Origin of the sequence: Dialister succinatiphilus YIT 11850 (assembly GCF_000242435.1) — a bacterium.
GTDB lineage: Bacteria > Bacillota > Negativicutes > Veillonellales > Dialisteraceae > Dialister > Dialister succinatiphilus.
Genome location: NZ_JH591187.1, coordinates 315,938 through 370,674 on the forward strand (window position 1 = coordinate 315,938; position 54,737 = coordinate 370,674).

The following is a 54,737-nucleotide window of genomic DNA, read 5'->3' on the forward strand; positions in this document are numbered from 1 at the left end:
TCCGGACTTGAAGTACATGGAAGCGCTTCGCCTCGTGTTGCAGGAGTTTGCGGAGCAGCTTCGGGCAGAATATCCGTCAGAAGTCTTGCTGGTCGAATCGCTCTTGGAACGATTCCTGAACGATCTGCCCGCTCTTTGGATGAGTCGTCTGCGTGCACAGAAGTGTGCGTGAATGGCTTTCGACATTCAGTTCAAGCTGATTTATCAAGGCATACGGGATGTTTTCCGTGTGCGAAGTTTGAGTTATTTATATATTATTTTCGGGCTTTGGGTTTGTTACGGATTATACTGGATACGATAGGCTCTTCTTTTATGTGCAATTGTTTATTATTGCACTCATGGTTTTGGCCTTGTTCATGCCTGGGAACCTGGCTAAAATATGTGGAATGTTTTTTGGAAGATGGGACCTCACATTATATTTCCTGCTTGGGACTACAATATCTGTTTCTTTCCAGGGGTTTCATGTTACTGAATTTTTATATCATCTTACAAGTTTTCAGTATGCGTTAATTGAGCTTGGATTTTTCATCCCTTTCGTAGTTAGAGAATACTATCAGGTAAAAAAAGGAAGGGCGTCAGACCAGAGAGTTCCGCATTCTTCCTTCTTGGATGATGCTGCCTTATATGATGGTGCTGATTTACTACAGTATGGTCCATTAGCAGAAGATTTTGCAAATAAAATTTATGATAATAAATCGCCAAACAGCATGATATGGGGAGTGGAGGGACCCTGGGGCATAGGGAAATCATCATTTCTTAATCTTTGCGAGGAAAGCTTAAGGAAAAATCATCCGGGAGAGGTTATTGTTGTTCGATTTAATGCATTGAAGTATAGTGGCCAATATAAAGATATATCTATTCCCCTTTCGGATACATTAAGAGAAACAGTTTATAAAACATTAAAATGCCCGGAATTGAATATACTGCTTGCACAGTATCAGAGAATAGTCAAGGGAATAAGTTTTAATGTACTGGGAATATCCATGAACTTTACTCCTTTCCCGCAGAACGAATCAAAAGTTTTTACATATATCAGTGAAATTCTAAGAAATTCAAATAAAAAATTTATCTTTGCCATTGATGATCTTGATAGATTAAATGGAGAGGAAGTCTACAGCCTTCTTTACTCCATCAAGGAAATTTTTGACATTCCTTTCATCAATTATGTCCTTTGTTACGACCTTGATAATCTTTCAAAAGAGATGGGGACTGATAAGACTGCACAAAAGAATGTGGAGTTTTTGGAGAAGTTTGTGCAAACGAAGATTTCTCTTTTTACGCGTAAAGACGTTATTCTTCGTGTTTTGGATGAAGATATCAAAGTACTGATGAAGGATACTGATTTGGATGTGGAAGCCAATAAAAAAGCTCTGAAAGGTGTTAGAAATATTTTAACATCTGATGATGCAGCTGAATATATTCCGTTTTTTGGTGATTTGAGAAAAGTTAAAAGATATGTCAATACACTGACTGCGCTTGACATTCAACGGGTAGATTTCCCTGATTTTGATTTTGATGAGAGACAACTGACTGAACTTATACTTTTATACATGTATTGCCCGATCGTTTTCAGAAAAATATATATGATGGAATCTTGGGGATGGAGTAGGGAATATTATTCTTCACATTATAGTTATAGTGAAAGAAAAAATGTGTCTGGCTATAAAGTTAAGTCTGAAATTTGCAATATGCGTAAGCAATACCCTAATGCAGCATATCTAATCAAGCAATTATTTGACGTAGAGGAATCAAGTGTTACTAAGATTAATGTTTCAAATCGAGCATTACTTGAAGTAAAAGATAAAAGAGAGTTAATGGTGTATATGGATTTAATTGTTAATAGAATTAGTAGGTCAAAGTATGAGCAATCTAACTTTTATATTAACCGTATTCAGAATTATTTGAATGGAAAACTGGTTATTGGTGATTTATTCGATGGGCTAATGTATGAGAGATATCATGAGAATCTGTGGCGTACTTTAGCGTACAATAATTTCCCAAATTTAAGCAGAGATAGAATAGATGAAATTGTTCATTGTGGCTTAAGTAAAAGAATGCGCTATTCGTATACTGGGGATAATTTCAACATTGGTCTGAGAAATAAAGTATTGGGTTATTTCTTGGAGCTTTTTAAGTATCTAGATATCAGCAAGTATGAGAACGAAAATAAGCAATTTATTATTGAGAAAATCTTTGGCAGTCACGGGATTATTGATATAATCTCTCAAGAAAGTCGGGGAATTTTGGGAATATATGATCTACTGCAGTTCAGGCTTCGGTGCTGCTATAGTCGTCATGTGGCACCGGGGATGGATTCTAATATCTTTGTATATGGCATCATAGGTTCATATAAGAATCCGAAATTTTCTGTAGGTTCCCAAATTGATGTTTTGGAATTTACAAAAGAAGAGATGCGAGTTCTTAGTCAAAAATGTTTTAGCATATTTAAGCAACGGTACATCGATAAGCATATTAATTTTATGAAGGAGATTCAGGAGCTGCCCCCTGCATTATTAGATGGTGATCAGTCATTGATTAGTCAGCAGGTTGTTGATTATTCCATGGTACAGGAAATAAAAGGCGGCATGACCACATTTATCACTTATCAAATCGGAAACAATAGTCTTGGCGAAATGGGAGTCGGATGCGGATATTATGATGAAACCCGTTCAGATGATGGACAGGGCATTCGAAAAGCATTTTCAAAGTACTTACTGGATGATGTATTTCAGGACTCTTATTATTGGCAGAGTTTCCTCTTGATTTTGGCAAAAAATGACCAGTCATTTAGAGAATCAGGGAAAATAGGCTGCGATAGAGTGATAGAGTGCATGGGTGAAGAGCAGCTTAAATCATGGTGGCTCACTAAGGGGAAAAATATGATGAAATTAAATCTAAAAATCGCCAATTATAAACCTCAGGTAAATGGAATAAGCAGCCAGGAAATCTTAAGGATGTATAGTGAGTCCTTTGAAGAAAGGTTTAAGTGTAATCCTGTCATTGCAGATGAACCTGCGGGGAAGGCTGATAATGTTAAGAAATCATCAGTAGAAACTGGCCCCTTGGATTGATTAGGTGATATTTATATGCTTCATGTCTCTTGAATAAAAGTGGAACACTAAATGGTAAATCATCGATATTTGCTAGCGGCAGGCAAATTTTACCAAGCAGCGTCGGGTTAAAATCGCCACTTGGAGGCGGGAAAATTCAGCCAATATTGGACAAAGAAAAACATCAATGAATATGACGCCGCTTCAGAGCTGCCATATGCTCGTAAGAACCAGGCGATGGGGAGCCAGAGAATACACGGGAGAGAGCCGGTCATTTCATTTGGATGATGCTCTTCGGCATTAGCTGCATTTCCAGGGGGGATTATGCTTATTTCTTAAGAATAGGGTGTGGCTCTTTGGTGCGTATCGTGAACAAAGATAGGTGGTTCTCATGGTGCGTAGTATTTTTGTTTCTGTTTCCGGTAATTTCGAGGGAAAGTTATTTGTACAGCTTCTAGCATTGATTTACCGTTCCTACATCAAAAAGCAAATGGACGAGAATGGACTGTACAAGAAGTATACGATGCAAACACTGCTGGATGATTTGGATATAATTGAGCTTTACAGGCAGTCTAAAAAGCTCATTATCTCCTTTTAGAGATAGCAGAGAAGCAGATGGCTCGGTATGATGCAATGGGAGTTGTAATTCCGAAATAGATATAATTTCACGGGACTTCAGGCTCTTATGGCGCGTAATACTCACATACTTGCTGCATCCCTTTACTTCTCTTAAAATGCGATTGAATTTATTTCTACTTTGCGTATAATACAAATAAGGGCTATTTGATTTTTATATTTCATCTCGGTCCGGTGACGATGTCTTATGAGACATCGGATAGCTTTAACAATGTCAAGGCTCCTTTCAGAATGGTGGTAATCATCCTGAAACGTGAAAGAAATGCATTTCTTTCACGTTTCAGCGGACACTTGCTACGCGGTATGAATTCGAGCAAGGCTAGCAGGTACTCTGCAAACGCAGTAATTGCCTGTAATGTGGTGGCTGGTGATTCTGTCTCCAGTATATCACAGAGAATTAAACATGTTGGATAGGGGAGTAATCCGGTTTGCTTTTCGTCCCATTAGCTATAAGGATCTATCCACCTTGGCTAGTGGGATTTTTAAGTGGGGCTTATGTAAGGATGTTGCATATGGATGCAGATATCGAAATTAGAAAAGAAATCGAAGGGAAAAATATTTCTTATATCCATTTTGATCGTAGAATAAAACTGACAAATCATTTGTGGTGTTGCATTACAAATAAACAGTGGGTGCTAAGGCATGGTTTTTATCCTTTTATTCATTTTAAACGGCCTAAGTACCATAAGTCTTGGTCGACGGATTCTTCAGGAAAACGAATTTGGAAAGACGAAGGGCCAAAATATAGGGATATACTCTATGCAGCACATAAAGATGCATGGATTTACAGATACTATGGAGCCCTGTTTAACAGAAAGTATAACCGGTATTTAGGGAATAGGAATATTGATGATTGTTCTATTGCGTATAGGACAAACAAGAAGGGAAAATCAAATATTTCCTTTGCAGAGGAAGCGTTGGCTTTTATTAAGTTCCATAAGCCTTGTTATGTTATCATAGGTGATTTTACACATTTTTTTGATTTTCTTGATCATGCTTACCTGTTGAACCAGATTCGTTACGTTTTGGACAGCCAGTATATTCCTGATGATATATATTATGTATTGAACTCTCTCCTGCATTACAGTTATGTTGATTACGAAGGGATTACTTCCTATAAAGGGATGACACATCAACAGCTTTGCCAGTGTCAAACAGTTTTGACAAATCAGGAATTCCGGATTCTCTCAAGAAAGAAACAGAGAGAATCTAAAGACGACAAGTTTATTATAAAGGTAAATAGAGAACATTTCGGTATTCCGCAGGGGTCACCCATGAGTGGGGTACTGGCGAATATCTATATGATTCAATTTGATGAAAAGATTTTTGAATTAGTGCAGTCGTATCATGGAATATATCGCCGTTATTCTGATGATTTTATTATTGCTATTCCGGAAAAGTATATAACGGAAGAACAATATCAACAAATGATTCATCAGTTGCAGGAAATTTTTAACCAGAGAAGTACAAATACAGGAAAGTATCTGGTTAAATTATCACCGGAAAAAACTAAGAAATATCGTGTTAGTGCGAACTTGATTATTTACAATGAGCAAAAGGAGCATGGTATCATTTCCTTTTTAGGGTTTTCATACGATGGAAAGAGTGTTTATATTAAAGACAGCTCTGTAAGGCGTTATTATAGTCATGCTTATAGTAAGGCTGATCACGTTGTGAAGCAAAATGCCCAGCTTAGCCAGCTTAAGAAGAATAAAAGGAGAACTACAAATTTATATACGTTGTATAGCATATCTGGATTGTATAGAAATAGCAGTAAGTCTAAGCGAGGATCAAATTTTCCGGTGTATTCCCAAAGGGCACATTTTATCTTCCAAAAGAATTTCAAGAGTGAAAATCAAACCGGCCTCGTAGCCCAAAGGCATATGAGACAATTAAGAAAACGACTTAATTCCCCAAAATAGCAGATTAGGGATATTTAGAAATGGTAAATAGGGGGGAATAACTCTGTCGGAAAAAGATGAGCGTCGCTTTTGCACTGTTGTTTTAATCTCCTGATACCTGCTTGAGAGGGAGATGCATTATGTTATTATAGCATTTTAACAATTTGTCAAACTTGGGCTTCTTATTAATGGATTCTTAAATACAAGTTGGCGCCTATGGGGAACATTCTTGTTATATGGGCATTTTGTGTATTCGTAAATATGAGGTAAACTATGGACCAAGATTCTAAGCATCTTTCTTCACAGGATGAGCAGAAGGGAAAGGCCAACACTCCGAATGATAAAAGTATTGCTATTATTGTTGAAGCAGCAGCGAAAGAGTATGCTCGTCAGACTGAAACATACGATAAAATCTACCAAAGGTCCAGTTTTGCTTTGGCTGCTTGCGGTATTTTTATGGCTGTAATGGCAAGGTTTATCAATACAAACACTGTGTTGAATGCGTTGAAATCAATTTTTGTAATTGGTGTACTTGACAGGACTTTCTTTTTAGGGACCGGCTTCCTTATGCTTCTTATCTCTATGATGATGTTTCTTTGGCTCTTACGCGGTAAGCGTATGGAAGCTTTGGGTATTGAACTAGTGGAGAATTTGGATGTAGAAAATAGGGGAGAGATTGAGTCTTATAAATGGCTGAAAAATGGATATATTAAGGCTATCAAATCCATAAAGATTAAATCGTCTGTAAAGCAGAAACAGTATAATAGGGCTCTGAATGTCCTCCTCATATCTTTAGTTTTGTTTGCAATCAGCTTTCTTGTACAGGAGGTATAAAATGAATTTCTTTGTGCGTTCGGATGAGGATAGTGATAAAGATACCGGTTCCAGCACTACGGGTTATCCTAGTGAAAGTACGATTATCGAAACACGTAGTGGAGATAAAAGTGGACATAGTTCCAGAAATAGATAATGAGTGATTGCCGTAGGCGAGCAGAATTCGGCGGCTAAGGAAGTTCGAGTGTGAATTTTCTAACTTATGGCGTTGAGGTATGAAGATTGAAATATGGAGGCTGCTATATTGTTCCACTGCAAAGAAACCCGGTGTCTCCAAGCTTCCCATCATGCCCAATGAGTTCGGTGTCTGCATGGTCTACGGCCGCTGCTGTACGAGGTACGACGGCGCGCGCCAGGCATGAGTCTCCCGTCATTTCTGCCCTATAGGGAATTTTCTGGAGTCCTGAGTTTCTTTGTGGTTTTCAGCTTACGCTGATTTTTTTACCTTTCCGGAAAAGGCGAAGGGAGAAAGGCGGTACCCTTTTTGAATTCTGGCATTCCCTTCCTGCATTTCCTATGGTCATCTTGGAAATATATGGAATGCTTTCTTTCAAAACCGCGGGCCTTTTCATGTCCCTCTACTATATAAATAACGGCAGGCTGCGATTTTTGAAAATTATAGAAATTTTTACTGTTTTTTACATGTAGCCGGATTGACCGGAAAAATATCTTCTCTGGTCTCAGGAGATTCAGAAAGAATGTAAATGAAAAATCCTATCGGATGTGGATAGTATCTCATACTCGATGGGATTTTTAACATGCATCGATCATTTAAAGCTTTCAGTCCGTGAAATGTTCTCGAAAAGATTTGTTGACAGAGGTCCGGTCAAGACATATAATACATACATATACATATATACATATATCAAAGGGGCGATTAGAATGGCTGGGAAAATGTGTCCAAACTGTGGAAGACTTACTTTTTTTCAAACCCTCACCGGTCGGAAATGCACGAAATGTGGATATGAAATGATTCTTGCACCGAATGGCGGAAAAGGCGGACGTGGAACAAAATGCCCAAACTGTGGGAAAATGACAGTTTTCAATAACCGCTGCCAGAATTGTGGTGCTACCTTTAAAATGGGGAAATGAAAAATCCCATCAACTATGAAATACTTTTCAAAGTTGATGGGATTTTATTCTTTATCCATCAGGGATATCCGATTATTTGCTGACTGGTGCAGCATTAATCTGTACAATAGGGATAACAACAGGAAATGAAGAATCCCTTTGAAAGGGCAGGATGAAGCTTCATGTTGCAGAGATAAAAACAAACCGAATGAGATGAGTCTTCAAATCTGCAAGAATCGTAGGCTGTCTCGGCGCTGTCTGATATGCTTCCCTGATGAGTGCACAGGAGGGAGCAGCCTCTTTTATAATAGATTTCTGTTATCTATCTCTCTTGTAGCAGTTGAGTACAGGGGGATACAGGTGGTATGCTGGAATATATAAGGAGTGCTGGGATGACTATCCTAATCACTGGCGGCGCCGGATTTATTGGATCCAATTTTATCTTTTACATGATGAGGAAGTATCCGGACTATCGCATCGTCTGTCTGGATAAGCTGACTTATGCGGGAAATCTGTCTACTCTGGCACCTGTGATGGATAAGCCGAATTTCCGCTTTGTGAAGATGGATATCTGCGACAGGGATGCCGTATATGGCCTCTTTGAAGAGGAGCATCCGGATGTGGTGGTGAATTTCGCGGCAGAATCCCATGTGGACCGGTCCATTCTGAATCCGGAAATTTTCCTGGAGACGAATATCATCGGTACTTCTGTCCTCATGGATGCCTGCAGGAAGTATGGCATCGGCCGCTACCACCAGGTATCCACCGACGAGGTATATGGGGATCTGCCCTTGGACAGACCGGATCTTTTCTTTACGGAAAAGACACCCCTTCATACCAGCTCTCCCTACAGCAGCTCCAAGGCAGGAGCGGATCTTCTGGTGGGCGCCTACCATCGTACCTACGGCCTGCCGGCTACCATTTCCCGCTGCAGCAATAACTACGGACCTTACCAGTTCCCGGAAAAGCTGATACCTCTCATGATGATGAACGCCCTGAAAGATAAACCCCTTCCGGTGTATGGGGATGGGAAAAACGTAAGGGACTGGCTCTATGTGGAGGACCACTGCAAGGCCATCGACCTGATCATCCATAAAGGCACCGTAGGGGAGGTCTACAATATCGGCGGCCATAATGAAATGGCAAACATCGACATTGTGAGGCTTATCCTCAAAGAACTGGGAAAACCGGAAAGTCTTATCACCTATGTGACGGATAGAAAAGGACATGACCGGAGATATGCCATTGACCCCGCAAAGATCCATAAAGAACTGGGATGGCTTCCGGAAACGAAATTTGCTGATGGCATCAAGAAGACTATCCGCTGGTACCTGGATCATAAGGAATGGTGGATGGGAAGATGAGATTTGAGGAGGGCAGAGGGAAAGGTTGACGGCCCTTCGGGCCGAGGGGTTTTATAAGCCGCCTGCGGCGGTCACGTCAGCATAGAGTATCTATTCTCTCCGCTTACCTCGTACACCCTTTCCCGCTACGCGGGACTTCCCCTCAAGGGGAAACGAGAGCGTTACGGGATTGGCTTTCTTTGTCATGTGCCTTGATAGGCGGTCTGCTGACTGGCTCACTGCGTTCGCCACCCCCTATCCGGCTATGCAGGGGGCGGAATAGGCTTTACTATGCTTTCCTGCAGAGACATTGTCCCATTGCTAAACATCCATAGTCCCACCACGGAGTGGTGTCAAGGGGACGCAAGAACGTTATGTGCTTTACTGTGAGGCCATTGAAGCAAGTGGCATGGCGGTGGGAGATTTCTCGGCTTCGCTCGAAATGACGGGGAGGGGAGGTCTCGGCTAACGGCTGACGACTGTTGGCTTCCGGCGTGCCTTCGGCAATCCCCCCTCGCCACTGCGTGGCCCTCTCCCCCCTGACAAGCAGTGGGGCGCAAGAGAGTATATAGGCGCTCGCCACCCGGTCTCGTTCGGGGTGGGCAGGTCAAATGGAGTGAGGGCTTTTGCCAACTCAAAACGTGAATTCCCCTTTGAAGTGGATAAGGGGCTGTCGCCCTTTGAGCGAAAGCAGATACAATCTTCGCCGGCAGGCGGCTATGTCCCTTGCCCGCAAAAAAAGACCGCCGGAGCGGTCTTTTTTCATATCAGCATTCCAGGTCCAGTTCCACCGGGCAGTGGTCGCTGCCCAGGATATCGGAGTGGATGGAGGCGCCTTTGATGTGGTCTTTCCATACGCTGGAGACGAGGAAGTAGTCGATTCTCCATCCCACGTTTCTTTCTCTGGCTTTGGCAAAGTAGCTCCACCAGGAGTAGGCGTCTTTTTCATCGGGATGGAGGTGACGGAAGGAGTCGGTGAAGCCGGCGGCAAGGAGGTCTGTCATACGGCCTCTTTCTTCATCGGTGAAGCCGGCATTTTTATGGTTGGAGGCGGGGTTGGCGATATCGATGTCTTCGTGGGCCACGTTCAGGTCGCCGCAGAGGATCACCGGCTTTTCGGCGGCCAGTTTTGTCATGTATTCTTTCATAGCTTTTTCCCAGGTCATGCGGTAGGAAAGGCGCGCCAGTCCCCGCTGGCTGTTGGGGGTATAGCAGCAGAGAAGGTAGTGGCTTCCGAAGTCGGCGGTAATGAGCCGCCCTTCCTGGTCGTGTTCTTCTATACCCAGGCCGTAGGTGACGGAGAGGGGCTCTTCTTTTGTGAAGATGGCGGTACCGCTGTATCCTTTCTTTACGGCGCTGTTCCAGTACTGGTGATATCCCGGCAGTTCCAGCTCGATCTGATGGGGCTGCAGTTTGGTTTCCTGCAGGCAGAAGCAGTCTGCATCAAGGGCATTGAAAGCGTCCATAAAGCCTTTTTTTATGCAGGCCCGAAGTCCGTTTACGTTCCAGGAAATATATTTCAATGTTTTCATGGGAGTCTCCTTATTTAAATAGTTAGATATACTGTATCTATTATACAGGGGAGAGGAGAATTTGAAAAGGTGGGAATGGGGAATGGGGAATCGAGATCGGGATCGGGGTCGGGATTGGGATCGGGAATCGGGAGCCGTCGGCGGGCAGCAGGCTGCCATTTGGTCAATTTCCGTGAAAATGAATGTATACAAAAGGAGCTGTGAAAAAATAGTCATCATTTTTTCACAGCCCCTTTTTTCACCATATTCTATCAGTTGGTGAGGGATCTCATGGGGGCGGGAATCTTTCCGCCGCGGTTGATGAATTCGTCGGCCCGGAATTTGTTGATTTCCAGGACAGGGGCATAGCCCATGAGGCCGCCGAACTGAACCATGTCGCCCGGTTTCTTTCCCGGTACGGGAATGAGGCGGGTGGCAGTAGTTTTGTTATTGATCATGCCGATGGCTGCTTCGTCAGCCAGGATGGCGGAGATGGTGGAAGCCGGGGTGTCGCCGGGAATGGCAATCATGTCAAGGCCTACAGAGCAGACACAGGTCATGGCTTCCAGTTTTTCCAGGCAGAGGCTGCCTTTTTCTACGGCCTGAATCATACCCAGGTCTTCGCTTACCGGAATGAAGGCGCCGGAGAGGCCGCCTACGCTGGAGGAAGCCATGAGGCCGCCTTTTTTCACAGCATCATTCAGGAGGGCCAGGGCGGCTGTAGTTCCCGGGCCGCCGCAGCTTTCAAGGCCCATTTCTTCCAGTACCTGGGCCACGCTGTCGCCTACGGCGGAGGTGGGAGCCAGGGAAAGGTCGATAATGCCGAAGGGAGCATGGAGTCTTTCGGTGGCAGCTTCGGCTACCATCTGTCCCAGACGGGTAATCATGAAGGCGGTGTTTTTAATGGTGCGGGCTACCACGTTCAGGGGAGCGCCTTTCACGTCTTCCAGGGCTCTCTTTACCACGCCGGGGCCGGAAACGCCTACATGGATGGCGGTGTCCCCCTGGGTGACGCCATGGAAAGCACCGGCCATGAAGGGGTTATCTTCCACAGCGTTGCAGAATTCCACCAGCTTGGTGCAGCCATAGGCGTCCTGGTTTTTGGTGAGTTCTGCTGTTTCTTTCACCACTTCTCCCATGCGTTTGACTGCATCCATATTGATGCCGGCTTTGGTGGAGCCTACGGCTACAGAGCTGCAGATGCTCTTTGTGGAAGCCAGGGCTTCAGGAATGGAGTCAATGAGGATTTTATCGGCCGAAGTCATACCCCTGTCTACCAGGGCGGAGAAGCCGCCCAGAATGTCAACGCCTACTTCATCGGCTGCTTTCTGCAGGGTCTTTGCAATGGACACATAGCTTTTGGCCGGAATGCCGCCGGCAATGAGGGAAACAGGGGTAACGGAAATACGGCGGTTGATAATAGGCACGCCGTATTCTCTGGAAATATCATGGCTCACTTCCGTCAGATGTTCGGCTTTGGTGCAGATGGTGTCGTAAATCTTGCGATTCAGGGTCTTTTCATCATCGGAAACGCAGCCTAAAAGGGAAATGCCCATGGTAATGGTGCGCACGTCCAGTTTGTTCTGGTCAAACATGCGCTCAGTGGCCAGGATTTCTTCAATATCGAGCATGGCTCCCCCTTTCAGATACGGTGCATGGCATAGAAAATATCAGCCAGCTGGGCCCGTACATCGACGCCCAGTTCTTTTCCCAGGGCGCCCAGTTCATCCTGGACTTCCTTTAAGGAACCTTTGGCCTTTTCCATGTCGCAAATCAGGACCATATCAAAAATATCGCCAAGAATGGTTTGGGAAATGTCGAGAATATTAATATTTTCCTTTGCCAAAGCTGCCGCAACACCGGCAACAATGCCTACACGGTCAGCACCGATTACAGTGACTACGATTTTTTTCATACATCTGCTCCTTCCGTATTTCATTCCATAGAAATCAGACGCTGCAGCCCATTTTCCTGAAAGTATCCTTCTGCAGAATGTCTTTTCTCATTATAGCATATATGGGGAGGGGGATGGGGAATCGGGACTGGGGACTGGGATCGGGATCGGGATCGGGATTGGGAGCGGATAGCGGATAGCCGAGACTGGGGGCTGGGGAATGGGGAATCGAGACTGGGGAATGGGGATCGGAAGCCGGGAGCCGAAAGCCGTCATCCGATAGCCGATAGCCTAGACTGGGGACTCGAGAATCGGGAGCCGTCAGCGGCTCTTTCTGCAGCCGGGCTGCCGCCTGACATATTTTTTATAAAGGAACACACAGATAATGACAGACAGAAGGGATCCTGCCGGTGCAGCCATGCCCATGGGGTAAAGGGGGGATGGGAAGAGGAGGGCGGCGGCATAGGTGCCGGGGATGCGGATAGTGAAGATGGAAATCACATTGTGGATGAAGGAGAAGGCCGCTTTCCGGCAGGCTGCAAAATAGCCGGAGAAGCAGAAGTGGATGCCGGCAATGGCGCAGTCTGCCACATAGGATTGGAAGTAGTCGTTCCCCATGGCAATGACGGCGGTTTCTCCCGGTACGAAGAGGGCTACGATTTCAGGGGCTTTGAAATGGATGAGGAGGATACAGAGAAGGCCGAAAGCGACACAGACGGTAATGCCATAGCGGAGGGCCTGTCTGCTTCTTTCTGTCAGACCGGCGCCCAGGTTCTGGGCGGCCGTAGCCGATACAGTGGACATCATGGCAGAGGGTACCAGGAAGAGGAAACTGATGATCTTTTCTACGATGCCAACAGCCGCTGCGGCTTCCACGCCGCGGCTGTTGGCGATGGCGGTGATAATGAGGAAGGATACCTGAATGAGGCCGTCCTGGCAGGAAATGGGAACGCCGATGGAAAGGATGCGGCGGGTCCATTTTTTTCCGGGAAGAAAGGAGCGGCGGTTCAGGGAAAGGGGGGCCAGCTTCCGATAGAGGTAGACGAAGGAAAGGACCACGCTCACCACTTCACTGGCAAAGGTGCCCCAGGCAGCGCCGGCGGCGCTCATGTGGAAGGAGCCGATGAGAAGGTAGTCCAGAAAGATATTGACTATGCCGGAAATGGCAATGAAGGTCATAGGGGCTTTTGTGTTTCCCATGCCCCTGAAAAAGCCGCTCACTGTGTTATACAGTACAATGAGGGGCACTCCGGCAAAGCAGATGGTCAGGTAGGCTCGGGTATCTTCCAGCGCTTCCGGCGGTGTCTGCAGCAGCTCCAGAATGAAGGGCATGGAGAGGAAGAGAAGTCCAGTGAATACAAGGGAGAAGGGGATGAAAAGGGCAGCGGCGCTTCCCATGAGGCGGAACGCTTCTTTTTCATCTTTCGCGCCCAGGGCCCGGGCGATGGAAACGGCGCTGCCGATGGTGAGGCCTGCAATCATGACGATGATCATGTGCATGACCTGGCTGCCGATGGATACGCCGGTAACGGGGGCGGCGCCATAGTACTGGCCGGTAATGAAAAGATCCGCCATGCCGTAGAAGGTCTGGAGGAAGCAGGCTGCCAGATAGGGAATGGCAAAGCGCATCATTTTGGGAAAAAGGGGTCCCCGGGTCAGATCATTTTGAAGTATCATGGTGATTTCCTTATAAAAAAAGACAGAATATTCTTATTTCAAAAGAATATCATGTCTTTTTCAGAAAGTAAAAAGAAGAAAAATCGTCGATTCAGCACTTTTTTTCATGGAAATAGGAAATGAAGCGGCGAAGGGAAGGGGATACGTGGGATGGCCTGTATACCAGACAGGTCCATTCTTCAAAGCAGGGAGGCAGGGGGAAGGCGCAGAGATTTTCACTCTGGCCCGGCGGGAGGGGAAGAATGGAAAAGCCGCCGCCCAGGGACAGGCGGAGGAGCTGCTCCGTATAGTTTGATACCTTCTCGCTCTTTGCAAAGGAGGTGTGGTACACTTCCTCAAATTTCTTCCGGCAGCTGTCCACATAGGAAGGACTGTGAGATTTCGTCAGGAAGGAAAGGGAACCAATGAGGCGGGGGATATCTTTGTACTTTTCGCTGCTGGATACAGAGCATACCAGGCACTGGGGAACGGGCATAAGGGGAATGGTGGCAAACCGTTTGGGAAAAGCAATGGCGTCGGGGCCTATGATTCCGTCCAGGGCCCCTTCATCAAGGGCGTTTTCCAGCTCCGGTACCGGTGCCATATGGTAGGACAGTCTGATTTGAGGAAAAGATTTCTGCAGGTCCGGGAGGAAATCAAGGCCCCTGTATTCCTGGGATGCAAGGCCCAGACGGCAGAGGGCTTTTGGTGCGGCAAGAGAGGAAAGAAGGGCCTCATAGTCTCCATGAATTTTTTTCATGCCTTCATAAAACTGCCGTCCTTCCTTTGTAAGAGAAAGTCTGCTCCTGGAACGAAGGAAAAGGGTGCAGCCCGTTTCCTTTTCCAGCTGGGCAATGTACTTGCTCATGGTGGTCTGGGCAATGTGGCACCGATCGGCGGCTTTTGTAAAACTTTCGGATTCTGCGGCCGCAAAGAAATAGTACAGTTTATCAATATCCATAGAAGCCTCCCAGCATGACGTTCTTATGTGCATTATATCACGGCGGGCAGCGGGAAGGGGCAGGAAAAGGAGCTGCCCGGGGATGGTCTGTGAAAATGGGTGATTTCTGGAATCTACCAATGCTTCCTGTTCTGTGATACAATAAATCAGTTATGACTGTTTCATTTTGTAAAAAATTTTTATTATATAAAAGGTGTAAAATCCATGAATCATACAAAGAGCGGTTCCGAAAGAGAGACTCGGAAGACGAAAGACCATATGAAAAAAGAATACCGGGAGAGCCATATTTCTTCTCCTCTGCAGAAGGAAAGTCCCGGCCACTGGAAACGGTGGTGGGTGGCTGCCACGCTGATTCCTTTCTGTCTGGCGTTCTTCCTGTCCTGGTATTTTGGCGCTCCCGGCGGATATGAACCCTTTTCCCAGGTGAAGGTATTTCTTCTCTTCCTGCAGGTGGGATTTGTGACGGCCTACTTCATCCGCCATCATTTGAAGAGAGCTGCCGTCCATCTCTGGCTGACCATTGGCTTCCTGTGGCTTTTGTCCCTTATCGTGCCTTATCTGGCGTCCCAGACGGAGGTGCTTCTGGATATGTCCGATGTGAGCGGCGAGCTTTCCACACCGCTCTACCTCTTTGTGTCCTGCCTGTCGGCGGCCTGGATTCTGCCGGGGAAGGCGCGGATGATTGCCCGCATAGCCTGCGTGGTGCTGATTATCCTTTATATCCTGGTGCAGTTTACCTACATTGGTTATTATGTGATTACCCACTCCCTCATTTCTATTAATATGCTGCTGGCTCTGGCCCAGACGAATCTGGCGGAAACCATGGAGTATATTGAGGTGAATATTCCCTATGCGGAAATCGCAGCCGGTGTGGCAGCGCTTCTCATTCTGGGCTGGCTCATTTTCAAAGCAAGCCGTTTCAGCTTCAACAGGGAGCAGGTGTCCAGAAAAACCTGGTTTGGCATGCTCCTCCTTTTCTTTGTGAATGTGGGACTTTGCGCCCTTTCCATCGGCGGTACCAGGCTGGCCCATGTGTATTATGAAACCTATGAAACCCTGCACAGCTTTTCTGATTTCCAGAAAATGGTGAATGCAAGGCGTCATATGCATATTGCAGACAGGGATATCGTGCGGCAGCTGAAGGCTGCACCGGACGGGGTCTATGTGCTCGTTATCGGGGAATCCCTGACCAGGGACCATATGAATGTGTACGGTTATTCCAGAAAGACTACGCCCTTCCAGACGGAAGCGGCAGCCGATCCGCATTATGTGTTCTTCAATCACGGCTATTCCTGCTATACCCAGACGGTGCAGGTGCTGACGGAAGCGCTGACGGAAAAGAACCAGTACAATGATATGAATCTGGCAGAAGCCTATTCCATTATCGACCTGGCAAGGGAGGCAGGCTTTAAGACCACATGGATTTCCAACCAGTCCCGTTTCGGTGTCTGGGATACGCCGATTGGCGCCATCGGTTCGGCCTGTGATGACCAGTACTGGATCAATTCCTACGTAGGCACCGACGTGGTGACTAAGGATTATGACACCGCCCTCATTCCCTACCTTCGGAAAGTGGATCCCAATAACCGCCGCCAGCTGATCGTGGTGCACCTCATGGGCAGCCATGTAAGCTACTGGGATCGGTATCCGTCGGAATTCTACCATTGGCCCAGGAATCCCGGAAATACTAGAAGTACTGCGGAAATCATGAATGATGAGTATGATAATTCCGTCCTTTTCAATGATTACGTGATGGAAAATATTATGAACGAGGCTACCAACTGGCTCCACGCTGACAGTGTGCTCTATTTCTCGGACCACGGGGAACAGGTGACGGAAAGACCGGGACACAATGCGGATCAGTTCGACTACACCATGGTCCATATTCCTTTCTGGATTTACACATCCGATGCCTACAGGGCTTCCCATCCTGTGGAAATGAAGTCCATGTTGGAAAGAAGAAATATGCCTTTCTCCAACGATATGCTCTATGATACCTTCATGGGCATCATGGGCCTCACCGCCGCTCATTACGATCCCACTGCCGACATCTTCTCTCCCCGCTTCGATAAAGATGTGACCACCCTGATGACCATGTATGGCAATGTGATGATTCGAAACGACGTGGAACAGCTTGGGAGCGACCAGGCCTTCATGGATGAGCAGTGGAACAGGCAGATTGCAGACAGAGCCAGGGCCGATGGAAACAGGAGCTTTGACTGGGACAATTTCCACCAGATTCCTATTTCTGCCCAGCCTATGCCGGAGGTAGAAAATTCCGGTACCAGCCAGGAAGAATAAAGGGTTGACACGCCCTGCGGGCGTGAGGGCTGATGGGCCCGTCGGGCCCAAGGGGGCGTAAGTTTGACAGCCGCCTTTGGCGGCTGAGGGTTTTGGTGGCCGCTTTGCGGCAGTATATAGCCCCTTCCTTGGGAAGAGGCTCCTGCTCTTTGCCATGAGACATGGGTGACACAAATACCAGTCCAGCAACGCTGACTTTATAAATATCGCCCCCTAAAGGGGAAACGACTCACTACATTTTGCGCGTCGCTAGCGCTCCTTCAAAATGTGTTCGCTGTGCACCGACAGGGCGATACCACAACCCTCAGCAACAAAGGTGCTGTCAAACCTAAGAACCCTCCGGCCCGTCGGGCCGGTCAATCTTAAGACCCTTCTTCTTCTGAACCCGGGCCGCAAAGGCCCCTTGTGACAAATCTTTCGGGCTGTGATACTATATGAATAAATCAGGATATACATTTCCTGTATTTCCCAAGGAGGATATCAAATATATGAGGCTTCGCAGGAAACCGTGGATTGATGAAGCAATCAAAGAATACACAGATATTTTGTATCTGGAGGAACCGACCGACCAGAAAGGAAAGTGGCGAAGCGTATTTCCCCATCCGGAAAATGAGCTCCATGTGGAATTTGGCACCGGCAAGGGACAGTTTATTTCCGGCATGGCTGCTATCCATCCCCAGGTGAATTTCATCGGCATGGAGGTGCAGGAAGGGGTCATTTACTATGCTGCCAAAAAGACGGCAGAAAAAGAACCGCCGCTGACTAATGTGCGCTTGATTCTGGGCGATGTGAGCGAAATCCTGAATATCTTCGGCGAAGGGGAAGTGGATGTGATTTATCTGAATTTCAGCGATCCCTGGCCTAAGAAACGGCATGCCAAGCGTCGTCTCACCTACAGGGATTTCCTGAAACGGTATGCCCTTATCCTGAAGGAGGGCGGAGAAATCCGCTTCAAAACCGACAATAAGGACCTTTTTGATTTTTCCATTGAAGAATTTAAAGCGATGGGCTGGGAACTTTCCCATGTGACCTATGACCTTCATGCCGCTCCGGTGGCAGGGGACGTGGAAACGGAATATGAGGAAAAGTTCTCCAGAAAGGGGAATCCGGTATGTCGTCTCGTAGCGAGACGTCCCTGATTGATATGAAGTATGCGCCCCGGGCACTGCAGAAGATGTTCATCGTGGCAGGCATACTGATTATCCTGGGGGCTTTTAATGTATACAGCTCTACCTATTATATGAATATGGAGTCCGGTGCCAATCCCTACAGCCATATCCTGAGGCATCTGGTTTTTCTGGGAGTGAGCAGCCTTCTTGCATTCATCCTGTCAAGGGTGAATTACCATGTGATTAAGAAGGGGGCTTTCCTGTGGTGCCTGGGCACCATTGGTCTTCTGGCTCTTGTCATGGTGGCAGGACGGACGGTGAATGGGGCTACCCGCTGGATTTCACTGGGACCTTTTTCACTCCAGCCTTCGGAAATTGCCAAAGTCACCGGCCTGGTCTGGGCATCGGCCCATCTGGCCAAAAAGATTGATGCCCGCATGGGCATGTCCATTTTCGGACACCTGCTCCTGCCGGTGGCGGGACTTTTCATTCCCTCCCTAAGGAAAAAGAAGAGTGCCACCTTTGCCGGCCTTTTTCATTATTTCACCCCGCTCTACATGCCCCTCATCATGGCGGTGCTGGTGCTGAAACAGCCTGATATGGGTACCGCCGGCATGATACTTATTTTTCCGGGGCTTCTCTACATCATAGCAGGCATGCCTCTTCTGGAAATCCTGCTGTCCTTAGGGATTTCCTTTATTCTTTTCCTGGGGCTTGCCATTGTGGCGCCCTACCGCATGGCCCGGCTGGTGGTGCTCCTCCATCCGGAAGACTATGCCCAGGGCATGGGCTACCAGACCATGCAGAGCCTCATTGCCGTGGGCTCCGGCGGCATTCTGGGCCAGGGCATGGGGGAGGGATTCTCCAAATTCCTCTATCTGCCGGAACAATATACCGATTTTGCCTATGCCGTATTCAGTCAGGAGTATGGCTTTATAGGCTCCGCTGCCCTGCTCTGCCTGTACCTGGCTTTCATGCTTTACGGGCTGTCAGTGGGCAGAAAACTGAAAGAAACCTATCCGGCCCTTCTGGTATACGGTCTGACCCTTCTGATTTCCGTGCAGGGCCTGGTGAACATTGCCATGGTTATCGGCTGGTTTCCGGTCACCGGCATACCACTGCCCTTCATCTCCTTCGGCGGCACATCTCTTCTCATGAACATGGCTGCCCTGGGTCTCATCTGGGGTACTGCTACCCAGAGCCTTCGGGAATATGATGAACAGGAAAGAAGAAAACGGATTGCCGCCATGGAAGGCCGTCCTCTTTCCTTCGGCGAACTGTCGGGCTCCGTTTACGGTTCAAGGTCTTGAAACCAAATCAAAAAGGGGCTGTGAAAAAATGGTAACTCATTTTTTCACAGCCCCTTTGACGGTCTCAGAGAGGCGGGGTGCATACAATGTCTCTTACAGGCAGATACTATGGATGAATCGGTGTTTTCTCGGAGGAAAGCTTCACAGGGAAAGGGATGATGGAAATGAAAGAAAAAAGATTACTGCAGGTGTATGCCTTTTTCAAGGGAGATTCGAAACCTTCTTTCCTTCTCCAAAAAGCGGCTTCTTCCCTTTCCGGGGAAGGGGTGGACCTATCTTTGACTTTGGCAGGGGACATGGAGGAAAGGTCTGTCGAAGGGGGCCGGGAAGGCAGCATCCTTGCTTTTTTCGATACGCCGGAAAAAGCGGGCCGCTTCGCCTTTTCTGCCGGCAGGGCAGGGGGAAAGGGTCTTTCCCTCTATGGCGGAACGCCCTTTGGCATCAGTCTGGCAGAGGCCAATGTACTGTCCTTCTTTCAAAAGGAAGAGTTCCATTCTGCTTTGATTTACACTGCTGACTGGGCCTTTCCCATTATTTCTGACAGGGACCTGGAAAAGAGGGGGGCTCCCTTTCTTTTATCCCTGTACAGAGGCCTCATGCTCTATGCCGCAGGGAAAGAGGATACTCTCCTGGGCGCCATGGACAGGGGAAGAAGGTTACCGGAAAGACGCTGAGTCAAGGAGTACTGATAAGTGTGACCTTTGATTTCCCTTTCCTGGGTGGAGGGGGAGTGATAGGGAGAGAGGCTCTTTATTTTCTGAAATATCTCTTAGCCAGGCTCCAGGCAAAGCCGAAGGATTTCTGGAAGAGCCACAGATAGAGGGCTTTTTGGGGATGAAGAATCCAGTAGGCCCTGGTGATGGGTTCCAGTGGCTTTAATACGGCGGGGGTGGAAGAATCGGGCCTTGCCATTTCTTCGATTCTGTTTTTTGCTTTCGGCTTTAATTTTTTGGATACCACAGCGGCAGCCATAGCCAAAAGAAGTGCTTTTACCAGTTTAGACAGATTCATAGGTATCCCTCCTGTGCCAATCAGTTTCACTTGATTTGTTATTTTTATCATAGCAGATTCAGGGGAGGAGTTCAAAACGGAGACGCCCTGTTTTCTTTTTGACAGTTAAAAATTTTGTTGCAGTCCTTCCTGTTGTGGTATACTTTTAAAGGGTGTTATCTTTAATCATCATTGGAGGATTTTATGAACGCTGATTCGAATGTATTGCTTTTGCCACTCTGCTTTTTCGGATTATACATGATCCTGGAAGCAGCGGATTGGGGCCTGTGCCTTTCTGCACCGCTGGTATGCCGCAGCCGGGATGAAAACAGGGCGGTGCTTGGCCTTCTTCGTCCCTGTCTGGACGGTAATGAACTCTGGTATTTCCTGGGGCTCTTCATGATGGGAGCCGCCATTCCCGGTGTTTCGGATAATTTATTTCACACGGAAAATATTGTCCTCATCCTGCTGGTGGCAGCAGGGGCTCTTCTTCGCATGGCAGCGTCCCTTTTCAGAAATTCCTGCAGCCAGCCGGCGGTGATGAAGGTAATTTCTGTCTTTTCCTATGCAGCCCTTGCGGTGATGGGACTGGCCGGTTCTTCCCTTCTCATGAATGACGGTTCTCAATTTTCCATTCTTGGCATTTTCTGCGCTCTTTGGATGATTCTGGCTGCTTTCCAGCTGGGCACCCTGTATGGGGCGGTGAAGGCGGTGAATCCCCTGGCAGAACGGTTCCGCGCCGCTTTTCTGGTATCCAGCGTTCTCACCGTGGCGGTATACATCATTCTGGCCATCCTTCTTAAGAGTCATGCCGGTGATTCCAATACCTACGGCAGCTTCTTCTGGATCAGTCTGGTGGCCACAGCCATTCTCTTTGTGGCAGCCTTCTTCATGACCCGTATGCGCCATGTGAAAGTGGGACTGGCAGCGGCGTATGTTTCTTCTTTCTTTGCCATTGCCATTTACCTTTCGGCCTATGCCGCTGTTCTTCCTTCCCTTTTTACGGTGGAAGTGGATTCCCTGAAGCAGGCCATGGACGGCATGCCGGGGACGGCTCTTCTGGTGATTGCCTTTGTGTGGACCCTGGGGGCCTTCCTGTGGAGGCAGATTCGCAAAAAAGAATATTATGAATGGAAAGATCATGTATAATGGAGGATGATACTAATGGGTGAACTTTTCAAGACACAGCATACGATTGATGAAATGCTGGACCGCATGGGTGTGAAAATCGTGCTGGATTCAGAACACCTGACGGAAGAGGATAAGTTTGAAGCAGAAAAACAGGGCTCTTCTGTGGTTCTGAAAAAAGTAGAAAAGAAGGATACAGAAGAAAAGGAATAAGGTCCATAGAAAAAGCAGGCTTGGAAGGCCTGTTTTTTTTATGGAAGTTTTACTGGAACAACCATTCTGTTTTGTGATATAATGAATCGAGAAAAAATGTTCTAGGAGGAAATATGGATATCGGAGAAAAACTGGACATTCTGGCAGATGCGGCCAAGTACGATGTATCCTGCTCATCCAGCGGCTCCAGCCGGGCCAATGCAGGGGGACTGGGAAATGGCCATAAGAGCGGCATATGCCATACCTGGACTGCCGATGGCCGCTGTGTGTCTCTTTTAAAAATACTGATGACCAATTCCTGCATTTATGACTGTGAATACTGCGTGAACCGGCGGAGCCATGATACGAAGCGGGCCATGCTGACGCCGGAAGAAATCGTGACGCTCACCATTGAATTTTACAAGAGAAACTACATTGAAGGCCTTTTTCTTTCCTCCGGCATTATCCGCTCCCCCGACTATACCACGGAGCTTCTGATCCAGGTGGCCCGGCTGCTTCGGGAGCGGGAGCATTTCAACGGCTATATCCACATGAAAGGCATACCGGGCACGGATCAAGCCCTTCTCAATGAACTGGGACGGTACGTGGATCGGGTCAGCGTGAATATAGAGCTGCCGTCAGAAAAGTCCCTCCGCCTTCTGGCGCCTCAGAAAACAAGAAATGCCATCCTTGCACCGATGAAATTTTTCAAAGAATCCATCGAAGTGCACAAGGAGGAAAAGAAACATTTCAAAAAGGCTCCCTCCTTCGTGCCGGCCGGTCAGACGACCCAGCTCATTGTGGGGGCCAGCGGAGAAAGCGACCGGCAGATCCTCCTTCTTACCCAGGGCCTTTACCGGAAAGCCGCCTTGAAAAGGGTGTACTATTCCGCCTATGTGCCGGTGATGAAGGGAAAGAATCTGCCTGCCTTAAGGCGGCCGCCCCTTTCCCGGGAGAACAGGCTTTACCAGGCAGACTGGCTCCTTCGGTTCTACCATTTCCAGGCAGAAGAAATCCTTACGCCGGAGGAACCGGATTTTGATGAGGAGCTGGATCCCAAATGCACCTGGGCCCTGAGGCACAGGGAACTCTTTCCTGTAGAAATCAACCGGGCCTCTTATGAAATGATTCTCCGGGTGCCCGGCATCGGCGTGAAAAGCGCTCTCCGCATTGTCAAACTCCGGCGTTACGGGAATCTTTCTTTTGAAGATGTAAGAAGGGTGGGTATCGTCATGAAAAGGGCCCGTTATTTCATGACTGTGAACGGCCGCTATTACGGCGGGATTTCTCTTGACAGCCAACAGCTCCGCAGCCGCCTGATTTCCAGGACAGCCGTAAGGGAAGTGCGGGAAATGAGTCTTTTTGATACCCAGAGTTGAGGAAGGGATACCATGTATTTCTTTTATGACGGAACCTATGTGGGCTTTTTGACCACCGTTTATGAAATCTACCACCACGGTACCAGCCATTTGGAAGGCATTCTGATGGAAGGGGGAGAAGTGCCCCTTTTCGGTGCCCAGAGCATTGTCATCACCCGCCTGCCGGATGCGGAAAAGGTGGCGGCGGCCTTTGAAAAGAAGTGCGGCAAAGAAGCGATGCGCTGGATGTACCGGGCCTTTCTTTCCAACGAAGAAGGAAAGGAAATGAAAATCTTCTATTTTATGAAAGAAGGATTTAAGCGGGAGAAGAAGATTTATACCTGCCGGAAAGAACCCTGGGTGCAGGATATTCTTGCCATGTGCCGGGAAGTGGGAAACGAAGCAGAAAAATTTCGGGGTATTCTCCGGTTCAGCGAACTGGATGACGGCATGCTCTATGCGGTCATGAAGCCGGACCACCACATTCTCCCCCTCCTGGCTGTCCATTTCCAACAGCGGTTTTCCCAGAAACGCTGGGCTATTTACGATAAGGGACGCCGGGAAGCGGCCATCTACGAAAACGGCCATCTCTTCATGGGCATGGTGGAACAGGAAGACCAGCAGGTCAGATACAGCGGATCAGAAGAAGATTTCCGCCGGCTGTGGAAAAACTACTATCGCCATATGGGCATTGAAGAAAGAAGAAATCCAAGGGAAAGAAGAAATTTCCTCCCCAAGAAATACTGGGGTCTTCTGACGGAAATGGAAGATCCCTATAACCGGTCGGATCTGCCGCTGAAAGGGGAGGAAAAGCGATAGAAGCGGTTTGGCAATCCGTTGATTGCAAGTCGGTGCCGACAGAGGGATGCGTTCATCTTTCTGCAGAACTGATGTCATGAAAAAGCACTTGACTTGAAGTTCACTTTAACTTGTAGAATAGTATCATTGATTTTATCCATTGATTTTATCATCATAGAGACATAAAAATAAAGGAGAAACAGAATGAATCAGAAATGGACAGCCCTGCTTGTGGCTTTAGGACTGACTGCTGCCGTCACTGCGGGCTGTGGAAACCAGGCGGCCCCTTCATCCAGACAGGCCGCTTCCGGCCCTGTGACGGAGACCATGAAGCCCTTTAACGTACACCAGGTGGTGGCAGGAGACAATGAAAAGGGACGGACTGTCATGTGGGAAATGCCTACGGATAAGGAAAATTCTCTGGAATATAGAAAGAAAGGAACCGAAACCATTTACAGCGTTTCCGCTTCCGGTGAAAGGCTGGAAGGAAATCGGGGCATTTCTAACGGCACTGTATATACAGCAGAGCTGAAGGGGCTGGAAAAAGGGACGGATTATGAATACAGAACAAGGGAAGAAAACCGGGTGAGCTCCTGGTATCCCCTTCATACCGATAATGGAGGCCCTTTCAAGGCCATTGTGACCTCTGATTCCCAAAGCTCCGATTATACGGACTGGAAGAATCTGATACATCAGGCAGCTAAGGACAATCAGGACGCGGCTTTCATGATTGCTCTGGGAGATCTGGTAGACAATGGGGAAGATGAATACCAGTGGCAGACCTGGTTTGAAAGCAGCGGGGATCTTCTTTCCCGCATCCCCGTAGCACCGGCGCTGGGCAACCACGAAGCCTACTCTCTGGACTGGAAGAATCATATGCCCCAACGCTATCTCACCCATTTCAATCTGCCCGATAATGGAAATAAGAATTTGAAAAACCATTACTATTCCTTCGACTGGGGCAATGTGCATTTCACCGTACTGGATACATCGCTGTATGAAGAAAAAGAGTGGCTGCCGGATCTGTATGAAAAAGAAAAGGTATGGCTGGAAAAGGATCTTCGGGAAACAAAACAGAAGTGGAAAGTGGTGCTCATGCACAAAGATCCTCTGCAGTATGGCTTTGCTGATGAAAATCGTCCCCACCGGGAAGAGGGCTTTTCGGAAGAAGGACAGGCCTTCATGCCTTTCTTTGACAAGTATGGCGTGGATCTGGTGATTTCTGCGCACCTGCATACCTATCGGGACAGAGGTCATATCTATGATTTCAAGCGGTCCGACAAGGGGCCGGTATATGTCATTGACGGCCTTTCCGGCAACGTACGCTATCCGGATCTGTGGAAACAGCATGCACTGGATCAGTACGTGGCTCCCCAGCCGGAAAGTGATAACTATTCCATTCTGGAAGCGGATGGCAGCCAGTTGACCCTGACCGGTTATCTCCCCGACGGTACCAAACTTCACGAAACAGTAGTTAAGAAGGGAGAATAGGGATAGGCATACCGATTCATTCAGCGGCCCGGGAAATATAAGAATTTTCCTGCTGCGGTGTCATGGATTTACTGCAGGCCATGAAAGTACAGGAATCACAGGAAATCATCATTGTATAGGACGCCTGCCCTTTCCAGCTGCTTTCTCTGGAAGGCAGCTGTAGGAAACAGGAAAAACCAAAAGAGGCTGTGAAAAAATGGTAATCATTTTTTCACAGCCTCTTTTTACTTTTCATGAACTATATGCCAGTTTCGGAGAAGTACTTTTTTCCCTCTCCAGGCGAAGGCGTAATTTTTATAGGTTTTATCGAAGGCTCGGTTGGACATGGATTCCATCATTTCTTTTGTGAGGAAGGGAATCCGGTTTTCCCGGATTTCAGGAAGGGGAGAAGGCGGCGCTTTCCTGTTGTAGGGGCAGCAGTTCTGGCAGCCGTCGCAGCCGAAAATAAGGGGAGTTTTTCGGATGATGTCCTGCTCTTCTTCGGTGAGGTCTTCTTTTTTCTGGGTGAGATAGGATTTGCAGTGCCAGGGGTTGAAGGGCTCTTTCCCTATGATTTTCCCAGGGCAGGCCCTTTCACAAAGGCGGCAGTCTCCGCAGGAAAGGGTGAGGGGGGTATCGGGGGAAAGGGGAAGGGTGGTGAGAATGGCGCCGATGGTGACATAGGAACCGTACACCGGATGGATGAGGCAGTGGTTTCTTCCGAAGAAGCCCAGCCCTGCGGCGTAGGCCAGCCACCGGTCCACCATGGGGGACGTGTCGGTGAGAGCTTTGAAACGGGCCTGGGGAAAGGCTTTTGCTGCCACCTCTATGATGCGGTCCATGTACCGGTGATTGACCCGGTGATAGTCTTCGCTTCGGGCGTAGAGGGCAATGTTTCCCATTTCCCTTTCTTCCGTTTTATAGGGAAATAGAATGACAAAGAAAGAGCGGGCACCGGGAAGGAGGCTTTCCGGCGAAAGCCGTTTTTCTGCTTCCGCCGGTGCGAAGGGGACGGGGCCGGCTTTGGAGAGAGCCTGAGAAAGGTCCTTTGAAAAATCAATGCTGCAGGCGCCGCAGGCGGTGAGCCGAAGAGATCGGGCGGTTTCCAGGAAAAGTGTTTTCGGATCCATGGGAATTTCCTTTGAAATGAATAAAGCGGCGCTTTCAGGGCGCCGCTGCTTTTATTTAACCATTCGTCTGGCCAGAAGTTCGCTGACCCTCTCCGTAGGCATATCATCACTGTCGTAAAGAAGTCCCTTGGGACTCTTGATGATGAGTCGGTCCATGAGATTCTGACTGATGAGGTCATTGGTGGCAGAGAGGAAGGCCATGCAGGCTTTGTCGTGATAGTCCTTCGTAATGAGCCGGGAAAGGCCGGGAGCTTTCAGCCGCTGCTGAAGGAAGAGCTGATGAATCGCTTTCCAGCTTTCCTTTTTCGGGCAGGCCCGAAGGAGTACGCAGATTTCATAGCCCATGTCTTTCAGGTAAGAAATATAGTCCAGCGTATGGGCCACGTTTTCCAGAGAACCTTCCTGGAGGATGTGGTACCGGCCTTCTGCAGCCTTTTTCATGGTCAGGTCCGACAGGTATTTCCCCTGTTCTATGGAAAAGCAGGCGCAGTACTGGCCGTATTTCTTAAGCAGCTGCCGGAAACGGGGGTGGAATCCCCGGAAATTATCACTCATGGACTGGATGATATTACCGCCGTACTCTTCGATAATCATGGAAGACATGCGGGTTTTTCCGGAACCGGGCTGTCCGGCAATGATGAAGGCCATGGGGTGCTTCTGATTTCCCGTTTTGTTTTCCTTCACCGACGGCCAAACAGTGCGCTCAAAGAGGTCATTCATTTCATCCTCATGAAAGCCGCTTTCCCTCTCAGCCATCTGGCGGGCAAGCTTCATGTTCACCGGACGGAAAATCTGGTCCGTCATGTAACGGGTTTCTATATTATATGCTTCCTGGAGCATGCCTACCTGGGTAGACATGGGAAGACCGTGTCCTTTGCGGAGCTCAATGAGTGACATCTCGCGGATGGTGGTGCGCCAGAGACTGTACAGACGGGACTCATCAGCCCTGTCGATTTCCACTTCATCTTTCACGGTCCAAAGCAGGTTGTGGATGGTGGTAAAAATTTCCGCATTCACTTCCAGTTGGATTCCCATAGGGGTAATTTCCGCAGATTCACTTAATTCGCTGATTGTCCGCTCGTCATAGGGCATAGCCTGACCAACTCCTTTTCTAAATACAATATACTATTATCAATCATAACAAAGAGCAGGGGATTTGTCTATTTTTTTAATGGGGAGTGGGGAATGGAGACTGGGGAGTGGGGACTCGGGAATGGGGAGTCGGGAGCCGATGTAGGGACCAGCTGTCCGCTATCCGCTTACCGCTTTCCGAATTTGCTTATCGTTTTTTTAAATGATTTGAACAACCAACTGGGGACTCGGGAATTGAGAATCGGGAGCCGTCAGCGGACAGCCGATAGCGGATAGCCGGGAATGGGGATTGGGGAAGCGTTTTTTCATGGATAGACCGATTTCTGATTTTATCGGTTTTCTTTGGATAGGGATTTCTTTAATTGTTTCAAATCTACGGCATCCGGTGTCTGCAGGAGGGGCGATGAGTTCCAGGGGTGGTCATATTTCACAAGACATTCGGTAACCGATTCATAGGCTGCTTTTGCCAGGGCGGCGCCCAGTTCGGAGAAGGGGCCGGCGTCGGTGAAGAGAGGGCCGCTGGGGTCGGTGATGAAGGTAATGCCGTCGGTGCCGGTTCCGGTGGCAGGAAGACCGTTATTGACATCGGCAATGCCCAGGTCCTGAAGGGCGGCGGTTTTCCCTTCGGTCAGGGTGATGAAGGCCCTGGCCATAATGCCGTCGGGGAGGCGGCCTTTCAGGAGTACCATCATGTTGATGGTGCCCAGGGGCGCAAAGCGGCCGTCCTCTTCCCGGTAGAGGGCAGGGGAGGAGGCGCGGCAGGCAGTCTTCTCCACGCCGCCGGTGGTTACAATTTCCACGGTTACCGGGCCGGTTTGGATGATTTTATGGGAATAGAGGCTTACAGTGGCAGCGGTAAGGAGGACGGCGCTTTCTTCGGGATCCGCAGTCAATCTTCTGGCACACTCTTCCAGATAGGCTGATACGGAGCCGCCGGGGAAGTCTTTTTCCGATGGGTAATAGTGAGTGAGCCTGTGGTTTAAGGCATAGCGAATGGTTCTGAGTCCACCGCCGTAAATGGCGGTGGAAAGGGAGCTGAGCGGCCGGTTTGAGCCAATGAGCAGGTTATCGTCTGATACGGACAGAAAACATCCTGGAATGGCAAGTTCTATTTCTTCCATCATATTCTCCTTTGCATTTATAGTAATGTTATTATACTATGGGTACCATGGTATGATTGAAGTGAATCCGAAAATATGATACCATGTAACTGAATTTATGTCAGTTTATGAGAATGAGGAGATTTCATGGTTATTATTCCTTATATAGTGCTCGCTGCGGTAGCAGCGCTTTTCTTTGCCGTTTCCTACTTCATTATCTGCGGTTTCCCCATGAAGCGCAGAAAAGCAGAAGAAATGGAGAACGGAGTGGAGGAAAAGAAGGGGCTTCCTGATTTGGAAAAGGAGAAGAAGCCTCCTGTCCATAAGGCCGCTCCCGTGGATGATGCTACCCGGATTATTCCTGTGAAACCGAAGCGCCCCGCTCCCGTGCGTTTTGATGAGGAGGAAGAGGAAAAGACGAAAGTGTTCACCAGGAAGGATTTTGGCGAATCCAAAGCCCGGGATGCCTTCTCTGCTGCCAGTACCGGCAGTCCGTTCCCGCCGGAAAAAGAACCTCATGTGTTTACTTCGGCGCCGGATCTTACATCGCTGGAGGAATACTTTGTCCGTCATTTCCTGAACCGCTACGGTGCTGTTTCTTCTACGGTGGAGCAGGATACCCGCCGGGTCACCCAGCATCTCATCGAAGGGCTCCATATGAAGAACCGGGAAGCTGTGGATACGCTGACCCATATTATGGTGCAGGAAGCCATGCAGAACGCCCAGCGCACCTATGTGATGATGCCTACGCCGACGGTGCTGGAAATGGTGACCGATGCCTTTTCCGACGTAGCCAGAGGCAGCCGGTCTGATACGAAGACTATCCTGGCCTATGATGCACTGAAGGCCATGCCCCGCATGGAGGAAAGTGAATTCCATGCCCTGGCGCTCCTTCTCATTTTCCACTATTCCAGAAATACGGACAATGTGGATGCAGAACATTTGAGAAAGTATGCGGAAAAGTACATTACGCCCTTCCTTTACAAGCTGCCCGATGAGTATACAGGCTATCAGCAGCTGGAGTATCTCCACTGCGTATCTCTGGCCAATAAGGACATTCCCTTCGGCCAGGTGCTTCATGAATCCTATCCTTTGATTTTCGCCTTCCGGGGCTGCATGAAGAGTGAGCTGGCTTCGGTGTACAGCGCCTGGCCGGAAGGCACTTTGGTGCCCAGTCTCTATAATTCCTATATCAAGCCGGCGGCAGTGGATGAATCCACCCTGGCAGGTCTCTTTGATGACATGGGTCTGGATGATGAGGTTACCAGAAGGAGCATCCTGGCGCTGGTGGAATCCCGTCCTGTGAATTATGACCGGAAGGAAATGGGATATATTCTCAGCAAGGTGTCCCCGGATCTGGAGAAGCTGCAGAATATCTGGGATAACAGCATGATCCGCCGTTCTTCCCTCACTCTGATGGGCATGTACATTGCAAAAATCTGTATCCGTGAAACCATTGGCGAAGATTTCGATCTCAGCCACTGGATGTAACTCCATGATAAAAAGAGCTTCCTTGCGCCGGTTGGCTTTGGATTGGGGAATATTCAAAATCTGCCGTCCTGCGGCAGATTTTCTTTTGTTTCCAAAAAGCGGGGCAGGGATTGGATTTCATAAGTCTTTTGACGGAGTCGTCAACGTTTCTATCATTTGAAAAGGTGGGGTAACATGGGAATCTTTGATATCATTGGACCGGTGATGGTAGGGCCTTCCAGCTCCCACACCGCCGGAGCGGCCAGAATCGGGCAGACCGCCCGGGCTATCCTGGGGGAACCGGTGAAGGAAGCCAGAATCACGCTTTACGGGTCCTTTGCAAAAACCGGCAAAGGCCATGGCACCGACCGGGCTCTGGCAGCAGGCCTTATGGGCTATTCGCCGGACAGCGGCACCATTCGCGATGCTTTGAACATAGCGAAAGAGAAGGGCATCGATATTTCTTTCTATCTTTCGGAAGAGGATATGGGCCATCCCAATGTGGCCAGGATTGAAGCCTACGGCATTCACGGTGCCCATGTGGTGGTGGTGGGCCGCTCCCTTGGCGGCGGCCGCATTATGGTGACCAATATCGACGGTTACGATGTGGAAATCACAGGGGAAGAGTATACCCTCCTCACCAGGCACTATGATAAGCCCGGGGTGGTGGCAAAGGTGTGTGAAGAGCTGGCTAAAGAGAAGATTAATATTTCCACCATGCGTCTTTTCCGCAAGGGCAAGGGAAGCGATGCGGTCATGATCATTCACACTGACCAGCCTGTACCTCCGGCAGTGGCGGAAAAAGTGAAGAATTCCAACGAGAACATTACCTACGTCATGGCTTTGGATATTATTTGAGGAGGGCTTTATGGAATATCATTCTATGAAAGAACTGTTTGCCGTGGCAGACGCAGAAAAATGCTCTCCCGGCATTATTGCCTGCCGTGTGGAAGCAGAAGAAAGCGGGAAAAGTTATGAGGAAATCTGGGCCCGCATGAAATATACCATTCCTATTTTCAGGGAGTCCATCCAAAAGGGACTGTCCGATACCTCCAAATCAGCCAGCGGCCTCGTGGGCGGCGATGCAAACCGCCTGTTTACCGGACACATGCGCTTCATTTCCCCTCTGTGCCAGCGGGCTGCCTCCTATGCCATTGCTACGGCGGAGGCCAATGCGAAAATGTACCGCATCGTAGCCTGCCCTACAGCAGGCTCCTGCGGCATCGTTCCCGCTGTCCTTTCTGCGGTGGCGGAAGAAACCAATGCTTCCATGTATGACATCACCTGCGCCCTCTTTACAGCCGGCGCCATTGGCAGGGTGATTGCAGAAAAGGCATCCATTGCCGGTGCCGTAGGGGGATGCCAGGCCGAATGCGGCGCCGCCTGCGGCATGGCCGCGGCAGCTGCGGTGGATCTTCTGAAAGGGTCCACCAGGCAGATAGGAAATGCCTTTGCCCTGGCTCTGAAAAATATACTGGGTCTGGTATGCGATCCGGTAGGGGGACTGGTGGAAGTGCCCTGCGTGAAGCGAAACGCCTTTCACGCAGTCCATGCCCTTCTGGCGGTGGAAATGGCCATGAACGGCATCGAAAGCGTCATCCCTCCCGATGAGGTAATCGAGGCCATGGGGGACGTGGGACGACGCCTCCCCGTAGAATTGAAGGAAACTAGCCGCGCCGGCCTGGCAGTTACGAAGACAGGCCGCAGAATCAATGAGGAAATCCTGAAAAAGTCGGCTATGGTGAAATAGCAGGAGTATCTATGCAGCAGGACGGAGTACGTTTTTTAGAAAAAGAAATCACAGAGATTAAAGTGGCAGTGATTGGCGATATGATGACTGACCGCTATATTACAGGCAGGGTGAATCGCATTTCTCCGGAGGCTCCGGTGCCGGTGAACCTGGTGGAATCCCAGCGGGAAGTACCCGGCGGCGCTGCCAATACGGCAGCCAATCTGGCGGCTCTTTCCTGCCAGGTCTATGCCTGCGGTATGAAGGGCCATGATGCGGACGGAGCGGTGCTTACCTCCCTCATGGAACAGGCAGGCATTGATATGTCCGGTATGATTTGTGCCGAGCATTACCACACCACTGCCAAAATACGGATCCTTGGCGCCCGTCAGCAGATGATGCGCCTTGATTACGAGGAAAAGAAGAATCCTTCTCCTGAAGAATGCTGTTTTGTGCTGGAATGGCTGGAAAATCTTCTGGCCCGGGGTCTTGGGGTCATTGTCCTTTCCGATTACGGCAAAGGCATGATTACCGCCGGACTTTCAGAAAAGGTGATTGCTCTTGCCCGGACATATAAGGTACCGGTGCTGGTGGACCCCAAGGGGTCCGACTGGACCAAGTATGACGGCGCCTTTGGCATTACGCCTAATCTGAAGGAACTGTCGGACTGCGTGGGCAGAGAAATTCCCAATGATGACAAGGCAGTGGAAGAAGCAGGGAAGAAAGTGCGGGAAAAGTACCATCTTACCCATCTTTTTGTCACCCGGTCGGAAAAGGGCATTACCTGCATCAGCGAAAAGGGTGCCATTCATCGGGCTTCCGCCGCCCAGGACGTCTTCGACGTATCCGGCGCCGGTGATACGGTCATGGCTGTCACCGCCTCCGCCGTGGCCGCAGGTCTTCCGATGGATACTATTCTGGAACTGGCCAACAAAGCCGCCGGTATTGCGGTTTCCAAAGTAGGGACCTACCAGGTCCGGCGGGAAGAACTGATCAGAGCCTGGAACAGGAAAGGGGAAGTACGTCTTTCCTACCAGCCTCTGACCTGGAAAGAAGCGGAACAGAAGGTACGTTTCTGGAAGGAGAGGGGTGAAAAGGTGGTTTTCACCAATGGCTGTTTCGATATCCTTCACCGGGGTCATTTGACCTATCTGCAGCAGGCCGCTTCCCTGGGGGACCATCTGATTGTAGGCCTGAACAGTGATGAATCGGTGAAAAAGCTGAAAGGTCCCGAACGTCCGGTAAACAGCGAAGAAGACAGAAGTTTCATGCTGGCCTCCCTTCGGAGTGTGGATGAAGTGGTTATTTTCGGTGAAGATACACCGGAAGAGCTGCTGTCCCATCTGAAACCGGATATTCTGGTAAAAGGCGGAGACTACAAAGTAGAAGAAGTGGCAGGAAGGCAGTATGCAGGGGAAGTGAAAATCCTTCCCTTCGTGGATGGTTACTCCACCACCGGCCTCATTCATAAGATTCGCAGGGACTAAGCCATGGAAGAAAAACATTATCAAGTGGACCTGACAAACAAAACCATTGTCCTCATTTACATGCTCTATTTCGGAGACATGGTTTCCATTTCCCCCTTTCTGGAAGTGCTCCGCCGGGAAGCGAAGGGCTCCAGAATCATCCTTGTCATGGATGCCCGTTTTCAGGAATCGGTGAAATACAATCCCAACGTGGATGAAATCATTCCCTTTGACCGCCACGGTAAGGAAAAGGGGATGGCTGCCACCTGGAAGCTGGGAAAGAAAATCGGAAAACTTCATCCGGATATCCTTCTGACCCTCCACGGCACCACCAGAAGCACCCTCCTGGCCCTGGCCATGGGGCCAAAGCACTGGGGCGGAGAAGAGGGGACCCGGATAGATTCCTTTTTCATGGACTGGCCCATGACCATTGAAACTTATAATTCCCATGCCGTGGACAAGTATCTGAAGGTACTGGAAAGGCTGGGGGTGAAAGATCTTCATCACAGCGGCATGCGTACCTTTACTTCTCCGGAATGGGACAGGAAGGCCCGGGCGTTTTATGAATCCCGGGGCATTCAGCCGGGTGACAGGCTGGCAGGTTTTTCCGTGGGAAGTTCCACGGCAGAAAAGAACTGGCCTGCAGAAAAATACGGACAAGTGGCTGACCATTTTGCGAAAAAAGGGCTGATTCCCGTTTTCTTCGGCGTGCCCTCGGAAATTCCTCTCATTGAAAAGGCAGTAAGCGCCATGGAATCGAAAAGGTACATTGTGGCAGCAGGAAAGCTCTCCATGGGCGAATTCATGGCAGCTGCCGGGCGCTGCTCTCTGGCTTTTACCAACGACAGTGGTCCCATGTACGTGTTCGACAGCCGGGGTGTACCGACCATTGCCATGTTCGGCCCCAGCAACGCCAAATTCCACCATCCCCTGGGCCCCTGCTCCAAAGCCCTTTCTTCCTGGGATATGCCCATGGGACCGGAACATGTGAATAAAACCATAGCTTCCGGAAACTATACTCCCATTTCAGAAATCACCACAGAAGAAGTGATAGCGGCGGGAGAAGAGGCCCTGACTAAGTCGGAAAAGATGAAATAGCGTGCTGGCAGGATATGATGGAACCAGGCTCTATCTGCGAAGGAAGACAGGGCATAAGCACCGGACAGGCACGCCCTTTCCACAGGAGAGGCCATATCCCTGCGGCGAAGCCGCCACCACAGCCCTCGGACTGAAAGGTGTCAGACTTAAGAACCCTCCGGCATGGAGGGCTGGTCCATTTTAAGAACCCTCGGGGCGCAGCACCGTCCCCTTTCCCTGCGGCACCTTTTTCCTATTTGCATGAATGCTTTCTTATGATGGAGAAAGCATTTTTTTGTTGAATATGATATAATCTACATGCAAATATAAAAATATTTCTATCAATTACGGGAGGCTCTATGCACCTTCTTTCTCTATTTCCTGCGCTGCAGGTCAGAAATTATCGAATATTCTGGATGACCCAGTGGATTGCGCTGATTGGATTCTGGCTTCAGCTCACTGCCCAGCAGTGGCTGGTATATACCATGACGGATTCTGCTTTTCTGCTGGGGCTGCTGGCTGCCTGCCAGTTTGCACCCAGCCTTTTTTTCACCCTTTTTACAGGGCTTTGGATTGATAAGCACAATAAACGGAAAATCCTTCTGGGAACCCAGCTTTTCTACCTTCTTCAGGCATCCCTTCTGGGTCTTCTTTTGTGGACCGGCCATGAAACCTATGGCTGGATACTGTTCTTTGCTTTCTTCATCGGTACCATTGACAGCTTTGACATGCCTGCCCGCATGGCCTTCATGCCGGAGCTGGTGGGGAAAAAGGCTCTTCACAGCGCCATCAGCCTGAACTCTGCCAATTTCAACATTACCCGTATGGCTGGTCCTCTTCTGGCAGCGTTCCTCTTGAAATATCTTTCCTACAGTACTATTTTCTTCATGAATGCCCTGTCCCTGATACCCATTATTTTTGCCTACAGCCGCATGGATGTGAATTCCGTCATCACTACAATGGAAGAACGGCATCCTCTCCATGAAATCAGGGAAGGTCTGATGCAGGCGAAAAACAATCCTCTCATCTACAAGAACCTTATTGCCGCCGGCATTGTGAGCGGGCTCATACTGAACATGGGCACCTACGGGCCTCTTTTTGCAGACCGGGTGCTTCATGCCGGTATTGACGGCTTCGGCTCCATTCTTTTCGCAGCCGGTGCCGGTTCCATGGTCAGCGGTCTTCTAGCAGGGGCGTCCCGGAATCATCTTTCCCATGGTATGATTTTCGGATCCGCCATCCTCTGCGGCCTGCTCCTCATGGCAGTGAGCTTTGTGCCCTATTTCATCCCGGCCCTGATTCTTTTCGGACTTCTGGGCTTTTTCGTCATCGCCTTCATTGTGAACTGCAATACGGTGATCCAGATGGCATCGCCCAAGGAATTCCTGGGCCGCATCATGGGACTCTATACCTTCGTATTCCTGGGAAGTGCGCCCTTTGGCTCCCTGCTGGTGAGCGCCATTATTGAAGGGGTGGGGACTTCCCTGGGCCTTTGCCTGGTAGGAGCTTTGGAAATCGCACTGCTTCTTCTCTTCGCACGGCCTGTCAAGGAAAAGAAGGCGTTGATTCATTCATAGAGCTGTCCTCATCAGGATTTGTATGCATGGCGGTTCATGGCACTTCTTACCTAGCCAGGCACCCTTATTTTTCTTGAAGCAGCTATAAAATTCTTCTTAAGCAGGCTCCTTGCCTTTTAATACGGTTTCCGCTATACTATGGACATAGAATTTCAGAAAGGCAAAGGCGCTGATAGAAATCAGTGCCTTTTTGCTTTCGGCGAAGATGCTGCCCCATGGCAGCATCTTTTTGTTTATGGGGGATTGAATGGATTATTATTTTATATAGTAGACAGGAAGATTTCCTGTCAAACAGGAGGTGTTGATGATGCGAAAGCCAAAGATCGGGGTTATGCCGCTGTGGGACGAAGAAAAGGAAAGTATCTGGATGCTGCCGGGATACATGGATTCCATTAAAGAAGCTGGCGGAATTCCCGTCATTCTTCCTCTTCATCTGACAGAAGAGGAATTTGGAGACATGGCAGAGGACTTTGACGGGTTCCTCTTTACCGGCGGACAGGATATATCGCCTTCCCTCTATGGCGAAGAGAAACGGCCGGTCTGCGGGCCGGTGTGCCCGGCACGGGATGAGCTGGAAACTATGGTGTTCCATTACTGCTGGGATCATGATGTGCCGGCTCTTGGTATCTGCCGGGGCCTGGAACTGATGAATGCTCTCTTGGGCGGCAGCCTGTATCAGGACATTGCTGCTGAATGTCCCACCCTTCATGCTCCGAACCATGTCATGGACTTTGCCTATGACTGGGTGGCTCATTTCAACAGCATCCTTACCGGAAGCCCTCTCTATGAAAGACTGGGTGTGAACTTCCTGGGCGTGAATTCTCTTCACCATCAGGCAGTGAAGAAGCTGGCGGAATCCCTGAAGCCCATGGCCGTATCGGAAGACGGTTTGGTGGAAGCGGCCTATGCACCGTCTAAGAAATTCCTCTGGGCTGTACAGTGGCATCCGGAATACTCCTATACCTACGACGGCTTGGATATGGCTATTTTCGAAGCCTTCACCGAAGCCGCCGGCAGCCGGACGGTTCACGGCCTCTCACCTTTCCTCCCGCCGGACCTCACCACCCATGACACGATTCGCCTGGGGTAGGGGATAATAAATAATATATGATCATTAAAAGTGGCGTCTTTGAAAGAAGGACGCCACTTTTAAGGTGCGGTCAGAGGCACCGGGGTGCCGGATTAAAGGGGCGGTCTTCTTCCTTTAAAAGGAGAGAGAATGCTGCGAAGGAGGTGCCTGCTCTCGCACCCAAAGGGCGCCCTGCCTCTTGCATTCTCTTTTTCTTTCCCATACAATAAAGGATACCTGTAAAGCAGGACAGGTATCCTTTATTGTTTTTCTAAGGAGGGCCTATGAATTCCTCTTCGTCTCCGGTATGGAAAGCACTGCATGAGGCTTTTCCCTGCACCATTCCCATATTTGCAGGGTTCTGGTTTATTGCCTTTGCCTATGGCTTTTATATGTATACCCTGGGCTTTTCTTTTATATATCCTACCCTTATGGCTATGTTCATATTTGGCGGTTCTCTGGAATTTGTGACGGTATCCATGCTGCTTTCTTCCTTTGCGCCCTGGCAGACGCTGGTGGTGGCACTGACGGTACAGGCCCGGCATCTGTTTTATGGTCTGGCCATGCTGGAAAAGTACAGGGGAACGGGATGGAAGAAACCTTTCCTGATTTTCTGGATGTGTGACGAAACTTTTGCACTGAACTATTCCGCCACCATTCCTTACGATGTGGACAGGGGCTGGTACTATTTCTGGGTGTCTTTCCTGGATTATACCTACTGGGTTTCCGGCGCCATGATCGGCGGCCTGCTGGGATCCCTTGTTTCTTTTGATACAAAAGGCCTTTCCTTTGTGATGACTACCATGTTCCTTGTGGTATTTCTGGAGCAGTGGCTGAAGGAGGGAAAGCATTACACGGCCCTCATCGGCCTTGCCGCTTCGATACTCTCCCTTCTTTTCTTCGGAAAGGATGCCTTCATTATACCTGCCATGGCAGGTATGCTTCTGGTGCTTACCCTGCTTAGAAAGCCCATAGAGAAAGCGGGTGGATTTTTATGACGTCCATGCCTTTGTGGCAGCAGATAGCGACCATAGCTCTCTGCGTTCTGGGAACCATGACTACCCGGTTTCTTCCATTTCTGATTTTCAAACCGGGAAGCCGTCTTCCCGGCTATGTGAAATACCTGGGGAAAGCACTTCCTTCCGCCGTTTTTGCCCTGCTGGTGGTGTACTGCCTGAAGGATGTTTCCCTCCTCTCCGGCAGTCACGGCATTCCGGAAGCTCTGGGCATGGGGCTCACGGCTCTATTGCATCTCTGGAGACGGCAGATGCTTCTCTCCATGGCAGGGGGCACACTTTTTTATATGTTTCTGGTGCAGTATATCTTCTGACGAGAAGAATCAGCAGCTCAGGGAGAAAAGGGAAAACATGGCACAAAAAAAGAGTACCTGTAAGTACTCTTTTTTCCATGGTGACCGGTATGGGATTCGAACCCATACTCTCTGCGCTGAGAACGCAGCGTCTTAACCGTTTGACTAACCGGCCATGTATGACTTATTATACATGAATCGTCGCCTGAATGCAAGAGTTCTATTGGAGGAAAAAGATTCTCCATCTCCTGAGATTTATGAAAGACGGGCTCCCTCCGGGTGTGCTATAATTTCTGTAAGCTGATTTTGATATGGATGAAATCATCATTTCCTGAAGAGGAGGCAGGTTATGAATATAGAAGCAAAAAGAAAATATATGCTGCTCTGCATTGTGATTCTGCTGATTGCAGCCATTGCGGCAGGGACTTCCGATTTCTGGAAGGACAGCGGCGTGGAAAACGCCAAGCAGGGCTATGTGGCGGTGATTCGTATAGATGGCCCCATTTACGGCGGCCCTGACACTGATTCGATTCTCTCCGGCAGCAGCGGTGTGACCAGTGAGCAGATTATGAAAGAGTTCCAGACGGCCCGGAAGGATCCCCAGGCCAAGGCCATCCTGGTGCGCATCAACAGCCCCGGCGGTTCTACGGGAGCTACCCAGGAAATTGCAGAGGAAATGGATAAGATCAGGAGCAGCGGCAAACCCATTATTATTTCCATGGGAGATATGTGTGCTTCTGCCGGCTACTGGCTGGCCAGCAAGGGCAATTACATCTTTGCATCTCCTGCCACGATTACCGGCAGCATTGGTGTGTACATGGATTACACCAATGTGGAAGATCTGATGGACAAGCTGGGCATTAAAAATGAAAAAATCAAGAGCGGCGCCCATAAGGATATCCTTTCCATGTACCGTCCCATGACGGGGGAAGAAAAAGAAATGGTGCAGACCATGGTGGATGATATTTACAACCAGTTTGTACAGACTGTGGCAGACGGACGCAAAATGGATGAAAATAAGGTACGCTCCATTGCGGATGGCCGGATTCTCACCGGCAAGCAGGCCCAGGACCTGGGACTGGTGGACGCCATGGGCAATTATTACGACGCTTTGAGCTATGCAGCTTCCAGCGGCGGCATTCAGAGTGAAAATATTCCGGTGAAAAGTTATGGCAGCGGTGTTTCCCTGAAGGGCATCCTTTCCGGCGAGGCCAGAAATCTGTCCGGTGTCTTTGGAAAGGCGCTGGCCGATTCCTTCAAGGAGTCTGTGGCAGGCTCTTCTGTGCCGTCTATGAAGTAAGGAGGATTGTATGAATCAGTTACTTGATATGGCTATGGCCCTCATCATATCACCCCGGCAGGCCTTGATGGAAATCACTAACGAGGAAAAGCTGAAAGAAGGATTCTTCATCTGGATATTTGTGGTGCTTCTCATGGCCCTCTCCCTGTTTCAGCAGGGGCCGGGGCTGGTGATGCAGTTTCTTCTCATGGTTCTCTTCATGGGGGCAGCCCTCCTGGTGCACAGCGCAGTGATCGACTATATTTCCGGCTTCTGGGGCGGCATGGGTACCGCCAGAGGTATTACGGCAGGATTCATGGCGGCTTCTCTGCCCATGGCCTTTTCTGTTTTCTTTACCTTTCTGGCCGAAGCGGGGTTGGGCGCTCTGTCCGGCATAGGAAGCTTTGCCATCTGGATCTGGTCTTTCTACCTGGATGTGACGGCCATTGGACAGAATTATCGTTTCCGCCCGGGAAAATCTTTCCTCATTGCCTTAACCCCTTATATCCTCATTGTGATTTTCTTCATCGCCCTCATGGCCCTCGGTGTGGCTGCGGCGGTGGAAGGGATTGCCAATATGCAGGATATGCAGAGTCTTGAATCTATGATCACCCAGATGTAAAATAGAATCAAATAGTTGGCAGAGGCGCCGGAAATCATATCCCGGCGCCTCTGCCTGTTCAATTTCAAAAAGATACGGTTTGTGATATAATATGAAACGTATGTATAACTTGGATTGGATACACGCAGTTTCCCTATACAAATGAAAATCTTGAATCAGTATGAATATAAGGAGGAATACCATTTATGTGCGGTATTGTAGGTTATGTAGGCAGTGGAAATGCCACGAATTTTCTGATTGACGGACTCCGCCGCCTGGAATACAGAGGATATGATTCTGCAGGCATTGCGGTTTATGAAAATGGAAAAATCAACATTGAGAAAAAGCAGGGCCGCCTGGTGAATCTGGAAAACGAGCTGAAAAAGCATCCTCTCCAGGGCCATATCGGCATCGGACATACCCGCTGGGCTACTCACGGCAAGCCTTCCGACAGAAATGCCCATCCTCATGGAGACTGCCACAATCATTTTGTGGTGGTTCATAATGGTATTATTGAAAACTATCTGACTCTGAAAAAGGACCTTATGGAAAAAGGCCACGTTTTCAAGTCCGAAACGGACACGGAAGTGGTAGCTCATCTTCTGGAAGAACTGGACGATGGCAATTTCCTGTCTACGGTCCGCAAAATGCTTTCCATCATCGAAGGCTCCTACAGCCTTGTGATTATGGACAGCTCCTATCCTGACACCATTATCTGCACCAAGAAGAACAACCCCCTCATCATCGGTCTGGGCAAAGGAGAAAACTTCATTGCCTCCGATATTCCCGCTGTGATTAACCATACCAGGGACATCTACATTCTGGATGATGAAGAAGTGGCGGTAGTGAAAGCTGACCAGGTCTCCATCCTTGACAGAGATGGAAAACCGGTGAAGAAAGAAATCCAGAAAGTGACCTGGTCTGCCGAAGCAGCAGAAAAGGGCGGTTATCCCCATTTCATGCTGAAGGAAATCTTCGAACAGCCCAAAGCAGTCCGCGATACGGTGCAGATCCATCTGAACAAAGACGGCTCCGTCACATTCCCTGATCTGGGCTGGACAAAGGAATGCTTTGAGAATATTGACAATATTCTTATTACGGCCTGCGGCACCGCCTACCATGCAGGTCTGGTGGCCAAGCACTACATTGAACGGTTCGTAAAGATTCCGGTTTCTGTGGAAATCGCGTCGGAATACCGCTACAGCAAACCCCTGACCACCAATCGCACCCTCTGCATCGTAGTGAGCCAGTCCGGCGAAACCATCGATACCCTGGAAGCACTGAAAGAAGCAAAGAAACATGGCGCCAAAAGTCTGGCCGTGACTAACTCCATCGGCTCCTCCATTGCCCGGGAAGCAGACCATGTCGTCTATACTCTGGCAGGGCCGGAAATCGCCGTAGCTTCTACCAAAGCCTATACCACCCAGCTGGTGGCACTCCTCATGCTGGCCCTGTACATGGCACAGCTCAGAGGCACCATTTCCATGGACCTCATCCATAAGATTACTGATGGATTGAAAGACCTGCCCAAGCAGATTGAAAAGGTACTGAAAGAAAAGGACCATATGGCTGAAGTGGCAGACCGTCTCATCAAAGCCCATGACATTTTCTATCTGGGCCGTTCCATCGACTATGCCATCGCCATGGAAGGGGCACTGAAACTGAAAGAAGTATCCTATATCCATGCAGAATCCTACGCAGCCGGCGAACTGAAACACGGCACCCTGGCCCTCATCACCGCCGATACCCCTGTGATTGCCGTAGCTACCCAGGATGCGGTAAGCTCCAAAATGTACAGCAATATTCAGGAAGTCAAAGCCCGGGGCGCTGAAGTCCTCGGCATCGGCTATGAAGATGATAAAGAACTGGGCAAGTACACCACGGAAACCGTACGGATTCCCAGAGTGGACTTCTTCATTGCCCCCATTCTGTCCGTCATTCCTATGCAGCTTCTCGCATACTATACCAGCGTGAAGAGAGGAAACGATGTGGATAAGCCAAGAAACCTGGCAAAATCAGTGACCGTGGAATAAGAAATACATGGGGCACAGGCATCCTTCGGGGCCTGTGCCTTTTCTTTCTATCAGACACGGTTGCGGAAACCTGTTTTTAAGCATAAAATAAAGAAAGTATATTTCATGGATAGGAGTTGTCATATATGAAGAAGATTATTTTAACCGGCGACCGTCCCACCGGACACCTTCACGTAGGTCACTATGTAGGATCCCTCAGAGAACGGGCAGCCCTCCAGAATTCCGGCAAGTTTGATGAAATTTACATCGAAATTGCTGACGCCCAGGCCCTGACGGACAATGCGGATAATCCTGAAAAAGTCAGGAAAAACGTACTCCAGGTCGCTTTGGACTACCTTTCCGTAGGTATCGACCCCGAAAAGTCCAATATCTTTATCCAGTCCCTGGTACCGGCCCTGCCGGAACTGACCATGTACTACATGAACCTGGTCACCGTATCCCGCCTGGAAAGAAACCCCACGGTGAAAGCGGAAATCCAGCAGAAACATTTCGAAGCCAGCATCCCCGCCGGCTTCCTCTGCTATCCTGTCAGCCAGGCAGCTGACATTACCGCCTTTGACGCCACTACCGTGCCGGTAGGGGAAGACCAGGAACCCATGCTGGAACAGACAAGGGAAATCGTACGGAAATTCAATGATATTTATGGCGAAACCCTGGTGGAGCCGGAAATTGTCCTGTCCACCAATAAAGCAAGCCTCCGCCTGCCCGGCATCGACGGCAAAGCCAAGATGAGCAAATCCATCGGCAACTGCATTTATCTCTGCGAAAAACCGGAAGACATTGAAAAGAAAGTCATGTCCATGTTTACCGATCCCACCCATCTTCGGAGAGACGACCCGGGCCACGTGGAAGGGAACCCCGTCTTCACCTACCTGGACGCTTTCTGCAAAGATGAATATTTCGCAGAATTCCTGCCGGAATACAAGAACCTGGACGAAATGAAAGAACACTACACCAGAGGCGGTCTGGGAGACGTCAAAGTCAAACGGTTCCTTAACAACGTGATGCAGGCAGAACTGGCTCCTATCCGTGAACGCCGCCAGCACTGGGAACAGCACCTTGATGATGTGGTGGATATCCTCAGGAAAGGCACAGAAAAAGCGGCTGCCAAAGCCGATGGCACTCTCCAGAGAGTGAGAAAGGCTATGCGGATTAACTACTTTGAAGATGGCAACCTGTTAAAATAAAATCATATCTGTATAAAGGACGAAGGCTTCGGCCTCCGTCTTTTTTTATGCTGCAGGAAAAGGGGCAGCGGAAGAGGGGATGAGGGGACTAGGCATATGTATTAAGTTCATATATATCCACAAAGGTTAGAAATAAATTAATTAATAGTAACTTCAGGTAACTAATTAATTTTAAAACCCCTTTTTATAAGGTATATGAACAAATTGCTTTTTACATCAATGTTCAAATAGATATAAGGAAATAGGCAGAATTACTACAGTATCATCGCTTTTTTATTATTTCAATAGGGCGGTTTTATCATTTATAACTTTTCAAAGATGAAGGTCGTGCTCTACTTTCAAAACTTTCGAGGCGTATCGATAAATACTATTGCATTCGGGGAGGCAATGCATTAACATAAGACATATTAATTTTCTTGTGGTTTATGGGATTATATCTTTTTTCTGTATAGGATTTTGTATTTTCTTCGTGTCACCTGGCCATAGACCGGCAGTCTGTGTACCATTTTTGATCAAAGGAGATTTCATGAATAAAGTTTACAAGGTGGTTTGGAATCGCACAAAACATTGCTACGTTGTAGTTTCTGAACTGGCGAAACGGACAGGTGACGCGCCTGCTGAACAGCACGCTGAAGCTGTCCGGTGGAGCTGATACCACGAAGCTCACCGACGAAAACATCGGCGTAGTAGCCAATAGCTCTGGTGATGGTCTTGATATCAAGTTGGCTAAGGACCTGACGAATATCGACAGCATCACTATGACGGGCGGCCTCACGCTCAATAGCGCCAATGGTTCGTCGACAATCACGGGCCTGACGAATAAGAGTGTCAATTTGCCTGACTTTGGCAAAGCTGGCCGGGCTGCTACAGAAGAACAGCTGCAGCAGGTGAAGGGCAGTATCACTGACGCTCAACAGGGCGGCGGCTTCGGCTTGGCAGATGACAAGGGGAATGCTGTCAAGGCAGACCTCGGCAGTACCATTGGCCTCCATGGGGATGGCAATATCACGACTGCTGTTTCCGACGATGGCAAGTCGCTTAACATCGGCCTGAAGAAAGATGTTGACCTCGGCAATGATGGCTCCATCAAGGCTGGCGGTGTGACCATTAACAATAAGGGTATTGATGCAGGCAGTCAACAAATTACGAATGTTGCCAGCAGAGCTACTGGAAAAATGATAAGGGCAACGCTGTTTACGGCAATGATTCTAACGCGGCCAATATCGGCGATGTGAAGACCCTTGCCGGTGAGGCTGCCAAGACGGAAATTGGCAAGCTGGGCAGCCGGGACTTTGTCGGAGACGACGGAGAAACCGTCTCCAGAGGTCTGGGCGAATCCATGAAGCTGTCCGGCGGCGCGGATACTAAGAAACTCACGGATGGCAACATCGGTGTGGTGGCCGCTGAGGACGGCCTGGATATCAAGCTGTCCAGTGAACTTACAGGGCTGACCAGCGTTACCACAGGAAATACCACCATGAGCAGTGATGGAATCAAGATTGCCTCTGCCGGTGAAGGTACCCATGCCGTGGAAGTTACAAACAGCAATATCTCTATGGGCGGCCAGCAGATTCACGATGTGGCACCGGGGACCAGTGATACCGATGCGGTGAATGTAAGCCAGCTGAAAGGTCTGGTCAGCGGCGTAGATGGAGCTGTCAACAAGCTGAACAATCGCCTGAACCGGGTTGGCGCCGGGGCAGCTGCTCTGGCGGCGCTTCATCCGCTGGATTTCAATCCGGAAGAAAAGTGGAACTTTGCTGCCGGTTTCGGGCACTATGTGAATGCCAATGCCGGTGCCATCGGCGCCTTCTACCAGCCCAATGAAGATACCCTCTTCTCCCTGGGCGGCAGCTGGGGTGGCGGAGAAAACATGGTCAATGCAGGCGTCAGCATCCGCCTGGGCCATGGAAACTCCATCATAGGTTCCCGTACCGTTATGGCCAGAGAAATCATAGCCTTGAAGCAGCAGGTGGAAGCACAGAACCTGAAGCTTAAGGAAAATGAAGATTTGAAGGCCCGACTTGCCAAACAGGACCAGGAAATCGCAGAACTGAAAGCTATGGTTCTTAAGCTGGCGGCTAAAGGCTGATTTCATAGATGCAGAGTAAAAACACCCGAAAGTGATTCTGAAAGAGTCACCTTTCGGGGGTTTTTATATGGTCTTTATCTGCCCGCAGCGCTGCGAACAGGGCAAGGTGTTCTGCTCTATTCCATGATAAAACCCCTGGCGCCCGAAAATCAGCGATTTCCAGACATCAGGGGTTCAGTAAGGCGCGGGAATTGTCATCACCTATCCCTGGATTTTTTCCATTTCGGAAAGAGGCAGAGTGTCTCTCCCTTTAGAGCCGCTTATGAGAAACACCAGGGTACCTGCAGCAGCAGAAATGGTGGAAGCCATAAGAATGGAAAATTTGGCCAGGTTCAGGAGGCCGGGATCCGTGAAGGCGATGGAGGCAATGAAGATGGACATGGTAAAGCCGATACCGCCGAGCATGCCGGTAGCTGCCAGCTCCCGGGGAGAGGCTTTGCCGGGAATGTCTATATGGCCTATTTTATGGAGAAGGTAGACAGAGCCGAAGATGCCTACCGGTTTTCCAAGGAAGAGTCCCGCCAGAATGCCCCAGGGGAGGGGGGAAGTAAAGTCCAGAGAAGCAAGGGAAATTTCTACGCCCGCATTGGAGAGTGCAAAAACGGGCATGATGAGATATGCAGACCAGGGGTGAAGTCTCTTCTCCCACTGATGAAGCATGGATACTTTGCAGTTCCCTTCTGCCGGAATAGAAAAGCCCAGAATGACTCCGGCTATGGTGGGGTGGATGCCGGCTTTCAGGAAAAAGTACCATGCCACAAGGCCTAAAGCTAGATAGGCCGGGAAGAAACGGATTTTCAAGCGGTTTAAAAGGAATGCGCCGGCAAGAGCTGCCAGTCCGGAAGCCAGGGCTATCCATGCAAGGTCCGTGCTGTAAAAGAGGGCGATGACGACAATGGCGCCTAAATCATCTACAATGGCCAGGGCCGTCAGGAAGACCACCAGCCCCGGCGGTGCGCTTCTGGCTGCCAAGGTCATAATGCCCAGGGCAAAAGCAATATCGGTAGCCATGGGAATGCCCCAGCCGCCGGAGGTTTCCGTGCCAAAATTCAGAAGGCTGTAAAACAGGGCCGGTACCAGCATGCCGCCCAGTGCCCCGCAGACGGGAAGAATCATGGCAGATTTGGTGCGGAGTTCTCCATAGAGGAATTCCCGTTTGATTTCCAGGCCCACCAGGAAGAAGAAAACGGCCATGAGCCCGTCATTGACCCAGTGAAGAAGTCCCATTTCCAGGGAAAAAGGTCCTATGCCGATGGCGATTGGCGTGTGAAGGCTGTGCTCATAGGCGCCGCCCCAGGGAGAATTGGCTATGATGACAGCCAGGATGGCACATATGAGAAGAATGACACCGCCCGATGCTTCGGAACGCAAAAAGGAAAGAAATGTGGTGCTCAGGGATTCGATTTTTCGTCTCATAGTCAGCTCCTTTCAAGAAAACGAAATATTCTATTCAAATAATAGCATATAATACATATAATGTCATTACACATTACGAAATATTTATGTATTGCATTGAATACTATATATTTAAATGAATTTGATAAATAATAGATAGGTACAGGACTGGGAGGACGGGCTTCATCCTGCTTTTTTGTCCCGGGAAGTTTTTGGAAAGATGGCAGAAAAAAAGCTGTGAAGAAATGGGGGATATCCTCATTTCTTCACAGCCTTAGAGGCGGTTCTTTATTTACTTAAATCAATGGAACGGATCTGCTTCCGCAGGGGCAGTACAGAGTAGGGGGCTACGGAGAATTCGTCCACTCCCATGCGGAGGAAGGTTTCGGTGATGGAAAGGTCGGAACCCAGTTCACCGCACATGCCTACCCAGATGCCTGCTTTGTGAGCATTTTCCACGGTCATCTGAATCAGTTTCAGTACTGCCGGATGGTGGGGATTAAAGAAGTCAGAAAGGACGCGGCTTGTTCTGTCTACTACCAGGGTGTACTGGGACAGGTCATTGGTGCCGATGGAGAAGAAATCTACTTCTTTGGCCAGTTTGTCGCTGATTAAGGCAGCTGCCGGCGTTTCTACCATAATGCCTACTTCCATATGATGGTCATAGGCGATGCCCTTCTTATCCAGTTCCATTCTGACTTCGTCCAGGATTTCCCGAGCCTTCCATACTTCCCATACCGAGGTAATGAGGGGGAACATGATGGCTGCTTTGCCAAAGGCGCTGGCCCGGAGAATGGCACGGAGCTGGGTCTTGAAGATTTCCGGCCGCTTCAGGCAGATACGGATGGCCCGCATGCCCAGGGCAGGGTTTTCTTCCTTCGGCAGATGGAAAGCAGAGGCTTCCTTATCAGCGCCAATATCCAGGGTACGGATGATGACGCGCTTACCGGCCATGGTTTCGATGGCCAGTTTGTAAATATTAAACTGTTCCTCTTCACTGGGGAGAGTGTCTCTTCCCATGTAGATGAATTCACTGCGGAAGAGGCCGATGCCTTCGGCATCATTTTTCAGAACGGCAGCCAGGTCGGAGGCGGAAGATACATTGGCTGCCACTTCCACCCGGTGACCATCTACGGTTTCACTGGGAAGGCCTTTCAGCTGCTGCATCAGTTCCTTCAGCCGTATGCTCTGGTCCTGTTTCTCCTTCATCACTGCCAGAATGCCCGGTGTGGGATCCAGATACACCGTTCCGGAGAATCCATCAATCACAGCTGTTTTGCCGTCAAAGGAGTCATCCACTTCTGTGCCGGTAGCTACGATGGCAGGAACGCCCAGTGCCCTGGCCAGAATGGCAGTGTGGGAAGTGGGGGTGCCTTCTTTTGTAACGAAGCCCAGAATTTTTTTGGTATCCATCTGGATGGTCTCGCTGGGGGTGAGGTCATCGGCATAGAGGATACAGGGTTCATCGCCGGCAAACATGGCTTTTTTCTGATGAAGGGTACGCAGGAGGATGCGGGCGATTTCCTGCACGTCTGCTACGTGGGCCTGCATGTATACATCAGTTCCGCTGCTGTAAATCTGGGTGAAGTTCTTTTCAGCCTGGGAAATGGCAGATTCTGCATTGATGCTCTGACTGCGGATCATGGAGCGGACGGCATCTACAAATTCCGATTCTGTCAGCATCTGCTGGTATACTTTGAAAATGGAAGCATTATCCAGACCCACATGGGACACCGCCTCCTGATAGAACTGGTTCATTTTGGCAGAGGCGGTATTTCTGGCAGAATCGAACCGGGCCACTTCGGTTTCCGGGCGGTCTACCTTCGATTCTTCTACGCTGAATTCTTTATGACGGAATACCCGGAGTGGTCCGATGGTAACCATACCGGAAATGCTTTTACCTGTAATTTTTTCCATTCTATGCAATCCTTTCTTTTTCCGCAGGGGAAATCAGTCTTCGATTCCTTCCCTTCCCATGACACCTTTGTCATAGTAGTGGCGGATTTTTTTCATTTCAGTAATGAGGTCGGCAGCATCCAGAATATAGGATGGAGCGTTGCGGCCGGTAAATACCAGTTCCACCTCCGGACGGCGGGCAGCAAGGATTTCCTTCGTGTCCTCCTCGGTGGCCAGGTCATACCAGCAGGCCATATTGTATTCATCCAGGATAACCACATCGTAGGGGCCGGAAACGGCACCGATGGCGTCATCAATGCCTTTCCGTATCATATCCCGATATTCTTTGGGCGGATGACCGGCAGGATACACCACCAGCTTGTCGCCCCAGGCCTTGATTTCTTCTTCCGTAAGCATGCCTTCTTTAGCAATGAAATAAGGTTTACCCAAAGTAATAAGGGTGATGCCGTCAAGGCTTTGGAGCACTTTCTGCTCCGAGTAGGCCAGAGATTTCATGAACTGGATGATGCATACCTTTTTCCCCGCACCTATGGCGCGGATGGCAAGACCGATGGCAGCCGTGGTTTTCCCCTTGCCGTCACCGGTATACACTTGAATGTAACCTTTCATCATATCCTCCTTATCAGAAAATATCATTTGGAAGGGATATTTCTATCGAATTAAAGAATAGATTGGTCATTCTTTCATTACCCTATTATACAATGGATAGAAGGGAAACAAAAGGCGATGATTCCGATTTCATCCATGGAAAAACCGCCATGGAAACCATGACGGCTTTGGTTACAGACATTTGTTGTTAAAACAGCGTCTTTTTTTGTACATTTTATGAATGATATAAGCAGCCAGAAGGAGGAAAAGAAGCACAATGAAACGAGTGCCGTGCTCCGAGAAATAAATGAGGTCATGGCCCAGCCATACTTCAATGATTACAGAGGGAATCTTGCCGATGAGGGTAGATTTCAGATGCTCCCGGCTGGTGAGCTTGCTTAAGACGGCAATGGCAGTGAAAAGAATATTGGGTGAATAGGGAATAGCCCTGGCCAGAGCCATATTCTTCACACAGCTGTATTTGTCCAGCTTGGTAAGCATATGCTTCTTTTCAATCAGACGGCGGGCTTCCTTACGGAAGAAGATACGTCCGATATGGAAACTGATTTCAATGCCGATGACTTCTCCCACCCAGGAAATGAAAATCCCCGGAAGCAGGCCGAAGAGCGCTCCATTCACTGTAAGGAAGGGAATCGTAGGAATCCCGAAGACATTACAGAAAATGAGCAGACCAATGCTCACAAGAAAAGCTCCGTACCCGAAGGATGAAATGTAATCCGCCAGACCGTCCACATCGCCTGCCATGGTGAGGTGGATGGTATGGTAATAAAATTCAGGATAGTACATACGAACCAGGTAAACGGATATGACGGCAGCAGCAATCAGAATCAAAAGTCCGATAAGCTTTTTACATTTGTCAATCATAATGTATCCTTTTAGCCGCCCACAAGCCGGAAATCGGCGCAGTCATCTGTCCCGGCGGAGCGGCGTACCGGACAGATATATCTTATGGTTCTCGTTTCAGTCAGTTGTAAGCTTTAGAAAAGCAGTGTTTATTGTAAGCGATTTGTCAAGATTATGCAAATACCTTTTCTTATCTCATATATTATAATACAGGGTCATCAGATTTTCCAATATACATAGCAGACTATATAAGTTTAGAATACCGATAAAATCGGGAGTTTTGCAATTCGTTTCCATTGGCAGCTATGAAAAATCAAACAGAGGGATACGTTACTGCTTCATGGCAGGGGAGCATACCGGAAAAGAGAGAGGGCGGACAAAGAGGGGGAAAGGTAAAAAGGCTGCAACGCCCTGCCTGGCTTTTCATGGTTCATGATGAGGTCAATCTAAGGGTCTTCATACATCAAAGGACAGGCCCTGCCATGGTTTTTCAGAAATGACACCGTTTCGCCCCCTTATATGCTATCTTTCCTTTTATGGATTCCCAGTGAATTTTTAGGCATAAATCTGTTATAATGAGAAGGACATATTTCTGCAGGAGCTGCAGACAGATTGAGAACCTTTGTTTTTTTTGATTCGGCAGGTGTTGGAAAATGGATTTTAACTTGACAGATAAGCAGAAGGAACTGGTAGGGCTGGCCCGTGATATTGCGCAGAAGGAAATCGCACCCAGGGCCCTTTCTATCGATAAGAGCGGTGTTATGGATGAGGAGCTGCTTCGAATTTTGAAGCAGTCCGGCATGACGGCTCTGTCGGTTCCCAAGGAATTCGGCGGTGCCGGACTGGATCTTTTGACCATTGCCATGATCAGTGAAGAACTGGCCAAAGGATGTGCCGGCGTGGCTACCGTATGTGCTGCCAATTCCCTGGCTTCATTCCCGGTGCTCATTGCAGGCAGCGATGAACAGAAGAAATCCTATTTCGACTGCCTGAATGAAGGGGGCATGAGCTGCTTTGCCCTTACGGAACCGGGGGCCGGTTCCGACGCCGGCGCCGTTTCCTGCCGAGCTAAGAAGGTGGACGGCGGCTATGTACTGAATGGGACCAAGTGCTTCATTACCAATGCACCTATTGCAGATAAAATCACTCTCTTTGCCAATACAAGAGAATCCGGCGGCATCCGGGGGCTCACTGTTTTTTCCGTAGATAGAAATACCAAAGGTATTTCCATGGGCAAGGAAGAAGATAAAATGGGTATCCGCGCTTCCGCAACTTCGGAAATCATTTTTGATGACTGCTTCGTGCCTGCTTCTACCAGGCTTGGAAGGGAAGGCATGGGATTCCGCATCGCCATGGAAACGCTGGAAAAATCACGACCGGTAGTAGGGGCTATTTCTGTGGGTATTGCCCAGGCTGCGCTGGAAAATGCAATCCATTATGCGCACCAGAGAAAGCAGTTCGGACAGAAAATCGCTTCCTTTGAAATGGTGCAGCAGATGATCGCCGACATGGTGACAAAGACGGAAGCAGCCCGGGCTCTGGTGTACAAAGCCTGCTGGATGCAGATGACCGGTGATAAGAAAGCATCTCTTTTCTCCGCCATGTCAAAATGCTTTGCTTCCGATACAGCCATGGAAGTCACCACCACCGCCGTACAGGTTATGGGCGGCAATGGATATTCCCGGGAAAATCCGAACGAAAAATATATGCGTGACGCCAAGATTATGCAGATTTATGAAGGAACCAACCAGGTGCAGCGTCTTGTGATTGCCAATGCGGCTATGTACTGATCAGTGGGCGGTTTCTTATTCTTTACAGACGGGAAATGCATGAATGTCAGTACCGGCCGGAGAGAAACATCCTCCTTATTCTGACTTCATCCAGCCGGGCAAAAAAAGCTTGCAATCTATGGATATTCTGTGTATAATAATCAGCATAGTTAAACAAAAGGCAAAAGGGCCTGCGTACTTTTGTATGCAGGCCCTTTCTATGTTGGAGGTGCTGGTCATGATGTGGCATTGAGCGAAAGGGCAGATAAAAACGGTATAAAAGCAGAGGGGCCCGGGAAACTCCTCTGTATAATTTCATAAAAATGGGTGATGGCGCTGCTATGGGAATTTCAGGGATTCCAGGCGGCTTTTTTTATTTTTCAGAAAGGAATTTATGACTATGCGCAAATATCTTTTACCGGCATTTCTGGGAGCCTGTTTCCTTCCAGGAATGGCCATGGCGGCTGATGAAGGAAGCAGACTGAACGGGGCGGACATGGCTTACATGGCCATTTCCACACTGCTGGTGCTCATTATGACTCCGGCTCTGGCTTTTTTCTACGGTGGTCTGGTACGCCGTAAGAACACCATTAATACCATTATGATGTCCATGGTATGTCTGGCTATCTTTACCGTACAGTGGTTTGTCTATGGGTATTCTCTTTCCTTCGGCCCTGATGTGGGCGGCATCATCGGCAATCTGGACTGGGCCTTTTTCCATGATGTAGGCATGGCAGCCAATCCGGATTATTCTGAAACCATTCCCCATATCCTATTCGCCCTGTTCCAGATGGCTTTTGCCATCCTCACGCCGGCCATCGTCAGCGGCGGTATTGTGGAAAGGACCCGTTTCCCGGCCTATTGTATTTTTATCCTTCTCTGGGGCACTCTGGTATATGATCCCATGTGCCATATGGTATGGGGCGTGGGCGGCTTCATCCGCAATATGGGAGCCCTTGACTTTGCAGGGGGCACGGTCATTCATGTCACCTCCGGCTTCTCTGCTTTAACTGCGGCCATTCTGATCGGCAGAAGAAAAGGGTATGGCATTCTTTCCCTCCGCCCTCACAATATTCCCTATGTCTGCCTGGGCGGCAGCTTCCTGTGGCTGGGATGGTTCGGGTTTAACTCCGGCGCTGGCCTTTCGGCCAACGATGTGATGACGCAGGCCCTGGCCAATACAGGCATTGCCTCCTGTACGGCCGGTCTGGTGTGGATTGTTATTGAAGAAATCATTCACAAGAAAATGACGGCCCTGGGTCTTATGACCGGCATCCTCACCGGCCTCGTAGGCATTACACCGGCCGCAGGCTTCGTAGATGCCGGCGCAGCCTTCTTCATTGGTATCACCACACCGCTCATCTGCTATTTCTTCGTTTCCTTCGTCAAATCCAGACTTGGCTATGACGACTCTCTGGACGCCTTCGGCTGCCATGGCATGGGCGGCGTATGGGGTGCTCTGATGACAGGTATTTTCTGTACTAAAACCATCAATGATGCCGGTGCCGATGGCCTTCTCTACGGAAATCCCGGCCAGCTCATTCCTCAGGTGACAGGCATTGTGACCGGCATCATTGTGGCCGTAGTTATGACTACCTTGATTATCAAAGTGCTGGGGATTTTCATGAAAGTCCGCGCTACTGCTTCTGAAGAAGCCCAGGGCCTGGACCTTATCGACCATGGTGAAAGAGCGTATAATAAATTGTAAGAGGTGAAACCTATGAATACAGATAAGAAAATCTACAAGGTGGATGCGGTTATCCGTCCTGAAAAGCTGGAAGAACTGAAGGACAAGCTGTATGAAATCGGTGTTACCGGTATTACTGTTACTGAAGTCTACGGCTGCGGCCTCACCCATGGACAGGAAGAAATCTATAGAGGAAATGTACTCTCGGTGAACCTGCTTCCGAAAATTAAAATAGAAATTGTTATTTACGAAACACCTCTGGAAAAACTGATTCAGACCATCCGCGACACCTGCAACACCGGTCATGTGGGAGACGGTAAAATCTTTGTATCCGAACTGACCACCGCTGTCAAAATCCGCACAGGAGAAAGAGGCGGCGCTGCCATTATCGATGACAAGGCATAAGTGAACAAAAAGGGCTGTGAAGAAGGGGAAATCATTTTTCACGGCTTGAGGTAAGCATCGATTGATTGGCCTGCAATTCCGGCTTTGCTCCGGATGGTGAAATATGATTCATGAAATGCAGGCTCCTGGATCAGCAGCGCTTTCCCTTAAACTATATATAACTCAAACTTCGCACACGGAAAACATCCCGTATGCCTTGATAAATCAGCTTGAACTGAATGTCGAAAGCCATTCACGCACACTTCTGTGCACGCAGACGACTCATCCAAAGAGCGGGCAGATCGTTCAGGAATCGTTCCAAGAGCGATTCGACCAGCAAGACTTCTGACGGATATTCTGCCCGAAGCTGCTCCGCAAACTCCTGCAACACGAGGCGAAGCGCTTCCAT

General features: G+C 49.1%; 46 protein-coding genes and 1 tRNA gene. 33 read left to right on the forward strand and 14 right to left on the reverse strand.

Going from position 1 to position 54,737, the window contains the following annotated elements:
* Window positions 1–386 precede the first annotated feature (386 nt).
* The 5 genes from HMPREF9453_RS01310 (at window position 387) to rfbB (ending at window position 8,856) form a co-directional block, all read left to right on the forward strand.
* Complete coding sequence (locus tag HMPREF9453_RS01310; RefSeq protein WP_222859635.1) at window positions 387–3,071, forward strand: P-loop NTPase fold protein; 2,685 nt, start codon at window positions 387–389, stop codon at window positions 3,069–3,071.
* 1,127 nt (window positions 3,072–4,198) lie between these two features.
* A complete protein-coding gene (locus HMPREF9453_RS01320) occupies window positions 4,199–5,608 on the forward strand; it encodes a reverse transcriptase domain-containing protein (RefSeq protein WP_040379452.1) in 1,410 nt (469 codons plus the stop codon).
* Between the two features lie 252 nt (window positions 5,609–5,860).
* Entirely contained in the window at window positions 5,861–6,421 is a 561-nt protein-coding gene (locus HMPREF9453_RS01325; protein ID WP_008858761.1) for a hypothetical protein, read from the forward strand.
* Between the two features lies 1 nt (window position 6,422).
* Complete coding sequence (locus HMPREF9453_RS12340; protein WP_008858762.1) at window positions 6,423–6,557, forward strand: hypothetical protein; 135 nt, start codon at window positions 6,423–6,425, stop codon at window positions 6,555–6,557.
* Window positions 6,558–7,884: 1,327 nt separating this feature from the next.
* Window positions 7,885–8,856, forward strand: a complete 972-nt coding sequence (rfbB, locus tag HMPREF9453_RS01330; protein WP_008858763.1) for a dTDP-glucose 4,6-dehydratase — start codon at window positions 7,885–7,887, stop codon at window positions 8,854–8,856.
* Window positions 8,857–9,602: 746 nt separating this feature from the next.
* Here the strand turns inward: rfbB and HMPREF9453_RS01335 are convergent.
* From HMPREF9453_RS01335 to HMPREF9453_RS01355, 5 genes are all read right to left on the reverse strand, one after another.
* On the reverse strand, window positions 9,603–10,358 hold the full coding sequence (locus tag HMPREF9453_RS01335) for an exodeoxyribonuclease III (RefSeq protein ID WP_187368045.1): 756 nt from the start codon (window positions 10,356–10,358) through the stop codon (window positions 9,603–9,605).
* Between the two features lie 260 nt (window positions 10,359–10,618).
* Window positions 10,619–11,977 (reverse strand): PFL family protein, encoded by a 1,359-nt coding sequence (locus HMPREF9453_RS01340; RefSeq protein ID WP_008858765.1) that lies wholly within the window; start codon window positions 11,975–11,977, stop codon window positions 10,619–10,621.
* A gap of 11 nt (window positions 11,978–11,988) precedes the next feature.
* The gene (locus HMPREF9453_RS01345) at window positions 11,989–12,261 is read right to left on the reverse strand and encodes an ACT domain-containing protein (RefSeq protein WP_008858766.1); all 273 of its coding nucleotides are present in this window, start codon (window positions 12,259–12,261) and stop codon (window positions 11,989–11,991) included.
* Window positions 12,262–12,561: 300 nt separating this feature from the next.
* The gene (locus HMPREF9453_RS01350; protein ID WP_008858767.1) at window positions 12,562–13,917 is read right to left on the reverse strand and encodes an MATE family efflux transporter; all 1,356 of its coding nucleotides are present in this window, start codon (window positions 13,915–13,917) and stop codon (window positions 12,562–12,564) included.
* Between the two features lie 91 nt (window positions 13,918–14,008).
* Complete coding sequence (locus tag HMPREF9453_RS01355) at window positions 14,009–14,857, reverse strand: LysR family transcriptional regulator (RefSeq protein WP_008858768.1); 849 nt, start codon at window positions 14,855–14,857, stop codon at window positions 14,009–14,011.
* 204 nt (window positions 14,858–15,061) lie between these two features.
* On the opposite strand from HMPREF9453_RS01355, the gene HMPREF9453_RS01360 reads away from it, so the two are divergent.
* The 4 genes from HMPREF9453_RS01360 (at window position 15,062) to HMPREF9453_RS01375 (ending at window position 20,251) form a co-directional block, all read left to right on the forward strand.
* Window positions 15,062–17,158 (forward strand): sulfatase-like hydrolase/transferase, encoded by a 2,097-nt coding sequence (locus tag HMPREF9453_RS01360; RefSeq protein ID WP_008858769.1) that lies wholly within the window; start codon window positions 15,062–15,064, stop codon window positions 17,156–17,158.
* Between the two features lie 488 nt (window positions 17,159–17,646).
* The gene (trmB, locus tag HMPREF9453_RS01365; protein ID WP_008858770.1) at window positions 17,647–18,297 is read left to right on the forward strand and encodes a tRNA (guanosine(46)-N7)-methyltransferase TrmB; all 651 of its coding nucleotides are present in this window, start codon (window positions 17,647–17,649) and stop codon (window positions 18,295–18,297) included.
* Window positions 18,270–19,577 (forward strand): FtsW/RodA/SpoVE family cell cycle protein, encoded by a 1,308-nt coding sequence (locus tag HMPREF9453_RS01370; RefSeq protein ID WP_008858771.1) that lies wholly within the window; start codon window positions 18,270–18,272, stop codon window positions 19,575–19,577. Before trmB ends, HMPREF9453_RS01370 begins: the two co-directional genes overlap by 28 nt.
* A gap of 164 nt (window positions 19,578–19,741) precedes the next feature.
* On the forward strand, window positions 19,742–20,251 hold the full coding sequence (locus HMPREF9453_RS01375) for a hypothetical protein (protein WP_148363672.1): 510 nt from the start codon (window positions 19,742–19,744) through the stop codon (window positions 20,249–20,251).
* A gap of 76 nt (window positions 20,252–20,327) precedes the next feature.
* Here the strand turns inward: HMPREF9453_RS01375 and HMPREF9453_RS01380 are convergent, their stop codons facing one another.
* Window positions 20,328–20,588 (reverse strand): hypothetical protein, encoded by a 261-nt coding sequence (locus HMPREF9453_RS01380; protein ID WP_008858773.1) that lies wholly within the window; start codon window positions 20,586–20,588, stop codon window positions 20,328–20,330.
* Between the two features lie 183 nt (window positions 20,589–20,771).
* On the opposite strand from HMPREF9453_RS01380, the gene HMPREF9453_RS01385 reads away from it, so the two are divergent.
* From HMPREF9453_RS01385 to HMPREF9453_RS01405, 5 genes are all read left to right on the forward strand, one after another.
* Window positions 20,772–21,716, forward strand: coding sequence for a cytochrome d ubiquinol oxidase subunit II (locus HMPREF9453_RS01385; RefSeq protein ID WP_008858774.1), 945 nt, complete (start codon window positions 20,772–20,774; stop codon window positions 21,714–21,716).
* 15 nt (window positions 21,717–21,731) lie between these two features.
* A complete protein-coding gene (locus tag HMPREF9453_RS01390; RefSeq protein WP_008858775.1) occupies window positions 21,732–21,908 on the forward strand; it encodes a hypothetical protein in 177 nt (58 codons plus the stop codon).
* A gap of 113 nt (window positions 21,909–22,021) precedes the next feature.
* Window positions 22,022–23,266 (forward strand): putative DNA modification/repair radical SAM protein, encoded by a 1,245-nt coding sequence (locus tag HMPREF9453_RS01395; protein WP_008858776.1) that lies wholly within the window; start codon window positions 22,022–22,024, stop codon window positions 23,264–23,266.
* A gap of 12 nt (window positions 23,267–23,278) precedes the next feature.
* Entirely contained in the window at window positions 23,279–24,064 is a 786-nt protein-coding gene (locus HMPREF9453_RS01400) for a TIGR03915 family putative DNA repair protein (protein WP_008858777.1), read from the forward strand.
* Between the two features lie 183 nt (window positions 24,065–24,247).
* Window positions 24,248–25,534 (forward strand): purple acid phosphatase family protein, encoded by a 1,287-nt coding sequence (locus tag HMPREF9453_RS01405; RefSeq protein WP_008858778.1) that lies wholly within the window; start codon window positions 24,248–24,250, stop codon window positions 25,532–25,534.
* Between the two features lie 224 nt (window positions 25,535–25,758).
* Here the strand turns inward: HMPREF9453_RS01405 and HMPREF9453_RS01410 are convergent, their stop codons facing one another.
* From HMPREF9453_RS01410 to HMPREF9453_RS01425, 3 genes are all read right to left on the reverse strand, one after another.
* Window positions 25,759–26,643 carry an epoxyqueuosine reductase gene (locus HMPREF9453_RS01410; RefSeq protein WP_008858779.1) on the reverse strand — a complete coding sequence of 295 codons (885 nt, stop codon included), beginning with the start codon at window positions 26,641–26,643 and terminating at the stop codon, window positions 25,759–25,761.
* A gap of 51 nt (window positions 26,644–26,694) precedes the next feature.
* Window positions 26,695–27,678 (reverse strand): zeta toxin family protein, encoded by a 984-nt coding sequence (locus tag HMPREF9453_RS01415; protein ID WP_232217303.1) that lies wholly within the window; start codon window positions 27,676–27,678, stop codon window positions 26,695–26,697.
* 386 nt (window positions 27,679–28,064) lie between these two features.
* Complete coding sequence (locus tag HMPREF9453_RS01425; protein ID WP_008858781.1) at window positions 28,065–28,856, reverse strand: adenosylcobinamide amidohydrolase; 792 nt, start codon at window positions 28,854–28,856, stop codon at window positions 28,065–28,067.
* Window positions 28,857–28,982: 126 nt separating this feature from the next.
* Between HMPREF9453_RS01425 and HMPREF9453_RS01430 the strand changes: the two genes are divergently transcribed.
* From HMPREF9453_RS01430 to HMPREF9453_RS01470, 9 genes are all read left to right on the forward strand, one after another.
* Window positions 28,983–30,326: an LPO_1073/Vpar_1526 family protein gene (locus HMPREF9453_RS01430; protein WP_008858782.1), complete on the forward strand. Its 1,344-nt coding sequence runs from the start codon at window positions 28,983–28,985 to the stop codon at window positions 30,324–30,326.
* Window positions 30,327–30,500: 174 nt separating this feature from the next.
* Window positions 30,501–31,163: an L-serine ammonia-lyase, iron-sulfur-dependent subunit beta gene (gene sdaAB, locus HMPREF9453_RS01435; RefSeq protein ID WP_008858783.1), complete on the forward strand. Its 663-nt coding sequence runs from the start codon at window positions 30,501–30,503 to the stop codon at window positions 31,161–31,163.
* A gap of 10 nt (window positions 31,164–31,173) precedes the next feature.
* Window positions 31,174–32,055 carry an L-serine ammonia-lyase, iron-sulfur-dependent, subunit alpha gene (sdaAA, locus tag HMPREF9453_RS01440; RefSeq protein WP_008858784.1) on the forward strand — a complete coding sequence of 294 codons (882 nt, stop codon included), beginning with the start codon at window positions 31,174–31,176 and terminating at the stop codon, window positions 32,053–32,055.
* Between the two features lie 11 nt (window positions 32,056–32,066).
* Entirely contained in the window at window positions 32,067–33,521 is a 1,455-nt protein-coding gene (gene rfaE2, locus HMPREF9453_RS01445; protein ID WP_008858785.1) for a D-glycero-beta-D-manno-heptose 1-phosphate adenylyltransferase, read from the forward strand.
* Between the two features lie 3 nt (window positions 33,522–33,524).
* A complete protein-coding gene (locus HMPREF9453_RS01450; RefSeq protein ID WP_008858786.1) occupies window positions 33,525–34,598 on the forward strand; it encodes a glycosyltransferase family 9 protein in 1,074 nt (357 codons plus the stop codon).
* Between the two features lie 338 nt (window positions 34,599–34,936).
* Window positions 34,937–36,154, forward strand: a complete 1,218-nt coding sequence (locus HMPREF9453_RS01455) for an MFS transporter (RefSeq protein ID WP_008858787.1) — start codon at window positions 34,937–34,939, stop codon at window positions 36,152–36,154.
* A 304-nt stretch (window positions 36,155–36,458) separates the two neighbouring features.
* On the forward strand, window positions 36,459–37,244 hold the full coding sequence (locus HMPREF9453_RS01460; RefSeq protein WP_008858788.1) for a gamma-glutamyl-gamma-aminobutyrate hydrolase family protein: 786 nt from the start codon (window positions 36,459–36,461) through the stop codon (window positions 37,242–37,244).
* Window positions 37,245–37,507: 263 nt separating this feature from the next.
* Entirely contained in the window at window positions 37,508–38,221 is a 714-nt protein-coding gene (locus HMPREF9453_RS01465) for an AzlC family ABC transporter permease (protein ID WP_008858789.1), read from the forward strand.
* Window positions 38,218–38,553: a branched-chain amino acid transporter permease gene (locus tag HMPREF9453_RS01470; protein ID WP_008858790.1), complete on the forward strand. Its 336-nt coding sequence runs from the start codon at window positions 38,218–38,220 to the stop codon at window positions 38,551–38,553. The genes HMPREF9453_RS01465 and HMPREF9453_RS01470 overlap by 4 nt, the downstream gene beginning before the upstream one ends.
* A 78-nt stretch (window positions 38,554–38,631) precedes the next feature.
* Here the strand turns inward: HMPREF9453_RS01470 and HMPREF9453_RS01475 are convergent.
* Window positions 38,632–38,707: transfer RNA gene (locus HMPREF9453_RS01475), tRNA-Glu, on the reverse strand.
* A 174-nt stretch (window positions 38,708–38,881) separates the two neighbouring features.
* Between HMPREF9453_RS01475 and sppA the strand changes: the two genes are divergently transcribed.
* The 7 genes from sppA (at window position 38,882) to HMPREF9453_RS01505 (ending at window position 45,724) form a co-directional block, all read left to right on the forward strand.
* The gene (gene sppA / locus HMPREF9453_RS01480; protein WP_008858791.1) at window positions 38,882–39,832 is read left to right on the forward strand and encodes a signal peptide peptidase SppA; all 951 of its coding nucleotides are present in this window, start codon (window positions 38,882–38,884) and stop codon (window positions 39,830–39,832) included.
* A 10-nt stretch (window positions 39,833–39,842) separates the two neighbouring features.
* Window positions 39,843–40,433 carry a YIP1 family protein gene (locus HMPREF9453_RS01485; protein ID WP_008858792.1) on the forward strand — a complete coding sequence of 197 codons (591 nt, stop codon included), beginning with the start codon at window positions 39,843–39,845 and terminating at the stop codon, window positions 40,431–40,433.
* A gap of 185 nt (window positions 40,434–40,618) precedes the next feature.
* Window positions 40,619–42,445 carry a glutamine--fructose-6-phosphate transaminase (isomerizing) gene (glmS, locus tag HMPREF9453_RS01490; RefSeq protein WP_008858793.1) on the forward strand — a complete coding sequence of 609 codons (1,827 nt, stop codon included), beginning with the start codon at window positions 40,619–40,621 and terminating at the stop codon, window positions 42,443–42,445.
* Window positions 42,446–42,570: 125 nt separating this feature from the next.
* Window positions 42,571–43,632, forward strand: a complete 1,062-nt coding sequence (gene trpS, locus HMPREF9453_RS01495) for a tryptophan--tRNA ligase (RefSeq protein ID WP_008858794.1) — start codon at window positions 42,571–42,573, stop codon at window positions 43,630–43,632.
* A gap of 526 nt (window positions 43,633–44,158) precedes the next feature.
* Entirely contained in the window at window positions 44,159–44,284 is a 126-nt protein-coding gene (locus tag HMPREF9453_RS12395; RefSeq protein WP_008858795.1) for an ESPR domain-containing protein, read from the forward strand.
* Window positions 44,238–44,867: a hypothetical protein gene (locus HMPREF9453_RS01500; protein WP_008858796.1), complete on the forward strand. Its 630-nt coding sequence runs from the start codon at window positions 44,238–44,240 to the stop codon at window positions 44,865–44,867. Before HMPREF9453_RS12395 ends, HMPREF9453_RS01500 begins: the two co-directional genes overlap by 47 nt.
* Window positions 44,864–45,724: a YadA C-terminal domain-containing protein gene (locus tag HMPREF9453_RS01505; protein ID WP_008858797.1), complete on the forward strand. Its 861-nt coding sequence runs from the start codon at window positions 44,864–44,866 to the stop codon at window positions 45,722–45,724. Before HMPREF9453_RS01500 ends, HMPREF9453_RS01505 begins: the two co-directional genes overlap by 4 nt.
* Window positions 45,725–45,925: 201 nt before the next feature.
* On the opposite strand, the gene nhaA is transcribed toward HMPREF9453_RS01505, so the two are convergent.
* The 4 genes from nhaA to HMPREF9453_RS01525 form a co-directional block, all read right to left on the reverse strand.
* Complete coding sequence (gene nhaA, locus HMPREF9453_RS01510) at window positions 45,926–47,140, reverse strand: Na+/H+ antiporter NhaA (protein WP_008858798.1); 1,215 nt, start codon at window positions 47,138–47,140, stop codon at window positions 45,926–45,928.
* A 267-nt stretch (window positions 47,141–47,407) separates the two neighbouring features.
* Window positions 47,408–49,036 carry a phosphoenolpyruvate--protein phosphotransferase gene (gene ptsP / locus HMPREF9453_RS01515; RefSeq protein ID WP_008858799.1) on the reverse strand — a complete coding sequence of 543 codons (1,629 nt, stop codon included), beginning with the start codon at window positions 49,034–49,036 and terminating at the stop codon, window positions 47,408–47,410.
* Window positions 49,037–49,069: 33 nt separating this feature from the next.
* Complete coding sequence (locus HMPREF9453_RS01520; RefSeq protein ID WP_008858800.1) at window positions 49,070–49,645, reverse strand: cob(I)yrinic acid a,c-diamide adenosyltransferase; 576 nt, start codon at window positions 49,643–49,645, stop codon at window positions 49,070–49,072.
* Between the two features lie 171 nt (window positions 49,646–49,816).
* The gene (locus tag HMPREF9453_RS01525; protein WP_008858801.1) at window positions 49,817–50,509 is read right to left on the reverse strand and encodes a TVP38/TMEM64 family protein; all 693 of its coding nucleotides are present in this window, start codon (window positions 50,507–50,509) and stop codon (window positions 49,817–49,819) included.
* 632 nt (window positions 50,510–51,141) lie between these two features.
* On the opposite strand from HMPREF9453_RS01525, the gene HMPREF9453_RS01535 reads away from it, so the two are divergent.
* From HMPREF9453_RS01535 to HMPREF9453_RS01550, 3 genes are all read left to right on the forward strand, one after another.
* Window positions 51,142–52,278, forward strand: coding sequence for an acyl-CoA dehydrogenase family protein (locus HMPREF9453_RS01535; protein ID WP_008858802.1), 1,137 nt, complete (start codon window positions 51,142–51,144; stop codon window positions 52,276–52,278).
* A gap of 373 nt (window positions 52,279–52,651) precedes the next feature.
* Entirely contained in the window at window positions 52,652–53,965 is a 1,314-nt protein-coding gene (locus tag HMPREF9453_RS01545; RefSeq protein ID WP_232217304.1) for an ammonium transporter, read from the forward strand.
* A gap of 12 nt (window positions 53,966–53,977) precedes the next feature.
* On the forward strand, window positions 53,978–54,349 hold the full coding sequence (locus HMPREF9453_RS01550) for a P-II family nitrogen regulator (RefSeq protein ID WP_008858804.1): 372 nt from the start codon (window positions 53,978–53,980) through the stop codon (window positions 54,347–54,349).
* Window positions 54,350–54,737: the final 388 nt, after the last annotated feature.

Bases quoted from the DNA above. Each gene is read 5' to 3' on its own strand.
- HMPREF9453_RS01310 (WP_222859635.1), top strand. From the start codon at position 387: ATGTTTTTTGGAAGATGGGACCTCACATTATATTTCCTGCTTGGGACT.
- HMPREF9453_RS01320 (WP_040379452.1), top strand. From the start codon at position 4,199: ATGGATGCAGATATCGAAATTAGAAAAGAAATCGAAGGGAAAAATATT.
- HMPREF9453_RS01325 (WP_008858761.1), top strand. From the start codon at position 5,861: ATGGACCAAGATTCTAAGCATCTTTCTTCACAGGATGAGCAGAAGGGA.
- HMPREF9453_RS12340 (WP_008858762.1), top strand. From the start codon at position 6,423: ATGAATTTCTTTGTGCGTTCGGATGAGGATAGTGATAAAGATACCGGT.
- rfbB (WP_008858763.1), top strand. From the start codon at position 7,885: ATGACTATCCTAATCACTGGCGGCGCCGGATTTATTGGATCCAATTTT.
- HMPREF9453_RS01340 (WP_008858765.1), bottom strand. From the start codon at position 11,977: ATGCTCGATATTGAAGAAATCCTGGCCACTGAGCGCATGTTTGACCAG.
- HMPREF9453_RS01345 (WP_008858766.1), bottom strand. From the start codon at position 12,261: ATGAAAAAAATCGTAGTCACTGTAATCGGTGCTGACCGTGTAGGCATT.
- HMPREF9453_RS01350 (WP_008858767.1), bottom strand. From the start codon at position 13,917: ATGATACTTCAAAATGATCTGACCCGGGGACCCCTTTTTCCCAAAATG.
- HMPREF9453_RS01355 (WP_008858768.1), bottom strand. From the start codon at position 14,857: ATGGATATTGATAAACTGTACTATTTCTTTGCGGCCGCAGAATCCGAA.
- HMPREF9453_RS01360 (WP_008858769.1), top strand. From the start codon at position 15,062: ATGAATCATACAAAGAGCGGTTCCGAAAGAGAGACTCGGAAGACGAAA.
- trmB (WP_008858770.1), top strand. From the start codon at position 17,647: ATGAGGCTTCGCAGGAAACCGTGGATTGATGAAGCAATCAAAGAATAC.
- HMPREF9453_RS01370 (WP_008858771.1), top strand. From the start codon at position 18,270: ATGTCGTCTCGTAGCGAGACGTCCCTGATTGATATGAAGTATGCGCCC.
- HMPREF9453_RS01375 (WP_148363672.1), top strand. From the start codon at position 19,742: ATGAAAGAAAAAAGATTACTGCAGGTGTATGCCTTTTTCAAGGGAGAT.
- HMPREF9453_RS01380 (WP_008858773.1), bottom strand. From the start codon at position 20,588: ATGAATCTGTCTAAACTGGTAAAAGCACTTCTTTTGGCTATGGCTGCC.
- HMPREF9453_RS01385 (WP_008858774.1), top strand. From the start codon at position 20,772: ATGAACGCTGATTCGAATGTATTGCTTTTGCCACTCTGCTTTTTCGGA.
- HMPREF9453_RS01390 (WP_008858775.1), top strand. From the start codon at position 21,732: ATGGGTGAACTTTTCAAGACACAGCATACGATTGATGAAATGCTGGAC.
- HMPREF9453_RS01395 (WP_008858776.1), top strand. From the start codon at position 22,022: ATGGATATCGGAGAAAAACTGGACATTCTGGCAGATGCGGCCAAGTAC.
- HMPREF9453_RS01400 (WP_008858777.1), top strand. From the start codon at position 23,279: ATGTATTTCTTTTATGACGGAACCTATGTGGGCTTTTTGACCACCGTT.
- HMPREF9453_RS01405 (WP_008858778.1), top strand. From the start codon at position 24,248: ATGAATCAGAAATGGACAGCCCTGCTTGTGGCTTTAGGACTGACTGCT.
- HMPREF9453_RS01410 (WP_008858779.1), bottom strand. From the start codon at position 26,643: ATGGATCCGAAAACACTTTTCCTGGAAACCGCCCGATCTCTTCGGCTC.
- HMPREF9453_RS01415 (WP_232217303.1), bottom strand. From the start codon at position 27,678: ATGGGAATCCAACTGGAAGTGAATGCGGAAATTTTTACCACCATCCAC.
- HMPREF9453_RS01425 (WP_008858781.1), bottom strand. From the start codon at position 28,856: ATGGAAGAAATAGAACTTGCCATTCCAGGATGTTTTCTGTCCGTATCA.
- HMPREF9453_RS01430 (WP_008858782.1), top strand. From the start codon at position 28,983: ATGGTTATTATTCCTTATATAGTGCTCGCTGCGGTAGCAGCGCTTTTC.
- sdaAB (WP_008858783.1), top strand. From the start codon at position 30,501: ATGGGAATCTTTGATATCATTGGACCGGTGATGGTAGGGCCTTCCAGC.
- sdaAA (WP_008858784.1), top strand. From the start codon at position 31,174: ATGGAATATCATTCTATGAAAGAACTGTTTGCCGTGGCAGACGCAGAA.
- rfaE2 (WP_008858785.1), top strand. From the start codon at position 32,067: ATGCAGCAGGACGGAGTACGTTTTTTAGAAAAAGAAATCACAGAGATT.
- HMPREF9453_RS01450 (WP_008858786.1), top strand. From the start codon at position 33,525: ATGGAAGAAAAACATTATCAAGTGGACCTGACAAACAAAACCATTGTC.
- HMPREF9453_RS01455 (WP_008858787.1), top strand. From the start codon at position 34,937: ATGCACCTTCTTTCTCTATTTCCTGCGCTGCAGGTCAGAAATTATCGA.
- HMPREF9453_RS01460 (WP_008858788.1), top strand. From the start codon at position 36,459: ATGATGCGAAAGCCAAAGATCGGGGTTATGCCGCTGTGGGACGAAGAA.
- HMPREF9453_RS01465 (WP_008858789.1), top strand. From the start codon at position 37,508: ATGAATTCCTCTTCGTCTCCGGTATGGAAAGCACTGCATGAGGCTTTT.
- HMPREF9453_RS01470 (WP_008858790.1), top strand. From the start codon at position 38,218: ATGACGTCCATGCCTTTGTGGCAGCAGATAGCGACCATAGCTCTCTGC.
- sppA (WP_008858791.1), top strand. From the start codon at position 38,882: ATGAATATAGAAGCAAAAAGAAAATATATGCTGCTCTGCATTGTGATT.
- HMPREF9453_RS01485 (WP_008858792.1), top strand. From the start codon at position 39,843: ATGAATCAGTTACTTGATATGGCTATGGCCCTCATCATATCACCCCGG.
- glmS (WP_008858793.1), top strand. From the start codon at position 40,619: ATGTGCGGTATTGTAGGTTATGTAGGCAGTGGAAATGCCACGAATTTT.
- trpS (WP_008858794.1), top strand. From the start codon at position 42,571: ATGAAGAAGATTATTTTAACCGGCGACCGTCCCACCGGACACCTTCAC.
- HMPREF9453_RS12395 (WP_008858795.1), top strand. From the start codon at position 44,159: ATGAATAAAGTTTACAAGGTGGTTTGGAATCGCACAAAACATTGCTAC.
- nhaA (WP_008858798.1), bottom strand. From the start codon at position 47,140: ATGAGACGAAAAATCGAATCCCTGAGCACCACATTTCTTTCCTTTTTG.
- ptsP (WP_008858799.1), bottom strand. From the start codon at position 49,036: ATGGAAAAAATTACAGGTAAAAGCATTTCCGGTATGGTTACCATCGGA.
- HMPREF9453_RS01520 (WP_008858800.1), bottom strand. From the start codon at position 49,645: ATGAAAGGTTACATTCAAGTGTATACCGGTGACGGCAAGGGGAAAACC.
- HMPREF9453_RS01525 (WP_008858801.1), bottom strand. From the start codon at position 50,509: ATGATTGACAAATGTAAAAAGCTTATCGGACTTTTGATTCTGATTGCT.
- HMPREF9453_RS01535 (WP_008858802.1), top strand. From the start codon at position 51,142: ATGGATTTTAACTTGACAGATAAGCAGAAGGAACTGGTAGGGCTGGCC.
- HMPREF9453_RS01545 (WP_232217304.1), top strand. From the start codon at position 52,652: ATGACTATGCGCAAATATCTTTTACCGGCATTTCTGGGAGCCTGTTTC.
- HMPREF9453_RS01550 (WP_008858804.1), top strand. From the start codon at position 53,978: ATGAATACAGATAAGAAAATCTACAAGGTGGATGCGGTTATCCGTCCT.